This is a genomic window from Rhizobium hidalgonense (assembly GCF_002914525.1).
In the GTDB taxonomy this organism is placed as follows: domain Bacteria; phylum Pseudomonadota; class Alphaproteobacteria; order Rhizobiales; family Rhizobiaceae; genus Rhizobium; species Rhizobium hidalgonense.
In genome coordinates, this window is the sequence record NZ_LODW01000048.1 from 169,726 (window position 1) to 225,407 (window position 55,682).

Here is a 55,682-nt window from a genome sequence, read left to right on the forward strand (position 1 = left end):
TCATCACGGAAAATGAAAAGCCGAAACAAATGCCTGCGGCCTTCCCGGCAAGCCCCCGGCGTTGCTTTCCGCCGCGCGATCGCCTACCTCAGGACCCAGCCATCGTTCCGGCGGGCGACCTGTCGTTCGCCTTGAAACGACATTCGTTCCACCGATGACCACCCGTCGCTTCAGAACGACCCATTGCGCAAAGAGATAAAGCCTTGACCCCTTCTCACGCTCGCCCGGCACTCATCGTCTTCGATCTCGACGGTACCCTTCTCGACACCCATACCGATCTGGTCGAGAGCCTGAACCATACGATCGCAGCCCTTGGCCTCGAACCGGTCAGCTATGACGACCTTACCCATCTCGTCGGCCACGGCGCGCGCGTGATGATCGAGCGCGCCTGCCGTCTGCGCGGCCATCCGCTCGAAAGCGACGCCCTGCCGCCGCCAGTCGAGCGCTTCGTCGCCCATTATGCCGCCAACATGCCCGGCCGTACCGAACCATATCCCGGCCTCGTCGCAGCGATGGACCGGCTTCAATCTGCCGGTTACCGCCTCGCGGTCTGCACCAACAAGATGGAGAGCCTGGCGCTCGCCCTGCTCGACAAGCTCGATCTCACCGGCTATTTCGCCGCCGTCACCGGCGGCGACAGCTTCGCCGTACGCAAGCCCGACGCCCGCCACTTGACCGGCACCATCGACCGCGCCGGCGGCGACATCGCCCGCACGGTGATGATCGGCGACAGCATCAACGACATCGCCGTCGCCAGAAATGCCGGAGTGCCGTCGATTGCCGTGCCTTTTGGCTATTCGGATGTGCCGGTCTCAAACCTCGACCCGGATATGATTATCACCCATTACGATGAGCTGACGCCCGAACTGGTGGAGAGGCTGCTGCGGGAATTTGCGGCGAAGGTCGCGGTTTGAGGCGATTTGCCCACCTCTCCTTTGCTGGGGTGCCACACGGCACACACTCTCGTCATTCCTTATTTTTAAAAGCCACCCCAAAACAAAACGGGCGGCCCGAAGACCGCCCGCCCGCATAACCATCAAATCCGATATCAGATCTGCGCGCCACGCGCCTTTGTCGTCGCATCGAAGGCCTTCTCGACATAGGCGTCGCGGCCATAGACGTCATCGAAATATTCCACCACGCCGTCCTTGTTCGGCCAGGCGGTGAAATAGGAAACGTAGACCGGAATCCTCTGCGGCACCTTCACCGCATGATTCTGCCCGGTGGCGATCTGCTTGGCGACCTCGTCGACCGTCGTGCCGAGCACGGCGGCTGCCATCGCACGCGGATTGGCAAGACGTACGCAGCCGTGGCTCAGAGCCCGCATATCGCGCTTGAAGAAGCTCTTCGACGGCGTGTCGTGCATGTAGATCGCGTGGCTGTTGGGGAACAGGATCTTCAGCTCGCCGAGCGCATTGTCGCTGCTCGGCGGCTGGCGCACCGAGACGTTATCGGTCGAGCCGTACCAATCGACACTCGATGAAGCGACGGCATGGCCGTTCACCTCGACCTCATAGCCGAGCTGGTCGAGATAATTCGGATCCGAACGCAGCTTCGGCAGCATCTCGTTGATGATGATCGACTGCGGCACGCCCCAGAACGGGTTGAACTCCACCGTCTCGATCTCGTCGTCGAAGAAATAGGTCTGATTGTTCTTGCCGCCGACCACGACGCGCATCGACAGCTGTTCCTTGCCGTCATTGTGGTAATAGACCATGTAGGCCGGCTGGTTGATCATGACGTAACGGGAACCGAGATCTTCCGGCAGCCATCGCGCCTGTTCCATGGCGACGACGAGCTTGTCGATCTTCGAGGCATTGGTATCGCCGCCGGTCATCGCGCGCACGGTCGCCTGGCCGATGACGCCATCGGCCTTCAGTCCGCGCTCCTTCTGGAAATCCTCGACGAGCGAGACGATTTCTGGCGAATAGTCGATGCTGCCTGCGTAAGCGGCAAGCGTTGCGGCGTGATCGGTCTTCAGCGTTTCGGACCCATGCTTACCGATCGCCTTGACGATATTGGCGATCTCCGGCGAGCTGTCGCCGGGCTTCAGCAGCTTGTCGAGCGAGACGACGATTTGCTCCTCATTGCCGCCGTCGGCGGCGCGAAGCTTGGCAAGCTCCGACTTCAGCGCCTCGAACTGCGGACCATCGGGCGAACGGTTGGCGATGTAGGCGCCGACATCGGGGCTCATGCGGGCAAGCTTCAGCACCGGCGCCAGATTGACGGCCTTGCGCTGGAAGTCGTGATAGCCGGAAATTTTATTCGGATCGATGCGGCCACGCACGGTGTCCTGCACGAAAGCCAGCACTTTGGCGGAGAGCTCGAGCTCGAACTGCGTCAGCGCCCGGTCACGGAAGGCCGGATCGGGATTGGCCGGGTCGATCGCCGGCATCTGGACGGTGTAATCCGCCGGGTCGAGACCGACGGAAGCCGCATCACCAAGGGCCGTCATGGCCGACTTGGCGCGGTCGTTGATCTGGTTGCCCTCGACCCAGACGAGTGGATTGCGGCTGTCTCCGTAATAGGCTTCGAGCGCCTTGGCGACATCAGCATTGGCGCGCACCTTGGCCTGAGCCAGGAAACGGCGCTGCACGGCGGGTTCGGCGCTGGCATCGCCGCTCGCCGAAACATCGGCGACTGCGCCGGTGACAACCGGATCGGCAAACTTGCCGGTATCGACGAACTGCATCGTTTCGGCTTTATAAGTGTAGTAACGCGGGCCGCTCACCTTCGGCAGCGGCGCTTCCGGATCGAGCCCGCCGAGCGAGCCGCCGACGCCGTTGCGCGGCACCGGACGGCCGGGCGCCTGGTCCATGAAGATGGTGCTTTGGCTCCGCTGCCTGTCGCCGCGCAGCATGTCCATCAATGTATAAGCATGCGCGGGTGCGGCACTCATAACCGCCACGCCGCAGGAAATTGCCAATGCGGATGCCGCGCTTTTCAAAACGAACGTCATATATCTTCCAGTCCCGGTGTCATGCTGTTCTCAGCTCAAATCCCGCGATACTCAGCGTCCGGCTCATTGATCAGAAACCGGCCTGCGCCGCCAGCGCCGGCGGACTCAATTTTGTGTGACGGGAATCCTGCACGGCGCCGCGCAGTAGTTCACACAAAATTATGAAATTATTAGTTAATTTTTTACTCAATTTTTGTCGCCAGACCAGTACGGCGAAAACGCCCGGACACATAAAATTTTCAAAGTGGCCTAAAAAGCACGCCCCACAACCGGCGTAAACATGACTTCCGATTTCAATATTTCGCAGGGCGTCCGGTTTTCTTGTTGGGCTTTCCCACCTATAAGACCTCATCCTTTGAAGATGACCGAAAACAGCATGTAAAGGGAAGGCAAGGCCGATGACCGCAACCCGCACCGAAACCGATACTTTTGGCCCGATCGACGTCGCCGCCGACCGATATTGGGGCGCCCAAGCCGAACGTTCGCTCGGCAATTTCAAGATCGGTTGGGAAAAACAACCGCTTTCGATCGTGCGCGCACTCGGCATCGTCAAACAGGCGGCCGTCCGCGCCAACATCTCGCTCGGCCAGCTCGACCCCGCTCTCGGCCAAGCCATCATTGATGCCGCCCAGGAGGTGATCGACGGCAAGCTCGACGAGCATTTTCCGCTTGTCGTCTGGCAGACCGGTTCGGGTACGCAGTCCAACATGAATGCCAATGAAGTGATCTCCAATCGCGCTATAGAAATGCTCGGCGGCGTCATGGGTTCCAAGAAGCCGGTGCATCCGAACGATCACGTCAATATGAGCCAGTCGTCGAACGACACCTACCCGACGGCGATGCACATCGCCTGCGCCGAACGGATCGCTCATCACCTGCTGCCGGCCCTCAAACACCTGCATGCCGCCCTCGACATGAAGGTTATCGAATTCAGCCACATCATCAAGATCGGCCGCACCCACACCCAGGATGCGACGCCGCTGACGCTCGGCCAGGAATTTTCGGGTTATGCCGCCCAGGTCGGCTCGGCCATCAAGCGCATCGAAATGACCCTGCCCGGCCTCTGCGAACTCGCCCAGGGCGGCACTGCCGTCGGCACCGGCCTCAATGCGCCGGTCGGCTTTGCCGAAAAGGTCGCCGAAGAGATCGCCGCCATAACAGCCATGCCCTTCGTCACCGCGCCGAACAAGTTCGAGGCCCTCGCCTCGCATGACTCGATGGTGTTTTCCCATGGCGCCATCAACGCGGCGGCGGCCGCGCTCTTCAAGATCGCCAATGATATCCGCCTGCTCGGCTCCGGCCCGCGCGCCGGCCTCGGCGAGCTGGCGCTGCCGGAAAACGAGCCCGGCTCCTCGATCATGCCCGGCAAGGTCAACCCGACCCAGTGTGAGGCGCTGACGCAGGTCTGCATCCACATCTTCGGCAATCATGCAGCCCTCACCTTCGCCGACAGCCAGGGCCATTTCGAGCTCAACGTCTACAATCCGATGATGGCCTATAATTTCCTGCAGTCGGTGCAGCTGCTCGCCGACGCCGCCGTCTCCTTCACCGACAACTGCGTCGTCGGCATCGAGGCACGCGAAGACAACATCAAGGCCGGCCTCGAACGCTCGCTGATGCTGGTCACGGCGCTTGCCCCCAAGATCGGCTACGACGCCGCCGCCAAGATCGCCAAAACAGCCCACAAGAACGGTACGACGCTGAAGGAAGAGGCGCTCGCCAGCGGCCTGGTGACGTCGGAGGAGTATGACGCCATCGTGCGCCCGGAGACTATGATCGGGCCGAAGTAAAAGAGCCGCGATACGCAGCCCCTCATCCGCCTGCCGGCACCTTCTCCCCGTAAACGGGGCGAAGGGAGATAGCCGCAACCTCTCCGTCCCTCACCAACCTCTCGCAGGGCACGTCCCCTCGCCCCGTTTTTTACGGGGAGAGGGTTAGGGTGAGGGGCACACCACACGGCACATCAGACAAGCCTCAAACCAACAACGAAAAATTGTCCATCACGACAGAATTACCCATGAAGTCGAAACGGATTTCTTCGATGTCTTCGAGCTTGACCTCGAGACTGGGACCGGTGACCTCAAGCTCCTGCTGATAGACAATCTGGCCGTCGTTCAGGGCGGTGAGCGTCAGGTGAAAGGGCGCTGCCGACAATTCAGCGATCGAAACGCTCTGAAAGGTGAACTCCCCGCCATCGAGCAGTTTCAAGCTGACCGGCGCAGAACCTGGCGATAGAACGGTATCGCTAAAGCCATCCTCGGTAATGGCGTCGACACCCGGGATGGTATCATAGACGATGCCGTTCAAAAGCGTGACGTCGTGGCTGCCGTTCACGGAGAGCGCAAAGCCCCGGTAATTGGGGAGAGAGAAATTATCCGCCCTCGATAAGACGCCCATATCATCGAAATCCAGGACTTCGTGGTATTTTTCGCCTTCATTGACGCCGTCGATCGCAAGGGTCAGCACGCCGAGGTCCGTGCCTCCCGAGCCGTCGGACATCTTGTAGCTCAGCTTTTCAATGAGCTGATCGTACTTCCCCAAATTCTTCACCACGTCGAGCGTGTAATCCAGCTCATATGTGAAGTGGCCGTCAGGTTTCACTTTGAAGGTGCCGTACCTGCCCTGAATGATCGTTTCGTGGTCAGGCCCATGTTTGGCGTCGATACGGACGCCATTGACGAAGCGAGCATACATGTCCGCTCCCTCGGGATCGCTGGCGAGGCGCAGCAGATCCCCACGGATCCAATTGTCTTCGAAAAAAACGAGAAGGTCGTCGACAGCAGTTGGCTTGGCATTTGTCATTGGAAGCCCCGGCAGGTTAACGGTGCCGGGAATATGAACTGGGCTTGAACTGAAGGCAACCTGAAGTCGTCCATTCGCGACAAATGTCGATATCACCGTCCCGTCACTCGTCTAATGCGTGTGACGTGCGACAGCAAAATGGGGCACGGACATAGCTCCAACTCCAGACTCCGCCGCATCCAGATTGCATTTACTGCGCTCCGGATTTAGACGGGTTCCAATTTAGCGACGCACGCCCACCAGAAAGGTCACTTCGATGGCTGACGATCTCTTCCCGCTCGGCAAGGACAACACCCCCTATCGCAAGATCAGCGATGACCACGTCTCGGTCGACACATTCAAGGGCCAGGAAATCCTGACGGTCGAGCCGGAAGGCATCCGCCTGCTTGCCGAAGCTGCCTTTGTCGATATCAACCACCTGCTGCGCCCCGGCCACCTGAAGCAGCTCGCCTTGATCCTCGATGACCCCGAGGCAACGGACAATGACCGCTTCGTCGCCTACGACCTACTGAAGAACGCCAATATCGCCGCCGGCGGCGTGCTGCCCATGTGCCAGGATACCGGCACGGCGATCATCATGGGCAAGAAGGGCCGCCGGGTCTGGACCGAGGGCGGCGATACGGCAGCGCTTGCCCGCGGCGTCATGGATGCCTATGAGAAGAAGAACCTGCGTTACTCCCAGCTGGCGCCGGTCAAAATGTTCGAAGAGAAGAATACCAAGAACAACCTGCCGGCCCAGATCGACATCTATGAGGAAGGTACCGACGCCTACGAATTCCTCTTCGTCGCCAAGGGCGGCGGCTCGGCCAACAAGACCTTTCTCTATCAGGGCACGCCTTCGTTGCTGACCCACGACCGGATGATCGACTTCCTTAAGGAGAAGATCCTGACGTTGGGGACGGCGGCCTGTCCGCCCTACCATCTGGCGATCGTCATCGGCGGCACCTCGGCCGAGATGAACCTGAAAACCGTGAAGCTCGCCTCGACCCGCTATCTCGACGAGCTGCCGACCGAAGGGTCCGAGAGCGGCCACGCCTTCCGCGACATCGAGATGGAGAAGGAAATCCACAAGCTGACGCAGCAGATGGGCGTCGGCGCCCAGTTCGGCGGCAAGTATTTCTGTCACGATGTGCGTGTCATCCGCCTGCCCCGCCACGGCGCCTCGCTGCCGATCGGCCTCGGCGTCTCCTGTTCCGCCGACCGCCAGGCCAAGGGCAAGATCACCCGCGACGGCATCTTCATCGAGCAGTTGGAAAGCGATCCGTCGAAATACCTGCCCGAGATCGACGAGGCGAAACTGTCGGAGTCGACCGTCCATATCGATCTCAACCAGCCGATTGCCGAAGTGCTTGCCGAGCTGTCGAGGCATCCGGTCAAGACGCGCCTGTCGCTGACCGGCACCATCATCGTCGCCCGCGATCTTGCCCATGCCAAGATCCGCGAGCGGCTGGAAAAAGGCGAAGGCATGCCCGAATACCTCAAAAACCACCCGGTCTATTACGCCGGTCCCGCCAAGACGCCGGCCGGTTACGCCTCCGGCTCCTTCGGCCCGACGACCGCCGGCCGCATGGATAGTTACGTCGACCAGTTCCAGTCCTTCGGCGGTTCGATGGTGATGCTCGCCAAGGGCAACCGTTCGCGCGCCGTGCGCGAGGCCTGCAAGAAACATGGCGGCTTCTACCTCGGTTCGATCGGCGGACCCGCCGCCCGTCTCGCCCAGGACTGTATCCGCAAGGTCGAAGTGTTGGAATATCCCGAACTCGGCATGGAAGCGGTCTGGAAGATCGAGGTCGAAGACTTCCCCGCCTTCATTGTCATCGACGACAAGGGCAATGACTTCTTCCAGGAATTGAACCTGGGGTAATTGGCAGGCGCCATCCGAAACCCGGCCGATTTTCTACCGCAGCGCTGCGTTCGAAATATCCGCCGCCTTCACCACGTCACCGTCATCGACCCTCGCCAGGATTTCCGTCCGGAAAGCGCGGGCGAGGACGCCGCTATGCTCCAGCAGCAAGACGCTTACGGTCATGACGGCGATGGTGAGGATCGCGAAAGAAATATGGAGAGACGATTCCATGATTTCACGCCTGAATTTGCAGGCTGCGACCGGGACCGCGGTCGGGAAGTATCGTTGCAAAATACCCATTCTGAAATACCTGACGGCCAAAACCAAATGTCGACAAGATAAATACGTCCCAAACACAGAGAAGAACTGTAAGTTTTTCAGACATACGTTCCCGTTCAGCGGGCATGCATTGTCCCGCTAAAAATACGTTTTCCGGTGGAAAATCATAGGCCTGATTGAAGTATTGCCGCCTTGCGAAGTTGTCTTATGTAATCTTTGGTATATGTCGCTTTAATCTTTTCCCAAGGAATTTAAGCTAACAACTAAAATATTGCCTTCGAATATATGAGGAGTATCGCCGGATGAATACGGCTGTCGCGCCCAAGGTGCAGGTTCCCGATGTCGCGGGCCAGATCACCTATGCCATGCGCTCGATGGGCGTTGCGCCGATACCGCGCAATTACGAACTCTTCTACGAAGCCTATATCGGCTCGAATCCGGCGCTCACCCGCGAGCTCGCCGCACTCGGTGCCCAGGCGACGCAAGCCGAACTCGACGCGCTCGGGGCGCAATATTTCACCAGCAATCCGGCCCGTGTCGTCGACGACGCTCATAGCCGCATATCAGGCGAACTGGATGGCCTGCTGCGGGTCCTGAGACAGGAGCAGAGCTCGCTGGAAAGCTACACAAGACTGCTCGGCGAGACGCATAAGCGCATCACCTCGAAGAGCAATGCCAGCGTCGAGCTGATCGAAAACGCCATCGAACTTTTGAGCCAGGCGACCGGCGACACCATGGCGCATGGCGAACGCACCGTCGAGGACGTCGTCCAGCGCTCGCAGGAGATGGATCAGGTCCGCAAGGAACTCGACGAATACAAGCGCATCGCCAACACCGATTCGCTGACGCGCCTTTCCAACCGCCGCGCTTTCGACGAGCGCCTTGCCGCCGTCTTCAACAATCCGGGCATGCGGCCGGTAACGGCGCTGCTGCTCGCCGACATCGACAACTTCAAGAAGATCAACGACACCTACGGCCATCCGGTCGGCGACAAGATCCTCGCCACCGTCGCCTCCGTCATCCGCAGCAACGTCCGGCGCGACGTCTTCGTCGCCCGCGCCGGCGGCGAGGAATTCGCCCTCATCATTGACGGCAATACACCGGAGGAAATCACGGCGATCGCCGAGCGCATCCGCCGCACGCTGGAAACAACCCCGTTCAAGAATTCCCGCACGCGGGTGAACTACGGCCCGATCACCGTCTCGATCGGCATCTGCATGGCCTCCAGCGCCGAAGATGCCGGCGAACTCTACAGCAAGACCGACATCGCCCTTTACGGCGCCAAGAATGCCGGCCGCAACTGCACCATCCTCTATCAGGACGGCATGCAAAAGGATTTCACCAAAAGCTGGCTGATCTACAAGAGCTGAGGCAATTCCGCGCCACGGGCGGTTTTACCACATCGTCTTCGCCGCGCGTCCCGGCCATTCCCGGTCGTAGGTCTCCTGATCGAAATCGCCGACGGCGGCCTTCAGCATCTGTCCCGGCGTCGGCAGGCCTGCCGGATCGGCGAAGCGTTCCGCATTCCACAGCTCTGCCCGCATCACCGCCCGCGCGCATTGGAAATAGACCTCGTCGATCGAAATCACCACGACGGTGCGCGGATGTTTGCCGTCCATCTCGAAACTCGAAAGCAGCGCCTCGTCGTCCGAGACGACGCCGCGGCCGTTGATGCGCATCGTCGTGTTCGAGCCGGGGATCAGGAACATCAGCGCAAGCCTGGGATCGCGTACGATGTTGGAGAGTGAATCGACGCGGTTGTTGCCGCGCCAGTCCGGCAGATGCAGCGTTTCGTCGTCGACGACGCGCACCACCCCGCCGAGATCGCCGCGCGGCGAACAGTCGAGCCCCTCGGGCCCGACGGTCGCCAATGCGGCAAAAGGCGAGATCTCGATCATCTCACGATAGAGCGGGGTCAATTGTTTGGTCACCTTGGTGAGGGAGGCCGGCGACAGCCCGGCGCCATAGATCGTATTGAGCTCTTCGATGCTGCTGATGATTTTCATGAGGCGTCCCGCCGCGGCTTGATATCGGGACGGACGCTACAATGCCGCGCGCCTTGCCGGAAGCTCAAAAAGCGGAATGATTGCAGCATCTTTTTTGATGCTTTCGCCGGCTTCCACGTCCACGCCGCCTTCGAGAAATGCCGCGATCGCGCCGAGCACGGGGGCCGCCGCGACGATGCGCCGGTGGCCGAAGCCGTTCGCCCATAGCAGTCGCACGCGCGGACCCGCCGCACCATAACGCCTGGCATGGGCCGGCGACACCTCCTTATCGTCCTCGGCATGAATGACCAGCACCGGCCGGCCGATCGCGCCGGCGGTTTTGCCGGCGTCGAACTCCTCGAGTCTCCGACCGGTGACCCGATGAACTTTCTTCTCCAGCGCCGCCTGCGCGGCAGGGCGAAGGCCCATCATCCTGCCGAAATCGGCAAACAGCCAGGCCATTTCGCTCGGCGCGCCGATCAGCACCAGTCGCTCTGAGGTGACAGGCGGCACGCCGGGCAGCAGCCCCGCCGCCGAGACCATCAGCGCCGCCCCGCCGAAGGAATGGCCGATGACCGCATCGAATGCACCGAAGCGCTGCTCGGCCGCCGCAATCGCCCCGACCGCAAGCCCCATATGCAGAAAGCGTCCGCCCGCCCGCCCGTGGCCGGGAAAATCGAGCGCCACCACCTCGGCACCCGTTGCCGAAAGCATCGAAATCAGCTCGGCCATGTAGACGGCGCTCGAGCCCCAACCATGCGTGACGAGATAGCGCTTGCGCTGACCGATCGCTCCGCCGTTCAGCCGATAGGCATGGGCTTTGGCGCCGCCGGCAAGCCTGAGGGTGAAGCGCTCGGCGCCGGCAAGCCGGGCTGCGCCGGCGGCATGCGCCGCCTTCGCTTTCTCTCCCTTCGGCCGCGGCGATGGTGTGCGGCAGAACAGCCGGAATGCCGCCCTGCCCGCCAGATCAGCCGAAATCGCCTGCAGAACCGAAAAGCCGAGGCGGGTGACCTCAAGCGCAAAATTTGCCATAGTGAGAATCCAAAAGACTGTTCAACACTGAACAATAAAGTACAACGATGAACAAAAATCAATCCCTTCCCTGGGATCATCCGCGTTTTCGCAGCTGGATTGCGGTGGCGCGCGCCTGCCAACTGATGCAGCAGTCACTGTCCCGCTCGCTTGCCGATCTCGACATCAAGCCGCCGCACCTCGACATTCTCGTCAACCTCTATCGTTTCGAAGGCATCTCGCAGCAGGAGCTGGCGCGCAAGCTGCTGGTCGGCCGCTCCAATATGAGCATGCTGCTGCCGCAGATGGAAAAACGTCGGCTGATCGAGCGGCGCGGCGACGCACGCGACAAGCGCGTGCTGCGCCTCTATCTCACCGGCGAAGGCCGCAGGCTGACCGAGGCGGCGATGGCGATCCAGACCGATCTCATCGAACGCACGCTCTCCGACGAGCCGATCGAACAATGCATGGCGACCGCCACCTCGATGGAGCGCATCATCGCGACACTGCTCGAGGATCTGCGCGACGATGATTAATGCAGCGTCGGAGCTGCCGCCGTACCCGTCAGCGAGCGGTATTCCCAGGCGGCGACGATGATCAGCACCAGCGTCGCCAGAATGCCCAGCAGATAGATCTGGATGAAGGGCGCCGCGAAGGCGAACAGGATCAGCAAAACGAGGCCGGCGAGATGCGACAGCGGCAGCTGGCCGCTGGTCGCGCCCTTGAACCAGAGATTGCCGATCAGGAACAGGCCGGAGCCGCCGAGCACCGCCGCGGCAATGCCGAGATCGCCGGTCTCGTGCGGATGCGAGAACATGAATTCGACCGCCACCGCATGCACGATGATGCCGGCGAGAATCGGGATATGACCATAGGTGAAGGCCTGCCGCGCTAAGCTCCCCGGCGTTGCCTCATGTTCGATGCGGTGGGCGGCGCGCTGGTGGCCGAAGCGGAAATACAGCCACCACATGGCGACCGTGCCGACGAAACCGGTGACGAAGACGATGCCGGTCAGTCCCGAAACCGGCAGCTCCGAAAAGGTGCGGCCGGAAACAAGGATCGCCTCGCCGAGGCAGATGATGACGAAGAGCGCGCAGCGCTCGGCCATATGCGCGCCGGAAACATCCCAGTCGCTTGGCCTCGAGCGCCCGAGCCCGGGCACGGCAAACCCGGCAGCCGGCCCCGCATATTCGATGGCGAGCGCGATCACCCAGGCGATCAGTCGGGCCTCATGCTCGAGCAGCCCGCCGGCAATCCAGAAGACGCCGGCCACCACGAGCCATGTGGTGATGCGGATGAAATTCAGCGTATTGGCGCGGTCGACGCGCGTCATCGCATAGGTCGCAAACAGCGATCGCCCGACCTGCATCGCCACATAGGCGCCGGCAAACAGCAGCCCCTTGTCGCCGAAAGCCTCGGGAATCGAGGCTGACAGGAGCAGCCCGAGCATCATCAGCGCCACCAGCATGCCGCGCACCGGCATCTTGTCGGGATCGAGCCAGTTCGTCACCCAGGTGGTGAAGATCCAAATCCACCAGACGGCAAAGGTCATCAGCGCCGCTTCTACAGCACCAAGCGGCGTATAGTGGGCGGCGAGCGCGTGCGAAAGCTGCGAGATCGAAAAGACGAAGACCAGGTCGAAGAACAGCTCGAGGAAGGTCACCTTGCTGCCGCTGGCACTCCCCTTGGCGCGCAGCCAGTTTTTTCCCGTTTTCGTCATATCGCCCCCGATATTTATAAAATTTCAGCGTGAAGTCAGCGCGGCTTTTCCGCCGTGTCGCGGCTCATGCCCTTTCCCCTGAGCTCGTCCTCATAGGCAGAAAAAAGCTCAGCGCCTCGTTCGCCGAGTTCGCGCAGATAGGTCCAGGTGTAGATGCCGGTATCGTGCATGTCGTCGAAGCCGATCCTGACCGCGTAATTGCCGGTCGGCATCATCGAAATGATCGCGACATTGCGCTTGCCCGGCACCGTCACCTTCTGCCCCGGCCCATGCCCCTGCACTTCGGCCGAGGGCGACAGCACGCGCAGCATCTCAGCCGAAAGGTCATAACTCTGGCCGTCGTTGAAGGTCACCACCAGCCGCTGCCTGTCTTTCGAGACGCGGAGTTCGCTCGGCCAGATATCGCTCATCATTTTGTCCTCTTCTCATGCGAGGAGTAGGCGCTGATCTTTTTCAGCGCAAGCTGAAATTGGAATGCGCGCGCAGCCTGTTTCCCTTGACGCGACAATAGCATATGCCCACATTGAAGAGAGCACGGAGATACAGGTGAACACCAGAGTTGGAACGATAGGCGCTGCATCGCCACTGGCGGCGGATGCGCATCCGATGATCGACCCCTTCGGCCGGGCCGTCACCTATCTCCGCGTCTCCGTCACCGACCGCTGCGATTTCCGCTGCACCTATTGCATGGCCGAAAACATGACCTTCCTGCCGAAGAAGGACCTGTTGACGCTGGAAGAGCTCGACCGGCTCTGTTCCGCCTTTATCGCCAAGGGCGTGCGCAAGATCAGGCTGACCGGCGGTGAGCCCCTGGTGCGCAAGAACATCATGTATCTGGTTCGCCAGCTCGGCGAAAAGATCGGCTCCGGCCTCGAGGAGCTGACGCTGACCACCAATGGTTCGCAGCTCGCCCGCCATGCCGAGGAGCTTTATGATTGCGGCGTGCGCCGCATCAACGTTTCGCTCGATACGCTCGATCCCGACAAATTCCGCAAGATCACCCGCTGGGGCGATTTCGCCAAGGTCATGGAAGGCATCGACGCCGCGCAAAAGGCGGGGTTGAAAATCAAGCTCAATGCGGTGGCGCTCAAGGATTTCAATGACGCCGAGATGCCCGACCTCCTGCGCTTCGCCCATGGCCGCGGCATGGACTTGACCGTCATCGAAACCATGCCGATGGGCGAGATCGAAGAAGACCGTACCGACCAGTACCTGCCGCTCTCGAAGCTGCGCGCCGATCTGGAGAAGCAGTTCACTTTGACGGATATCGATTACCAGACCGGCGGCCCGGCCCGTTATGTCAGGGTCACCGAAACCGGCGGCCGCCTCGGCTTCATCACGCCGATGACCCATAATTTCTGCGAGAGCTGCAACCGCGTCCGCCTCACCTGCACCGGCACGCTCTATATGTGCCTCGGCCAGAACGACGCCGCCGACCTGCGTTCCGCCCTGCGCGCCACCGAAGACGACGCCCTCCTCCATACTGCCATCGACGAAGCCATCACCCGCAAACCAAAGGGCCACGACTTCATCATCGATCGCACGCATAACAGGCCGGCCGTGGCCCGGCATATGAGTGTCACCGGGGGGTGAGACGCGGTCCCGCGACGCGGGAGCGATCGATCCGGTGAATCGATCGCAGCGTCGAACGCCCTGAGCCCAAGCGAAGGGCCAGGCCGCAATCGAACTCTGCGTGCAAGTTGGCGAGAACACCTACCCCACCCTCCCTCATTCCTGTGCTCGTCACAGGAATGAGGGTGGTTGGGGTGACGCCCGGCGCTAAATTTCTGCGTAGAACATAGGGAACGCTACCACCACAGGACGGGTCTTTGCCATCACCCCGGCTTACGCGCACAAATCGCAAACCGCTCCTGCACCATCCGCTCCAGCCCGCGCAGAAACGGCATCTTGCGCGCCTGCGCCCAATGAATGTCGCCAAGCTTGCGATCGACCACGATATCCACGAAACCGGCCTGGCGCAGAAGATCGACGATCGCCTCGGCCGGCATCTCGTTGGCAAAGTGCACGCGGGAACGGATGCTCTGGTGCCGCGCCATCATGTCAGCTGACATATGGCTTGCCGCCGGCTTGCCCGTCACCTTCGTCCAAAACTTCTGCAGGCTCTTCACCCAGGTCTCCCGGCCCATATTGCCGTCGACGATCAGCACCTTGCCGCCCGGCTTCAGCACCGAAAACCATTCCTTGAAGGCGGAAGCCGGGTCCACCAGCGTCCAGACGAGATGCCGGTTGGTGATGGCGTCGTAGCTGTCCTTCGGCTCCATGGTGTTTTCAGCATCGCCGGAAACGAAGCGGATATCGGTACCGCGCTTCTTCGCCTTGGCACGCGCCTGCGCCAGCATCGCATCCGACCAGTCGAGCCCGGTGACCTTGAAGCCGACATCATGCATCAGATGCGAAATGACGGCGGTGCCGCAGGCGAGATCGAGCAGCGGACGTCCCTGCCCCTCGCCGAGATGTTTTCTGATCAGCCGCTGCCAGCCCTTCCGCTCCGCTTCGGAGAAGATTTCATGGCCGACGCTCTGGTCGAAGGTATCAGCCCGTTCCGACCAGAAATCGCGGATCTCGTCGCGGATGGAGTAGTTCGTGTTCATGGAATTCATCGCAGGCACCCCGGCATGGCATCAGTTTGGAAATGCTCTAAAACATATAACTTGATTCACAAAGTCATATTTCTTATGCCTGCGGACATTATTCAGACGTCAGGGGAATTTCCAGATGAATATCGTGAAAATGCTCGCAGTCTCCGCAGCTGCGCTTGCGAGCTTAATGCCGCTTTCGGCCCTCGCCCAATCCTTCACCATCAAGGATGTGGCAGGCCGCGAAGTGACCTTCGACAAGCCGGTCGAGCGTGTGATCCTTGGGGAAGGCCGCATGCTCTATGCCGTCGCGCCGATCGAGAAGGACGATCCCTTCGCCAAGATCGTCGGCTGGCGCAACGATCTCTGGACCACCGACAAGGATGGCTTCAACGCCTATGTCGCAAAGTTTCCGAAGGGTAAGGACCTGCCCTTCCTCGGCAACCTGACCGACGGCACGCTGCAGACCGAAACGGTCGTCAAGCTTCACCCGGACGTGCTGCTGCTGCCGATCGGCAACAAGACCGCCGCCGACGAAGTGAAGCTCGAGGACATGCTCTCCGGCATCGGCGTCAAGATCGTCTACATCGATTTCCGCGAGCATATTCTCGCCAACACCGAACCGAGCCTGAAGATCCTCGGCAAGCTCTTCGGCCATGAGGACCGCGCCGAAGCCGTCGCCAGCTTCTGGAAAGCGCAGATGGCGCGCGTCACCGACAGGCTGAAGACCGCCAACCCGCCGAAGCCGAACGTTTTCATGTATCGCGCCGCCGGCCTGGTCGAATGCTGCGGTACCTTCGGTCCCGACAATTTCGGCCTGATGGTCGATTTGGCCGGCGGCCACAATCTCGGCTCCGATTTCCTGCCCGGTTACACCGGCTCCATCAATGCCGAACAGGTCGTCGCCTCCAATCCCGAGGTCATCGTCGTCACCGGTTCCAACTGGAGCCAGACCAAGGATGCCAGGGATTTCGTCAATGTCGGCCCGAATGCCACAGCCACCCTCGGCGACAGCCGCAAGGCGCTGATCACGCTGATGGAAAACCCGGCCTTCACCGGCTCCAAGGCGGTCGCCGGCGGCAATGTCCATGCGATCTGGCACCAGTTCTACACCAGCCCCTACCAGTTCGTCGCCGTCCAGCAGCTCGCCAGATGGTTCCACCCGAACCTGTTTGCCGATCTCGACCCCGATGCCACCTTCAAGGAATTCCACGAAAAATTCCTGCCGGTCGCCTATCAGCCGGGTTACTGGGTCGACGCCAAGGCCGGACAGTAAATGGCAATGGCCGAGATCGCCGCACATTCGATCGACGTGGAAGCCGGGAGGGAGCGCTACCGCGCCCTCGCCCGGCGCAAGCTGCTGATCCTTTTCGCCATGACGGCAGCGCTCTGCCTGTCCTTCGCCGTCGATCTCGCCTGGGGGCCGGCCCGCTATAGTCTCGGCGAGGTCGTCTCCGCCCTCCTCGACCCGTCTTCGGTTTCGGATCAGATCCGCGCCGTCGTCTGGGATATCCGCATGCCGGTCGCCGTCATGGCGATCGTCGTCGGCGCCTCGCTCTCCGTCGCCGGCGCGCAGATGCAGACCATTCTCGCCAATCCGCTCGCCAGCCCCTTCACCTTAGGCATTTCGGCGGCGGCAAGCTTCGGTGCGGCCCTGGCGATCGTCACCAGCGTTCCGCTTCTGCCCGTCGCGGCCGGCCTGCTGGTGCCGGTCAACGCCTTCATCATGGCGCTGATCGCCACGCTCTTCATCCATTTCGTCTCGCAGGCCCGCGGCGTCTCGGTGCAGACGGTGGTGCTGCTCGGCATCGCCCTGGTTTTCACCTTCAATGCCGCCCTCGCCTTCCTGCAATATCTGGCCTCAGAACAGGCGCTGTCTTCAGTCGTCTTCTGGACCATGGGCAGCCTCACCAAGGCCACCTGGCCGAAGATCTGGGTGACGCTCGCCGTGCTGCTGGCTGCCCTTCCGCTCTTTGCCCGCAATGCCTGGGCGCTGACCGCCATCCGTCTCGGTGAAGACAAGGCGGCAAGCTTCGGCGTCAATGTCCGCCGCATCCGGCTGGAAACCATGCTCGTCGTCTCGCTGCTGGCCGCGGTGCCGGTGAGCTTCGTCGGCACGATCGGCTTCGTCGGCCTCGTCGGGCCGCACATTGCGCGCATGATTCTCGGCGAGGACCAGCGCTTCTTCCTGCCGGGCTCGATCCTCTCGGGCGCGCTGCTGCTGTCGCTGACCTCGATCGTTTCGAAGTCGATCATCCCCGGCGTCGTCTTCCCGATCGGTATCATTACCGCGCTGGTCGGCGTGCCCTTCTTCTTCTCGCTCATCCTCTCGAACAGGAGCCGGTCATGGTAGCGCTTCAGTTGCGGTCGGTCGGCGCCTATCACGGCCGCAAGCTCTTCGTCGAAGACGTGACGACGCCGGTGATGACATCCGGTGAACTCGTCGCGGTGATCGGCCCGAACGCCGCCGGCAAGTCGACGCTCTTCAAGCGCATCACCGGCCTGCTCAAGGGCCCCGGCCATGTCGTCGTCGAAGGTTCGAAGGCGAAAAACGCCATCAGTTACATGCCGCAGGATACCTCGGCCAATGCGGTGCTGACCGTCTACGAATCTATCCTGCTCGCCCGCAAGCAGGGCCAATCCTGGGCCGTCGGCGACAGCGACCTCAACTTCATCGACGAGATCATGGCAGCGCTTGATATCACCGCCATCGCCTTCCGCGATCTCGGCGCGCTCTCCGGCGGCCAGCGCCAGCTCGTCTCGATCGCCCAGGCGCTGGTGCGCGAGCCCGAAATCATGCTGATGGACGAACCCACAAGCGCCCTCGATCTCCACCGCCAGGTTGAAGTCCTTGATTTCATGCGCCGCCGAGCGCGCGCCAAAGGCATGCTCGTCCTGATCGCCATCCACGACCTCAACCAGGCGCTGCGCTTCGCCGACAAGGTTCTGGTCATCGCCAACGGCCGCATGCGCGCCTGCGGCGCGCCGAGAGATGTGGTCACGGCGGAGATGCTGCGGGAGATCTACAGGGTCGAAGCCCGGATCGAGAAATGCTCGCTGGACCATGATCATGTGATCGTGGATGGGACGGCGCATTGAGGCCGACCAAACCACCCCACCCCGTCAGTCGATCAACCGCTGCGCGGTAAACTTGTCGGTCACAAGCATGTCGATCACCCCGACGCGGAGCGCACCGGCGATCGCGTCGGTCTTTTTGGACCCGCCGGCAAGGGCAATCACCCGGTCGACCCGTTCGAGATCCTCGAGCGGAAGCCCGATGACCCGATCATCCAGCGGTGTCTTGACCGGCTTGCCGTTCTTATCGAAGAAGCGAAGCGAGATGTCGCCGACGGCGCCCGCTTCTGCGAGATCGGAGAGTTCGCGAGACGAAAAAATGTTGCCGGAGCGCGCGAGAAGCTCGGACGGTTCGACAGCGCCGATGCCGACGATCGCCAGCGTTATGCTGCCAAAGAGGTCCATCGTCTCGCGGACGAACGGGTCGGCCTGCATCAGAAGTTTTGCCTCTCTTGATGTCGTAACACCCTGCACCGGCAGCAGTTTCGGCTCGGCGCCGGTCAGCCGTGCAAGCCGCGTGGTCAACTGCGTCGCATGCGTCTGCACCGAAGGATCGCCCATGCCTCCGAGGGTCTGGACGACGTACTTCACCTGAGCGCTCTTCGAAGGATGGATATTCTCGACCATCTTGAAAATGGTCTGGCTCCAGCTGGAAACGCCGATGATCTCCCCTGGCGAAAGCGTCACCTCCAGGAGATGAGCCGCTGCCTCTCCGATACGGGCCATGATGGCGCCGTCCCGGTCTTCCGTACACTCGACGACGACCGCCTCGGGCAGATCGTATTTCTGGCGAAGCGCGCCCTCGAGTTCGCTATAGGTGCCGACGGGAGGGATCACGCTGGTTCTGACGATATCTTCAGCCTCGGCGCGCTTCAGCATGCGCGACACCGTCGCCTGCGACAGTCGAAGGTGCTCTGCGATCTCCGCCTGTCGCCGTCCCTCGATGTGGTACATCTGGGCGACCCTTGACATGAGACGGAGTTCGTTGAGGCGAGTCATCGCTAATCCCAGAGTGAATTTTTATTCACCTTTAGCCTTTGTTTCGCGGGACGTCGAGCGGGCGAGCGCATCATTCCAGCTATCGAAAAGTCCCGCGCGATCGACGGCTTGCGGCTCGATGATCGCAGTGTTTCGCGGCAGCTCCGCGACAATGCCGAGATCGCGCCACAAGCCGAGTGACAGCCCGGCCAGATAGGCAGCGCCCAGAGCCGAGGCCTCGGGTGCTTCGCACTGGATCACGGGGTGCTCGATGAGGTTGGCGACACATTGCATCAGGAAGCGGTTCTGGCTCGGTCCGCCATCCACATAGAGCGCGCCGAGCGCGCCGCCGCTCTGCGTCCGCATGGCCGCAATCACATCATGCACCTGGAAGGCGATAGAGTCGGTCACCGACCGGGCCATTTGCGCACGTGTCGTGTTGAAGTTGATCTGGGAGAACAGGGCACGGGCATCGGCATTCCAGTAAGGCGCCCCCAGTCCCACGAATGCCGGCACAAAGCCGGGCCCGCCGGGCTCGGCGCTCGCCGCAAGTTCGACAAGCGCCGCCACATCCGCAAGGCCGAGAATATCGGCCATCCACGGAAGACTGGCGGCACAAACGAGAATATTGCCTTCGAAAGCAAAAGTCGGCTTGCCCCCGATACGCCATGCGACGGTTGTTGTGACGCCGTTGCGTGGGGGAATGAAGTGCGAAAGCGTCGTCATGACCGAGGAGCCGGTCCCGAAGGTCACCTTGCCGTCGCCCGGCTTGAAGGCTCCGTGACCGAACAGGGCGGCGTGGCTGTCGCCGATCGCGGCCATGATGGGAGTACCGTCAGGCACCCCCGGCAACCCTTGCGTTCTGCCGAAATCGGCGGAGCTGTCGAGCACCTCGGGCAGCAGCGCGATATCGACGCCGAAGATTGCGCCGAGCTCCTCGCTCCATCTCTGCTCCCTGAGATCGAACAACTGGCTCCTGGCGGCGTTCGAAGCGTCGCAGGCATGCCGGCGCCCGCCCGTCAGGCAGTGGATCAGCCAGCTGTCGATCGTTCCCAGCCGCACCGATCGCGAGGCCGCAATACGGTCGAGCAGCCAGCGGAATTTCGAACCCGGAAACATCGGATCCAATGGCAGGCCGGTGAGCGCCTGCACCCGGTCAAGGTGCCCTTCGGCAACGAGACGTTCGCAATCCTGCGCCGTTCGGCGGCACTGCCAGCTGACCACCGGTCCAAGCGCCTCCCCCGTGTCGGCGTCCCAGGCGGTGACGGACTCGCGCTGGTTGGAAATGGCCACGGCCTCGATCGTCACATCGGGGCCGGCCTTCAGGCAGGCATCAACCGCTTCGCAGACCGATGCGTAGAGCCGGCGCGGGTCTTGTTCGACCCAGCCCGGCTTCGGATAGGAGATGCCGACAGGTGCCGAACCTCTGCCGACGATTTCTCCCTTCTCGGAAACCAGAACTGCCTTTGAATTGGTCGTGCCCTGGTCGATTGCCAGAATTGCCCGCATTCTATCCTCCCCGGATCAGGTGACGGCCGAAACGGCAAAAGCGTATCAGCCGCTCATGATCCCAGTTACTTGCGCTTGATCAGCGACTGCGCGGCGTCGGCGATTGCCGACGGCGCCATCCCGAATTCGTCGAGCAGGAACTCTGCCGAACCGGTGGGCGCGTAGACGCCGGGAACGCCGAGACGCTTCATCGGGACTGGAGCATTATCGACCACCACTTCGGCGACGGCTGAGCCGAGCCCGCCGAAGATCGAATGCTCTTCGGCCGTGACGATCGCGCCGGTTTCCCTGGCCGCGGTGATGATAGCCTCTTCATCGATCGGACGAACCGTTGCAAGATTGAGTACCCTGGCATTGATACCGCGTTCTTCAAGGATTTCGGCAGCCTTCAAGATTCGATGGGTCAAAGTGCCGTTGGCGATCAGGGTGACGTCGGACCCCTGGCGAAGGAGATTCGCCTTGCCAAGTTCGAACTTGTGGCCTTCCGGAAGCAGGTCGGGCACGCCGACCCGTGACAGGCGCAGGAAACAAGGCCCGTCATAACTCGCGGCCCAGGCAACGGCAGCAGCGGTTTCGATGCGGTCACAAGGCGCAATGACCGGGAGATTGGGCAGGACCCGCGTCCAGGCGAAATCTTCGATCGAGTGGTGTGTCGGACCGAGTTCGCCATAGGCCATGCCGGAGGAAATGCCCACCAGCTTGACGTTGGCGTTCGAGTAGGAAATGTCGGCCTTGATCTGCTCGAGCGACCGCCCCGTCAGAAACGGCGCGGCGGCGCAGACGAACGGAAGCCGTCCGCCATTGGCGAGGCCTGCTCCGACGCCAACCATGTTCTGCTCTGCGATGCCGACATTGACGAGGCGCTCTCCAAACTTCGCCTTGAAGCCGCCGAGCTTGGAGGAACCGACGGAGTCGTTGCAGACGGCAACGATCTTCTCGTTTTCAGTTGCCAGCCGCTCCAACGTGGCGGCGAATGCGTCGCGGCAATCATAGAGCTTGGGTGGGTTGATTGGCGCGTTCATTACAGTGCCTCCGACAATTCTGCCAATGCGATTTCGTATTGTTCTTTGCTCGGCACCTTGTGGTGCCAGTCGACCCGGTCCTGCATGAACGAGATTCCATGGCCCTTGTTGGTATGGGCGACGATGCAATGCGGCCTTGCCCCCCGGTGTTCGAGAGCAGGGACGATTTCGCTCATGGCGTTGCCGTTGATCTCGGTGACTTCCCAGTCGAAGGCTTCGAGCTTCGGACGAAGCGGCGCGAGATCGTTGGTTTCGGCCAGCGCTGCGCCCTGCTGGAACCTGTTGTGGTCGATGACCAGCGTCAGATTATCGAGCTTGAACTGCGCGGCCGCCATGATCGCTTCCCAGTTGGAGCCCTCCTGCATCTCACCGTCGCCGGTGACGACATAGGTGTGATATTGAGCGCCCGAGAGCTTCGCGGCTTTCGCCATTCCGATTGCGACCGGAAGACCATGGCCGAGCGGCCCGGTGTTTGTTTCGACGCCCGGAACCTTGTTGCAGTTCGGATGCCCGTTCAGTCTCGAATGCGGCTGCAGGAAGGTGGAGATCTCCTCCTCCGGGATGAAGCCGCGTTTTGCGAGCGTCACATACAGAGCACACGCCGTATGACCCTTTGAAAGAACGAACCTGTCGCGGTCGGGATGTTTCGGCTGATCCGGCCAGACATTCAGCACACGAAAATAGAGCGCCGTCAAAATGTCGATGACCGACATCTCTCCGCCAATATGGCCGGCACCCGCTTCAAAGACCGCCTGAAGATCGCGCAATCGGATCTCGCGGGCGATGCGCTCAAGTTCTGTCGTATCCATCGATTCCTCGCGTGCATAAATATTCACTACTCAATATTTTTGCACAAGAAGCCGATTAGTCAAGCCCATTATGCTAAGTACCACGAACATGTACCAAACGAAATCTTGTTGACAGCTTGAAAGCAACTTGTTAATGAATTTTCCAGCAGGCATGAATAAATATTCTAGCCCGAACGAATATCGGAATACAGGCCTACGCAGAGGGAGGAGCAATGGTGGCGCTCGATATCAATGAACACAGGCTTTCGTCCGGTGCGTGGTTGAGCAAGCTCAAGGGAGCGACCGGCCCCCTCGTCGGACTGCTCGTGCTGTGCGTCTTTCTGAGCGTCAGCACAGACACGTTTCTATCGGTTCGAAACGGCCTCAACATCCTCGATCAGATTACCGTTCTCGGCATCATGGCAGTCGGAATGACCTTCGTCATCCTGATCGGCGGCATCGATCTCTCCGTCGGCTCGGCGCTCGCGCTGGCGATGATGGTCATGGGCTGGACTGCCAACGTCGCCGGCCTGCCGCTGCCGGTCGGGATCGCCTTTGCGCTGATCGCTTCGGCGGTATCGGGCCTCATCGTCGGACTTCTGGTGACGCAGTTCAGGGTTCCGGCCTTTATCGCCACTCTGGCAATGATGTCGGCCGCCCGCGGCGTTGCAAACATGATCACGGACGGCCAGCAGATCGTCGGTTTCCCCGATTGGTTCATGATGCTGGCGATCGATCGCCATTTCGGCGTCATGACAGCCACGGTCTTTCTGATGCTGGCGGTAGTTCTTGCGGCCTGGCTTTTCCTGCACTTCCGGTCCGAAGGCCGCATGCTCTATGCGGTGGGCGGAAACTCCGAAGTCGCGCGCCTGGCCGGCATCAACGTCCCGCTGGTGACGATCAGCGTCTATATCATGAGTGCCGTCCTTGCAGGCCTTGCCGGCGTCGTGCTCGCCGCCCGGCTGGATTCAGTCCAGCCATCTAGCGGTCTGGGCTATGAACTGGACACCATCGCTGCGGTCGTCATCGGCGGCACGTCGCTCTCCGGCGGCGCTGGCGGCATCGGCGGTACGCTGATCGGCGTTCTGATCATCGGTGTGCTTCGCAACGGTCTCAATCTTCTCAACGTCTCGCCGTTCCTTCAGCAGGTGATCATCGGCATCGTCATCGTGCTTGCGGTCGGCGCGGAAACCATTCGTCGGCGTCGCGCCTGACGAGCGGGGTCCGCCGCACTGGCGGGCTCGGAATTCCGCCCCGGGAAATCGGAGCGGATGATTACCCCGAGGGGGAGGACATACCCGAGGGTTCCATCAAACAACGGAGGAAAATACAATGAAAATAGCGCGCACCATGCTCGCGTCTGCTGCACTGCTCGGTCTCATGCTCGGTCCCGTACACGCGGCGGAACTGAAGAAGCTGGGCCTCGCCGTTGCCAACCTTCAGGCAAACTTCTTCAACCAGATCAAGCAATCGGTCGAGGCCGAAGCCAAGAAGCGCGGCATCGAAGTCATCACGGTCGACGCCAAGGGCGACGGGCCGACGCAGGTCAACCAGATCCAGGACCTCCTCACCCAGAAAATCGACGCGCTGATCTACATTCCGGCCGGTGCGGCGGCTGCGACCGTTCCGGTCAAGCTCGCCAAGAGCGCCGGCATCCCGGTCGTAAACGTTGACCGCAACGCCGAAGGAGCACCGGGCGATACGTTCCTGGCAACGGATTCGGTCGCGTCAGCCAAGGCCGTCTGCGACTACATCCTAAAGGAAGCCGGCGGCAAGGGTAAGATGGTCATCATCCATGGCCAGAAGGGCACGACACCAGAAGTCGATCGCTCCAAGGGCTGCGCTGAATCCCTCAAGGCATATCCGGATGTCAAGGTCGTTGCCGAGCAGTTCTCCAACATCTGGAGTCAGGACGAAGGCTTCCAGATCATGCAGAATATGCTGCAGGCTAACCCGGACGTTTCGATCGTGTTCGCACAGGCCGATGGTCTCGCCCTTGGCGCCGCCCAGGCAATCAAGGTCGCCAACCCGTCACAGAAGATCGTGGTCGGCGGCTTCGATGGCGATACCGCAGCGCTCGAAGCCCTCAGCAAGGGTGTCTTCAACGTGACCGCCACGCAGCAGACCCAGAAGATGGGCCGCGATGCGGTTGAAAATGCCGCCAAGCTTGTCGCCGGAGAAAAGGTGCCGCCGGTCCAGCTCATGGATGCCACGCTGACAACCAAGGAAAACGTCGCAGGCTTCATCGCCAACCATCCCTGATAAAGTAGGTCTATAGGAGGTGTGCCGTGACTGATCCCGTTCTTTCCCTGAGGGGCATATCCAAGTGGTATGGGCCACTCCAGGTTCTGAAGGATGTGAGCTTGGACGTCTATCCGGGTGAAGTGGTTGCACTTCTCGGTGAAAACGGAGCGGGCAAGTCAACGCTCTCCGGCATCATCGCCGGGTCACGCACGCCGTCCGAAGGATCGATGACATGGCTGGGGCAGCCTTATGCCCCGGCCACCCCAAGGGAAGCGATCGACAAGGGCGTTGTCCTGATCCACCAGGAACTGCAGCTGCTGCCGCAGCTGTCGATCGCTGAAAACGTCTTCATCGGACGCTGGCCGATGAAGAACGGCGCCGTCGACCGTGCCCAGATGGTTCGCCGGGCCCAGGACCAGCTCGCCCGCTTGAACCTTCACATACCCGCAACACGGACGGTCGCCGGCCTTTCCACCGCAAATCAGCAACTCATCGAGATCGCCAAGGCGCTTGCTCTCAACGCAAAGCTCCTGATCCTTGATGAGCCGACAGCCGCCCTTGGCGGCGCGGAGACCCAAGCTCTCTTCGAACAGGTTCGCAAGCTTCGCTCGGAAGGCGTCGGCATCGTCTACATTTCCCACCGCATGGAAGAGATCAAGCAGATCACCGACCGCATCATCGTTCTTCGCGACGGCGAGCGCGTGCAGGAATTCTCAGACAGCGCGACCCCGGTGCGAACGATTGTCGAGAGCATGGTCGGACGCCCGCTTGACCGCTTGTTCCCCACCCTGCCCGTTCCGACAGATCGTCCGGTCCTTCAAGTGTCCGGCCTGAGCTCGCCGGACGACTCGTTCCGTGACGTTACCTTCGAGGTGCGGGCCGGCGAAATTCTCGGAATTGCCGGCTTGGTCGGCGCCGGCCGCACCGAGTTGGTGCGTGCAATTTCGGGTGCAGATCCGATCAGCGCCGGTTCGATCAAGCTGGAAGGCGAGGAACTCAGGCTGCGCGACCCGGCGGACGCCATCGCCAAGGGCATCGTGATGGTTCCGGAAGACCGCAAGGAGCAGGGTCTGATCGTCGGGCACCGGATCAGCGAGAACATTATCTACGCCAATCTCGACAAACTGGGTGGCGGTTGGATTACGCCGCGCGTCAAGCGCTCCTTTGCGGAAAAGGCGGTGGCCAAGTTCGGCGTCAAGGGCCGCGCCGAGCAATACGCCTCGGACCTGTCAGGCGGCAACCAGCAGAAGGTGGTGATCGCCAAGTGGCTGATGCGCGATCCCAAGGTCGTCGTGCTCGACGAACCGACCAGAGGCATCGACGTCGGCGCCCGCGCCGGCATCTACGACATCATCGTCAATCTCGCCAAACAGGGCGTGGCGGTCATCGTCGTAAGCTCGGACCTCGAGGAAGTTCTCGGCGTCTCCAATCGCATTCTCGTGCTTGCGCAAGGCAAGCAGGCGGGGATCCTCAATCGTGACCAGGCAAATGACGTTTCGGTCATGGAGCTGGCTACAATCTAAACAGACAGAGAAAGGAAGAGCGGTGTCCGACATCACTCTGAACGCCCCGAAGCTTTTCGATCTCAGCGGCCAGGTGGCCATCGTCACCGGCGCCGGCAGCGGCATCGGGCAGCGCATTGCCATCGGCCTTGCACAATGCGGCGCCGACGTGGCCCTGCTCGACCGCCGGTCCGACGACGGACTGGCCAGGACGGCTGAACATATCAGCGCCGCCGGCCGCCGCTCGATCCAGATCGCGGCTGACGTCACGAACAAATCCTCTCTTGCAGATGCCGTCGCACGGACCGAAGCAGATCTCGGCGCGCTGACGCTCGCCGTCAACGCTGCCGGCATCGCCAACGCCAACCCGGCGGAAGAGATGGAGGAAGATCAGTATCAGACGCTGATGGATATCAACCTCAAAGGCATATTCCTGTCCTGCCAGGCCGAGGCCCGCGCCATGTTGAAGAATGGACGCGGCTCCATCGTCAACATCGCTTCCATGTCGGGTGTGATCGTAAACCGGGGGCTGAGCCAGGCGCATTACAACGCCTCCAAGGCGGGCGTCATCCATATGTCGAAGTCTATGGCGATGGAATGGGTCGACCGCGGCATTCGCGTCAACACCATCTCCCCCGGCTATACTGCAACGCCGATGAACACCCGTCCGGAGATGGTCCACCAGACGAAGCTTTTCGAAGAGCAGACGCCGATGCAGCGCATGGCGACGGTCGACGAGATGGTCGGTCCGGCGGTGTTCTTGCTTTCGAATGCAGCAAGTTTCGTCACCGGCGTCGATCTTCTCGTCGACGGCGGCTTCTGCTGCTGGTGATGCGATGAGAAAGCGCGTTGCGGGCAATGGGAATAATGAACGGTCTCGCTTCCTCCCTGGCTGAGATCGAGGCGGTGAAGGGACCAACGGGCGACGGCGTGCAATATCGCCGTCCGCCCGCCCTTCGCGCCGATTGAACGGGTGCTCGCGCCCAGATTTGCTGTTTATGTCAGGATACCGGGAAGGAAAAAGCATGAAACGCTTTGAGCAAAAGACTGTCGTCATCACGGGGGGCAGCCGCGGCATCGGAGCGGCGATCGCCAGGCGCTTTGCGCGCGAAGGCGCCAATCTCGTCGTTTCGGCCAATGAAGACCTCGTCCATAACGTCGCCGAGCAGATCCGAGCCGAAGGCGGCAAGGCGATCTCCTTCATCGGCGACGTCACCGACAAGGCAAGCGTCACCGCCCTATATGATACCGCCGAGCAGGAATTCGGCGCCGTCGACGTCTCGATCCAGAACGCCGGCGTCATCACCATCGCCCGCGTCGAGGACCTGACCGAAAACGAGTGGGACAAGGTCATGGCCGTCAACACCAAGGGCGTCTTCCTCTGCGCCCAGGAGGCCATTGCAAGAATGCGCAAGCACAAGCGCGGCGGCCGCATCATCAACACCGCCTCCGGCCAAGCCCGCGATGGCTTCATCTACACCCCGCATTACGCCGCCTCGAAAATGGGTGTCGTCGGCATCACCCAGAGCCTGGCCAAGGAAGTCGCCACCGAGAAGATCACCGTCAACGCCTTCTGCCCCGGCATCATCGAAACCGACATGTGGGCCTATAACGACCAGGCCTGGGGCAAACTGCTCGGCAACTACGCCCCCGGTGAACTGATGAAGGAATGGGTCGAAGGCATCCCGATGAAACGCGCCGGCTCCGGCGAGGACGTCGCCGGCCTGGTGACTTTCCTCGCCAGCGACGACGCCGCCTACATCACCGGCCAGACGATCAACGTCGATGGCGGGTTGATTATGTCTTAGGCGGGAACTGGGCGGCGGAGCGCAGGCGCTCCACCACCAATCCTACGTCCGACTGATCGAAACCCCACCATCCGCCAGCATCGCCGTGCCGGTCACGAAGCTCGCCATGTCCGACGCCAGAAACAACGCCGCATTGGCGATCTCTTCCGGCTGGGCCATGCGCTTCAGCGCATGCAGTCCCTCGACGAAGGCGAGCAGATCCGGCGTCGCACCAGGCGCGTTGGTGATGCTGGCCGGCGTATCGGTGCCGCCGGGAAGCAAGGCGTTGACGCGGATGTTCTGCCGCCCGAGTTCGGCGGCGAGCACCTGCACGAAGCCGATCAGCCCCGCTTTGCTCGCGGCATAGGCGGCCATGCCGGGCATGCCGGCGGTGTGGCCGACGAAGGTGGAGGTGAAAATCAGCGAACCGCCGCCCTCTCCCATCGCCGCCGACTGATGTTTGGCGCCGAGGAAGGCGGCGGTGAGATTGGTCTCGATCGTCTCACGCCAGCCTTCCACCGAGAGGCCGGCAACCGGTCCCATTTCGCCGACGCTGCCGGCATTGTTGAAGGCGATGTCGAGCCTGCCGAAGCGCGAAACCGCCGTGTCGGTGAGCCTTGCCTGCAGCGCCTCGTCCCTGACATCGCCCGATATGGCGACAGTCTGCCCGCCCTCCGCCTCGATTTCGGCGACGACGGCGTCGAGCGCCTCTTGTCGCCTTGCGGTGACCACGAGCTTCGCGCCTTGCCGCGCAAAGAGCTTCGCCGCCGCCCGGCCGATGCCGGAGCTTGCGCCGGTGATGATCGCGACCTTGTCGTTCAGAAGTGTCATGTCCGTTTCTCCTCAGTTGTCGAGGCAACTGAGATCTCAAACATCAGCCGATGCAGCCACCCGTTTCCCGTGCGGACGAAAGAAAAACCACGGATGCCCATGCGATCAGGTCGGCGCCGAACAAGGGCAGAAGCCTCGATCGACATATCGAAATATCGGAATTCGCATTGCAAAACGCTGCTTTGCTGTGGTTTTCAAAACGCGCCTGCCGCTGCGTCAACACCATTGTGCGCCGCATCATCGATTTATCCCGGGTGTGACATTCATCCGATTCCCTTCATGTATCTTCCCGACTAAGAAGGGGCGCACAGGTAAAGGGAATCTCTTCATGCCGCGGTCACGCAATACTGAGGGCGCCATCTATATGAGCATGGCGATGGCCGGCTTTTCCGCAAGCGATGCCCTCTCCAAGTCGGTGGTCGCCTATATGAACGCCGGCGAGATCATGTTCCTGCGCGGCCTTTTCACCAGCCTGCTCGTCTATCTGATCGCCAAGAAAATGGGCGCGTTGCGCTCCTGGCGCATCGTGCTGAAGCCGATCATCATCCTGCGCATCGTCTGCGAGATGTTCTCCGCTGTCACCTATATCACTGCGCTCGGCATGATGCCGATCGCCAATGCCTCGGCGATCCTGCAATCGCTGCCGCTGGTCGTCACCTTCGGTGCGGCGCTGTTCTTCCGCGAGCCCGTCGGCTGGCGGCGCTGGTCGGCGATAACAGTCGGCCTCGTCGGCGTCATGATCATCATCCGCCCCGGACCGGAAGGATTCACCGCCGCCGCCCTGCTCTGCGTCGGCGCCGTGCTGACGACCGCCGGCCGCGATCTCGCCACCCGCTCGATCGACCCGGAGATTCCCTCGCTGATGATCACCGTCATCACCGCCATCTCAATCTCCGTCTTCGGCGCCTTGCTCATCCCCGTGCTCGGCGGCTGGCAGCCGGTCAGCGCGACTTCGCTCGGGCATTTGCTGCTCGCCTCGGTGCTGGTGCTCGTCGGCTACCAGTCGGTCATCCTCGCCATGCGCACCGGCGAAATCTCCTTCGTCGCGCCGTTCCGCTATACCAGCCTGATCTTCTCCTCGCTGCTCGGCTTTTTCTTCTTCGCTGAAGTGCCTGACAGCTGGACGCTCATCGGCGCCGCAATCGTCATCGCTTCCGGCCTCTATACGTTCTATCGTGAAGCCAAGCGCCGCGTACCCCCGATCGCGCAGGAATCCGCGCCGCGCTCGCCGGTTTGAGGCAGGGATGATGACTGAATTCTCGTTGGACAGATCCAATATATCAGGCGTCGTGCTGGCCGGCGGTCGCTCACAGCGCATGGGCCGCGACAAGGCGGGCGTTATGCTCGGGGCCGAAAGCCTGCTCCGCCATGTGCTGACCCGCCTTTCGCAGCAGGTCGCCCACGTTGCCATCAATGCCGATGCCGCCGCCGAGAATGTACCCGTTGTTCCCGACCATTTACCCGGCAAGGCCGGGCCGCTCGCCGGCATTCATGCTGCGATGGTCTATGCCGCCGGTCTTCCCGCGATCACCCATGTCGTCACCGTCTCGATCGACTGCCCGTTCTTCCCCGCTGATCTGGTCGCCCGGCTGGCCGCAGCGCTCGAACATCCGTTGCAGATTGCCATCGCCGCCTCCGAAGGCCGCAGCCATCCCGTCTTCGGTCTCTGGCCTGTGACGCTCGCCGCCGACCTCGAAGCCTGGATCGCCACCGACGAAAAGCGCCGGGTGCGCGACTTCCTGTTACGGCATGACGTTACGGAAGTAAGCTTTCCCTTGCATCCGACCCGCGCCAGCCTGCTCGATCCCTTCTTCAACATCAACACGCCTGACGATCTTATCGAGGCGGAACGCTGGCTGGAGGCCCTTCGCGCATGACCGCACCCAAAGTCTTCGGTATCGCCGGCTGGAAGAACTCGGGCAAGACGGGGCTCGCCGTCCGCCTGGTGACTGAGTTCACCCGCCGCGGCTACAGCATCTCGACGATCAAGCACGCCCATCATGATTTCGACATCGACAAGGTGGGCGCCGACAGCTACCGCCACCGCCAGGCCGGCGCCCATGAGGTCACCATCGTCTCCGGCACCCGCTACGCCATCATGCACGAGCTGCGGGGCGCGCCTGAACCGGAGTTCGAGGAGATTCTTGCTCGTCTCGCCCCCTGCGATCTCGTCCTGATCGAAGGCTACAAGCGCGAACCGATCCCGAAGATCGAGGCTCGCCGCGTCGAAGCGGCCAATCGCCAACCGCTGGCGCCGAGCGATCCCCACATTCGCGCCATTGCCGCCGATCATGCCGTCGCTGATACGGCCCTGCCTGTCTTCGATCTAGACGACACAGGCGCCATCGCCGATTTCATCGCAGCGATCGTCGGCCTTGGCCAGGCGAGATCCTGAAGCGCCGGCGCCGCTGCCGGATCTGGGAACCGGGGCCGCTTCGGCTGCCACTGCCTTGCTGATTTCCTTGGCAAGCTGCGCCTGGTTATAAGGTTTCGCCAGCCTCGGAAGATCGATGTCGGTGCCGGCGGGTAGATCGGCATAACCCGTGGCCAGCACGATCGGAAGCGCTGGCAGAATGTCCCGCGCCGCCTCAGCGAGCTGTGCGCCGGTCATACCGGGCATCGAATAATCGGTGATGACAAGATCGAAAGGCTGGCCGTTCCTGATCAGCTCAAGCGCCTCCAAGCCGGAATTTGCCTCGACGACCTCGTGGCCGAGATCTTCGAGCATGTCGACCGAGCTCATGGCGATCAAGGCATCGTCGTCGACCAGAAGGATCTTCAGCCTGGGTGCTGTATCTGAATCAGGCAGCGCTGCTTCGTTCGCTTGCTCGGGGCGCTGTTCGGTCGCCGGCAGCCACAATTCGGCGGTTGTTCCCACCCCAAGTTCGCTTGTCAGAAGAAGTGCGCCATTGAGCTGAACGGCGAGGCCGTGGATCATCGACAGGCCGAGGCCCGTGCCCTTTCCCAGTTCCTTGGTCGAGAAAAACGGATCGACGGCCTTCTTCAGCGTCTCCGCGTCCATGCCGGTGCCGCAGTCGGCCACCGCCAAGACGAGATAGTTTCCCTCGTTGAGATCGCCGCCTTTGCCGGCAACCCTTTCCTGGCGCAAAGATATGCGCAGCGTCCCGCCCGCCGGCATCGCATCGCGAGCATTGACAGCAAGGTTGAGCAGCGCCAGCTCGAGCTGGTTCGCATCGACAAGCGCCGGCGGCAGCGTCGCCGGCAGGATGGTCTCGATGCTGACCGAGGATCCGACCGAACGCCGCAGCAGGTCGTTCATGCCGGTCACCAGATCGCCAAGATCGACAGGCTTGACCTGCAGATCCTGCTGTCTGGCAAAAGCCAGCAGCCGCTGCGTCAGCGCCGCCCCGCGCCGCGCACCCTGAACGGCCCCGTCGACCAGGCGCGTCGCCTTGGCGTCGCCGGCGACATACTTGCCGAGCAGTTCCAGATTTCCGAGAACCACCATCAGCAGATTGTTGAAATCATGCGCGACGCCGCCGGTGAGCTGGCCGATCGCTTCCATTTTCTGGGATTGGCGAAGCTGCTCCTCGGCTCTTTCGCGCTGGGCGACTTCTTCGAGCAAGGTCTGGTGAGCGGCATTGACCTCCCTTGTCCGTTCCCTGACCCGTTCTTCGAGGTTCTCATTGAGCCGCCTCAGATTTTCCTCGATGGTCTTGCGGGCGGTGGTATCGGAGCAGACGCCGACGAGCTTCCTTGCGGAACCATATCTATCAGCGTAAAGCTGTGCGTGGACTTCGGTCCAATGCAGCGATCCGTCCGGCCAGATCGTCCTGTGCTCGAGCGAATAGTCGCGTCCGGTGTCGATCGTCTGACGCAGGCGTTCCAGCACAAAGTCCCGGTCGTCGGGATGGATGCTCGCGATCAGATCGTCACGCGTGACATCATCATCCGGTCCTCGGCCGAAGACCGCCTTGCAGGTCGCTGAGGCGGTCAAGGCCATCGAGGACAATTCAAGCTCCCACGCCCCGAGACGACCGGCGGCCAGTGCCGTCTGCAACCGCCGCTCTCCCTCGCTGAGCGCCTCAAGCCGGGTTCGCGCCTCATATTGGCGCAGACGTCCCTTCAGTGCGGTCCGCGCAATGCTGACGAAGGACGTGGCATGGAACGGCCTTTCGAGGAAGGTCACATTGCCGAGAACCTCGGAAAGCCTGGCGGCGGCGGGGTTTTGTTCCGGTCCTCCACCGCGTTGGGTAAGGACGATGAACGGTAGGTCGGACCAGCTTGGCTGGGCGGCAACCCAGGCGGCCACCGGCGTCAGGTCGCTGCCGCGGACTGCCTCCTCCGTCAGGACCCCAACCGCAACGTCGTCATCGAGCGATGATGCGAAGAGATTCAAATCCGCAACTGCGATCGATGATAATCCGGCCTCATCGGTCAACGATGCTGCAACCTGGGCGTCGCGTCCGGCCGGTGCATAGATCAGGGCCTTCGGATTGCGGGAATTAGGAATCGGCGCCGTCCTCGCTGTCGGTTGGCAAAAGTGCGGCGGACGTCGCGACGAATTCTGGGACGCCGCGAAGCACTCCCTGAAAACCGACAACGGGTTCTCCGATCGTCAGGCCGTCGGCATCGATCCGATACTCCCGGATGGTGTCCTCGTGGTGGCCGGTTCTCTTCTTGATCACGGAGACAGCCCGCCGCACACGTCCTACCGCCTCGAAATAACGCAGCAGGATGACGGTGTCGGCAAGATAGGTCACGTCGACGGGGGCCTTCATGTCGTCGACCAGTCCGTGCTGGGCGACCGTGAGGAAGGTGTTCGCGCCTTGCCTGTTCAGATATTGCAGCAGCTCGTGCATATGCAATATCAGCGAGTTCTCATCCGGCATGGCAGCCTGGTAACCGTTGATGCTGTCGATGATGACCGTCTTTGCTCCCGACCTGTCGACACAAGCACACACGCGATGAGCAAATTCGCCGGGTGACAGCTCCGCGGCATCGAGCTGCTCGATATGCAACAGACCTTCATCCCTCAAGGCCTCGAGGTCCATGCCGAGCGGTTTCAGCCGCGTAAACAGCAAGCCAAGCTCCTCGTCGAAAACGAAGGCAGCTGCCTTTTCGCCACGCGCGATGGCCGCCATCAGGAATTGAAACGAGAAAGTGCTCTTGCCGGTACCGGCGGGACCGAGGATGAGCGTACTGGACCCTCGCTCGAGCCCGCCGCCCAGCAGCAGGTCCAGCCCGGGAATATTGCTGGGAAGCTGATCTCGAACATAACTCGTCCTGTGTTCGGCGGCGACGAGACGCGGAAACACGACGACACCACCGGTCTGAATGGTGAAATCATGATAGCCGCCGCGGAAAGCCTGGCCGCGATATTTGGTAACTCTCAAGCGTCGCCGTTCCGCGCCGTAAGTCGGCGCCAGCTCGTCGAGATGGATGACCCCGTGCACAACGCTATGCACCGTTTTGTCGAGCGTGTCGGAGGTCAGATCGTCGAGGAGAAGGACGGTCGCTCCTTGTCGGGCAAAATAATGTTTGAGCGCCAGGATCTGCCGGCGGTAACGCAACGAGCTTTGCGCGAGCAGCCTGATCTCGGACAGGCTGTCGAGAACCACCCGCTTCGGCTTGATCCGCTCGAAAGTCGCGAAGATTTCCCTTGTCGTCTCTCCGAGTTCGAGGTCTGACGAATAAAGCAGGCTCTGTTGCTGGTCGGCGTCGAGCAGGCTTTCCGGCGGCACCACCTCGAAGACTTCGATGTTGTCGTCGAGGACCATCCCGTGCGACGCGGCGCCGGCCCGAAGTTCGTCATCGGTTTCGGACAGCGTGATGTAAAGCCCGCGCTCGCCGAGCCGTGCGCCCTCGATCAGGAATTGCAGCGCAATCGTTGTCTTGCCCGCTCCTGGATTTCCCTCCAGGAGGAACACGTGCCCGGGCGAGAGCCCCCCTGCCAGAATTGTATCCAGGCCGGACACGCCGGTCCGGGCTTTCGTGGCAGGTGCCGCAGTATTCATTCATTGTTTCCTTCAGTTTCAAGTGTGAATTAGTGGGGAGTGATCGAATGTCAAATCACCGGCACAGCAAGTTTTCGCTCCCGGCAACGCGCATGTCGGAGTATTGAAACAAATGCTGGGGTAATACTCGCTCGCCGGCGGAACCTGAATCCGCCCTCTATCCTCGATAGCGAAGCGCGTCGACGACGAGAGCGAAAGCCGCCGAAGCGTGCCGGCGGCTCGGATAATACAGATGGTAGCCGGGAAACGGCGGACACCAATCCTCCAGCACCCGCACCAGCCGCCCATCGGCAAGATGCGTCTGCACGGCATCTTCAGGCAGATATGCCAGCCCCACTCCGGCGAGCGCGGCATTCTGCCTCAGCGCGATATTGTTGAAGGTCACCTGTCCCTCGACGCGAACCTATCAACTCGTGCCCGTCCCGCTCGAATTCCCATGCATAGACGCTGCCATAGGTCGGCAGGCGCAGGTTGATACAGTTGTGCTCGGTAAGATCCTGCGGCGTCTGCGGTTTCGGGCGTCCTTCGAAATAGGCGGGTGCACCAACCACAGCCATGCGCATGTCGGGACCGATGCGCACCGCAATCATGTCCTTCGCCACCTGCTCCCCCAGCCGCACGCCCGCATCGTAGCGCTCTGCGACGATGTCGGTCAGTCCGTAATCGACGATGATCTCGACCTGGATATCGGGATAATCCGGCAGGAGCTTTTCCAAGGCAGGCCAGAGGATCGCATCTGCCGCATGTTCGCCGGCATTGATGCGGATAGTGCCGGCCGGCTTTTCCCGAAACGCGCTCAAGGCGGCAAGCTCGGTCTCGATCTCGTCGAGCCGCGGACCGATGGTGAGAAGCAGGCGTTGACCGGCCTCCGTCGGCGAGACGCTGCGCGTCGTGCGTGTCAGCAATCTGAGCCCAAGCCGCTCCTCGAGCCCCCGGATAGTATGGCTGAGCGCCGATTGCGACACACCGAGCCGCCCCGCCGCCTTGGTAAAGCTTTGAGCGCGCGCAACGGCAAGGAAGGCGATCAGGTCATTGATGGCAGGACGCGGCATTCATGAAACCTTCTCATAGGTCCTTGCCACGATTACCATCTAATCCCCACCAAAGGCACGCGCTAAATAACCTGTCATCGATGGACGAAGACATCCGCCGTGAGCGGACCAACCGTTCCCCACCATCCGACACAAGGAAGGACGATCATGGAAATCAAACGAAACGGCTCGCAGCCCTCGGCGAAGGGACCGGCCGACTGGTTCACCGGTACGGTGCGCATCGATCCTCTCTTTCAGGTGACCGATCCGGCCCGCGCGGCCGGCGCCAGCGTCACTTTCGAGCCCGGCGCCCGGACCGCCTGGCATACCCATCCGCTCGGCCAGACGCTGATCGTCACGTCGGGCTGCGGCCGCGTGCAGCGCGAAGGTAGGCCCGTCGAGGAAATCCGCGCCGGCGACGTCGTCTGGTTCTCCCCCGGTGAACGCCATTGGCACGGCGCATCGCCGACGACGGCAATGACCCATATCGCCATCCAGGAACAGCTCGACGGCAAGCTCGTCGACTGGATGGAGCATGTCACCGATAGTGAATATCAAGCCTAGAGAGGAAACGGCGATGCAGACGCGTGAACTCGGAAAGAGTGGTCTCCAGGTCTCAGCCATCGGTCTCGGCTGCATGGGGGTGAGTTATGGTTATGGCCCGGCGACAGATATTCAGGAAGCGGTCGCGCTGATCCGGCAGGCGTTCGAACGCGGCGTGACCTTCTTCGATACGGCCGAGGCTTATGGACCCTATAGAAACGAAGAGCTTTTGGGAGAGGCTCTTGCTCCCTTCCGCAGCGAGGTGGTGATCGCCACCAAATTCGGCTTCAACTTCGATGCCAATGGCGGTCAGAGCGGCATGAACAGCCGGCCGGAACAGATCCGCGCGGTTGCCGATCAGGCGCTGAAGCGCTTGAAGACCGACGTCATCGATCTGTTCTACCAGCATCGCGTCGATCCGGATGTTCCGATCGAAGAGGTCGCAGGCACGGTCAAGGCGCTGATCTCAGAAGGCAAGGTGAGACATTTCGGCCTCTCGGAAGCGAGCGTCCGGACGATCCGCCGCGCCCATGCCGTCCAGCCGGTGACGGCGCTGCAGAGCGAATATTCCTTATGGTGGCGCGAGCCCGAGCAGGACATTCTGCCGACGCTCGAAGAGCTCGGCATCGGCTTCGTGCCGTTCAGCCCGCTCGGTAAGGGCTTTCTCACCGGTGCGATCAGCGAGACAACGACTTTCGACAGCAAGGATTTCCGCAACATCGTGCCGCGCTTTTCGAAAGAGGCGCGCAAGGCCAACCAGGCGCTCGTCGATCTCCTCGCCGTCATCGCCGCAGACAAGAAGGCCACCTCAGCGCAGGTGGCGCTCGCATGGCTGCTGGCGCAGAAACCTTGGATCGTACCGATCCCCGGCACCACCAAGCTGCATCGCCTCGAGGAGAATATCCGCGCCGCCGAGGTCGAACTGACGGCCGAGGATCTCCACAAGATCGAAAACGCGCTCGCCACCATCAAGGTGGAGGGCGATCGTTATCCCGCGCATTTGCAAGCAAGGGTTAATCGCTGAAAAGCGGAAGTGGGCGCTACCGTTTTCGCCATGCTCGGGCTTGTGCCCCAAGCATCTGCAGCCGGCTACGTCGCAGGCTTTGGTCGCAGACGGGGTCGTACAGCAGATGATCTGTCGGCAAGTCATTGGTCGGTCGTATCTTCCCGAACCTGGAGAATGCGGTCGATAAGACCCCATTCCACGGCCTCTTCCGCCGTCATGAAACGGTCGCGGTCCATCGCCTGCTCGAATTCTTCGTAGGTGCGCCCGCAATGTTCGGCGTAGAGCCGCGTCATGCGATGCTTTGTCCGTCTCATTTCTTCGGCATGGATGAACATGTCCGATGCCTGACCCTGGAAACCGCCCAATGGCTGGTGAATATGAATGCTGGAATTGGGAAGCGCTGTCCGCTCCCCTGGCTGGCCTGACATCAACAGGAACGAACCCATCGAACGGGCAGTCCCCATGCATAGCGTATGCACCGGCGCACGGATGTAGCGCATGGTATCGTACATCGCGAGACCGCTGGTCACGACGCCGCCTGGCGAATTGATGTAAAGATGGATCGGCCTCTTGGGATTTTCGGCTTCAAGAAACAGCAATTGCGCGCAGACGAGCGCCGAGACGGTGTCGTTTACCTCCCCATTGAGGAAGATGATCCTCTCTCGGAGCAGACGGGAGTAGATATCGAATGATCGCTCCCCTCGATTGGATTGTTCGACGACCATAGGGACGAGTTGCATCGCTTCGCGCATTGGCGAACTCCAATATCCGGAAATTGATAGGAAAGGCCTGCCGCCTCAGGCGGCGAGCATCAGGGTCTGGCTGTTGCTGTTGGCGACCGTCTTCGCAAGCCGCTCCAAGGTCGCGCCCGCCAGCTCGTGGATGATCCGCAGGCTGGTTCCGCCCGATCTATTCGGGGCAATCGTGAAGGTGACAAAGCTTTCGAGGAATGGCGGGGTGTCGTCGCGCAATCTGTAGCGGACTTCCTTGCCCGGCGTCTCGGAAACGGATTGCGGATCGGCAAGCGCTTCTTTCGGCAGCCACCTCTCCCGAAATTCGGCAATGCTGATCGCGCGCCAGACTTTTTCCGGCGCCGCGTCCAGCTCGTATTGCTGTTCGAATCCGGTTTTCTGCACCTTGGCCTTCATGTCGCTCATTGATCCATATCCTTCAGCAAGAGCTTGAGAGCGTCGATACGGGTGGGCCAATAGGCACGATATTTAGCCAGCCATTGGACGATGAGGGCGAGCCCGTCCGGATCGACTTCGTAATTCACGAAACGCCCCTCCCGCTGTTCGCGCACCAGTCTTGCCTTCCGCAACACGGCGAGGTGTTGGGACATCGCCGGTTGGCTGATATCCATTCCCTGCCGAAGCGCACTGGCATTCATGCTGCCGTTCGCCAACCTCTCGAAAATCGTGCGGCGGGTTGGATCGGCCAAAGCTCGGAAAATATCATGTTCCATCACAACATCACATAAGCACGCACTTATGTGATTTGCAAGCCCGCTTCAGGCTTTTTGTCAATTAGCAGGCATCACCGCCTCGGCGCCGGCGCATTCTCCTGGAAAGCCGGTATCGCCTCGAGCCTGCCGACAATCTCCGCGATATCAGGCCACTGGGCGAGATCGAAGCCCATGCGCCGGGCGCTGATTGCCTGCGGGAAGAGGAAGATATCGGCAATGCCAGGCCGGTCCCCGACGGCGAAGGCGCCTTGCCGGCGGCCGGCGATCATCGTCTCCACGGCGGCCATCCCCTCGCCGACCCAATGGCGGCTCCAGGCGGTTATGGCATCGGTATCGGCCTGGAACGCGGCGCGCAGATGCAGGCCGATCCGCGGCGGTAAGAGCGCATGGATCTCGGCTGCGATCGCCAGCGCGATCGACCGCGCCAGCGCCCTACCCTCCGCCGTGTCGGGCAGCAGCGGCGGCTCAGGTTTGATCTCATCGAGATATTCGACGATTGCCAGCGACTGGGTGATGAGGACGCCGTCATCCGTCAGCAAGGCCGGCACCAGCCCCTGCGGATTGACGCTTCGGTATCCCGCCTGCCGGCTCTCTGCCTCTTCACCGAGAATGGTGACCGGCAGCGCCTCGGCCGTCAGCCCCTTCAGGGCGAGCGCGATCCGGACTCTCGACGTCGCTGAGGAAATTTCGTTCTGGTAGAGCTTCACTGTCTTTCTCCCTGTTGGCCTGAAGAGGAAACCGCAGATGCCGCCGTCACGAGGCCGGCAAGCGGCGAAGGCTCCCGCGAGCTTACGTCGTAGATGCAGGGCGCGGCGAAGACCGTCGCTCCCAAAATGCAGATGATCATCAATCGCATCAAATCCTCCGTTGACGAGGCCCGGTCGGCCTCGTCTTGCTGGCTTTCGGATCCGGTAGCATGCTCTCGCCGCCAATGGCCACGAGGGCAATCCCATCGGTCAGGCAACAGTCAATTCAACATGGATATTGCCGCGCGTGGCCTTCGAATAGGGGCAGGTCCGGTGTGCTTCATCCACCAGTGCCTTTGCCACATCCGCTTCGATATCAGGCAGGCTGACCTTGAGGCGGGCCTGCAGGAAATAGTCGCCGTCAGTCGTTCCGAGATCGACTTCGGCATTCACCGCGGTCTCGGCCGGAAGCCTGACCTTCAGCTTGCCAGCGGCAATCCCGATTGCGCCGAGAAAACAGGCAGACCAGCCGGCAGCGAAAAGCTGTTCGGGATTGGTGCCGGGCCGCGCGCTGCCGGGAGGCGAAAGCTTGATATCCAGCTCTCCGTCGTCACTCTGCGAAGCGCCGTCGCGCCCGCCGGTCGTGCGTGTCTTGCCCGTATAGAGAACCTTGTCGATCATGGTCATGGAACACTCCTTGTGTTGCGTCGATAAAGGCGAGTCTGTCGCCTCAGGCGACTGCGTTGACGGAGTGTGGTTTGACCGACCGATATATCCGGCATGTTTCTGAAATCGGCCGAAGTGTCACAAAACGTAGCATCCGGTATCCCGAACGTTTTCCCATACAAAACCGCCGGAAAAATTCCGACGATCCCATCATCACCGAAGGGTGACTTCTGCGGCCAGCCCGCCGCCGGCGCGGTTGTAGAGCCGGAGCGTTCCGCCGATCTTGGCGGTCAACTGCTGGGCGATCGCAAGACCGAGGCCCGTGCCGCCGGTCTCCCGGTTGCGGGATTGCTCCAGCCGGAAGAACGGCTGCATGGCGGCTTCCAGCATGTCGTCTGGAATTCCGGGCCCGCGGTCCATCACGGTGATGACGACACGATTTTCCGCGTTGTGCTCGACGCTGATTTCGGCGGCCCCGGCAAATTTCAAAGCATTGTCGATGAAATTCGACAGGATGCGGCGAAGCGCATGCGGCTTGGTCAAGGCGGCGCCCTGAACCAGCCCGACGACCGTCACCGCCTTTCCGGTGTCCTGATAGTCGTAGGCTATGCTGTCGATGAACGAGGCGAGATCGATGCGGGCATTGTTCTCGCCGCTGCCATGCGCGCTGCGGGCATAGGCGATGCCGTCCTGGACGAGGCGCTGGATCTCGCCGAGATCGTGCACCAGCTTGTCCCTCTCGGGCGAATCTTCCGCCATGTCGGCGCGCAGCCGCATGCGGGTGATCGGCGTCTGCAGGTCGTGCGAGATCGCCGCCAGGATCTGCACGCGCTCTTCGAGGTAATGGGCGATCCTCTCCCGCATCGCGTTGAAGGCGCGGGCCGCATGCGCGACCTCGCTCGGACCCGCCTCGCTCAAGGCTGCACCATCCTTGTTGGGGTCGAGGGCATCGGCAGCGGCGGCAAGCGCGCCGAGCGGCCGGATCACTTGGCGAACCGCAAACCAGGTGCAGAGGAAGAGCAGCAGCATCTGGATGACGAAGACATAGGGCAGCCATGCGGCGATCGGCATGACGCCTCTCGGCGTGACATCGATCGTCAGCGGGCTTCCGTCGCTCAGCGTCAAATGCGCCTGCAATCGGTTCACCTCACCCGGAATCCGTTCAATACGGATCGGAAAGCGGTGGCCGGCCGCCGCCTCTATCTTTCCTGCGATCTCCCTTGCCTTTCTGGAGCCGTCAGGCACACCGGCCAAGCCAGGTCCGAGTTCGAAGCGGTAGTTGCCGCGGCTCAGCCAATCCAGCAGGTCGCCGCGCTCACTGGACGGCAGCCGGTCGAGAACGGCAATCGACGTTGCGACGTCATTCTCCAGCGTGCCGAGCATCACGGCCTTGGCCGACATAGTGCGCTCCATATAGAGCACGCTGAAGGACAGCCCATAGGCAAAGGCGAGACCGATCAGCAGGATGAGGAAGATCCGCGACCGCAACGTCCTCGGCCACGCCAGGCTCGAAAACAGGGGGATCGTCGCCCTCATGGGCGCAGCTCCGTGATTTCGACCGGAACGGAAAAGACATAGCCTTCGCTGCGCACCGTCTTGATGTAGGTCGGTTCGCGTGCATCGTCTCCCAGTCGCTGGCGCAGGCGGCTGACCAGGAGATCGATCGAACGATCGAACAGATCGGCGTCGCGGCCCTGCGTCAGGCTCAGCAGCTGATCGCGATTGAGCACCCGCTGCGGGTGATCGATGAAGACCCGAAGCAGGCGGTATTCGGCGCCGCTAAGCGCAATCGCGGTCCCCTCCTTGTTGAGAAGATGGCGGGCGACCGTGTCGAGCCGCCAGTCGCCGAAAGTCAGCAGCTGCCCGGCCCCGCTGATCTGCAGGTTGGGCGGCAGCATGCGCGTGCGCCGCAGCACCGCCTTGATCCGGGCGAGCAGCTCGCGCGCGGCAAAGGGCTTGGCGAGATAGTCGTCGGCGCCCATCTCCAATCCGAGTATCCGGTCCATCTCGTCAGTGCGGGCTGTCAGCATCAGGATCGGGATCGCCTTATGCCGGCCGGAGCGCAGCTCGCGGCACAACACCAGCCCGTCGTCGCCGGGCATCATCACGTCGAGCACGATCAGGTCGACGGCATTGGCGTCGAGAAAGCTGCGCATCTGGCGCCCGTCCGCGGCAACGCTGGTCCTCAGGCCATTTTTCTGCAGATAGCCCGACACCAGCTCGCGGATTTCGCGATCGTCATCGACGACCAGGATGTGATCGACATGATCCATATGTCCGTGTTCCTTACCGATAAAAGCGGCCCCGACCTACGCATATTCGGCCGGCCGGAGCAACGAAGCTCTGCGGCCGGCCTCGTCGATCAGAAGCGGTCGACGTCGATGACCGCCTGCGCGAAGGCCTGCGGTGCCTCCTGCGGCAGGTTGTGGCCGATGCCGCCGCCGATCGTGCGATGCTCGTATCTGCCCGAAAACTTTCCGGCATAGGCGGAGGGCTCGGGATGCGGCGCACCGTTTGCATCGCCTTCCATGGTGATCGTGGGCACCGAAATCATCGGCAATGCGGCAAGCGTCGCCTCATAGGCATCGTATTTGGCCTCGCCTTCGACCAGCCCCAGGCGCCAGCGGTAATTGTGAATGACGATTTCGACATGGTCGGGATTGTCGAAGGCGGCGGCCGATCTGTCGAACGTCGCATTGTCGAAATTCCACTTCGGCGACGCCGTCTGCCAGATCAGCTTTGCGAAATCATGAGTGTTGCTCTGATAACCCAGCCGCCCACGCTCGGTTGCAAAATAGAATTGATACCACCAGGCAAGTTCGGCCTTCGGCGGCAGCGGCTTCAGGTTGGCCTCCTGGCTGCCGATCAGGTAGCCGCTCACCGAGACCATCGCCTTGCAGCGCTCCGGCCACAATGCCGCCATAATGTTGGCAGTCCGCCCGCCCCAGTCGTAGCCGGCAACCACCGCCTTCTCGATATCGAGCGCATCGAGCAGCGCGATCATATCGGCAGCGATCGCCGACGGCTGACCATTGCGCGCTGTTGCTTGGTCCAGAAACCGGGTCGTGCCGTAACCGCGCAGATAAGGCACGATCACCCTATAGCCCGCCGAGGCAAGCAGCGGCGCGACGTCGACGAAACTATAGATGTCATAGGGCCAACCATGCAGCAGCAACACCACAGGGCCATCCGCCTTGCCCGCCTCGGCGTAACCGATATCAAGCACCCCGGCATTCACCTGCTTCAGCGCCTCGAACGACGTGTTGGTTCCGGCCCTCACATCAGGCAGCGCCGACTGGGCAGCCGCCGTGCCGGCCACGCCGAATTCGACCGCCGCAAGGGCGATAGCGGTCATGCCGAAGAAACGGCGGCGGTGATGGTTGATTTGCTCTGACATCGGTCTCTCCTATCGAATGAATCACCCGCTCTAAAGACGTTCCGCTTGTATCAGCGATATGTCACGAGCCATCGGTTTTGAATGCGGATGTAGCTTCCGGCCGCCGGGATACAGTCTGATACAATCGCGCCGGCCGCCGCCGTTCTGCCGCAGCCCGTCAGGCCGGCAGTTTGTATCGCTTTGTATCGCCGGCGCCCAGCCGCAATAGTTCGGTACATTTCCCCATAAAACCGGACACATCGGCGATACGTCCGCCCGGCCATATCCCCGCCGTTGCTGGTTCAGGCCCATCGCCGTCCAGAGCCCGATCAATCGGTTTCAAAGGAAACGATGATGACATTGCTGATCATTGCCTATCTCGGAGGCGCGCTGACCATCCTCAGCCCCTGCATCCTCCCCATCCTCCCCTTCGTCTTTGCCCGTGCCGGACAGCCCTTCGTCCGAAGCACGATGCCAATGCTCACCGGCATGGCCGCCACCTTCGCCCTCGTCGCCACCCTTGCGGCGGTCGGCGGCAGCTGGGCGATCCGCGCCAATGAATATGGCCGCCTCGCCGCGATCGTCATGCTCGGTCTTTTTGGCGTCAGCCTGCTTTCGCCGCGTTTTGCCACCACCCTTGCCCGGCCGGTCGTCGAGCTCGGAAACAATCTGCTGAACGCCTCGGGTGGTGGACGCGGCACCGCGACGGTGAAAAGCGGACTTCTTCTCGGCGTCGCCACCGGATTGCTCTGGGCGCCCTGCGCCGGACCGATCCTCGGCCTCGTTCTGACCGGCGCCGCCCTGCAGGGCGCCAACCTGCAGACCACCTTCCTGCTCGCAGCCTATGCCGCCGGCGCCGCCAGCTCGCTTGCCGTCGCCCTGCTTGTCGGCGGCAGGATATTCGCCGCCATGAAGCGTTCCCTCGGCCTTGGCGACCGGATTCGCCAGGTCCTCGGTGCGGCCGTGCTGGCCGGCGTCGCCGTCATCGCGTTCGGTCTCGACACCACCCTGCTGTCCCGGCTTTCCTACGCCAGCACCGCATCGCTGGAACAGGCCGTGCTCGACAGGCTGCATGCAAAGCCGCTGGGCGGCCCGTCCCCCGAAGTGGCGAGCAACGAGGTGATGACCGCTGCTGCCGATGAAAAGCAGCCCTTCCGCAGCGATCTGCCCGTCGAAGGCTACGCACCTCCGCTCGACGGCGCAGTGGAATGGCTGAACTCAAAGCCTCTGACCAGTGAGCAGCTGCGCGGCAAAGTGGTACTGGTCGATTTCTGGACGTACTCCTGCATCAACTGCATTCGCACCATCCCCTATGTCAGAGCCTGGGCGGAAAAATACGCGGATCAGGGCCTTGTGGTAATCGGCGTCCACGCCCCGGAATTCGCCTTCGAGAAAAAAATCGACAACGTCAGGAAGGCGGTCGGTGACTTCCAGATCGGCTATCCCGTCGCGATCGACAATGATTACAAAATCTGGCGCGCCTTCGAAAACAGCTATTGGCCGGCCGCCTATCTGATCGATGCCGAGGGCCAAATCCGCTACCACCATTTCGGCGAAGGCAACTATGGCAGGACCGAGAAGGCCATTCAGGACCTGCTGCGCGAGGCCGGCAGCCAGACGACGGCAAGCGCGCCGGTCGTGCCCGACGCGAAGGGTATTGAAGCAGGTCCCGACCTCTCCAACATCCGCTCCGGCGAGACCTATCTCGGCTACGAACAGGCGGCGAATTTCGCCTCACCCGAAGGACTGCAAGCCGATACGCCGCACACCTATTCGATCACCGAACCGGGCCTCAACGGATGGGGTCTAGTCGGAACCTGGACTGTCGGCAAGGATCAGGCGATGCTCGATCAGGCCGGCGGTAGCATCACCTACCGATTCAGCGCCCGCGACCTACATCTCGTTCTTGGGCCCGGCGCCGACGGCAAATCAATCCGCTTCCAGGTGAAGATCGACGGCAAGGCGCCAGGCCCGGACCACGGCTCCGACATCGATGCCGACGGCAACGGTACCGTGACCGCGACCAGGCTTTACCAGCTCGTGCGCCAGTCCGGCACCGTCACCGCCCGCAACTTCGAAATCCGCTTTTTAGATTCCGGCGTCCAAGCCTACGCCTTCACATTCGGCTGAGCCTGAACCCGGCACTATCCCGATCCTCAACATCGACCCAAAGGAATCACACCTATGAACAGACGTCTTCTTTTCACCGCAGCCCTCGCATTTGCCACCACTACAATCGCGTTTGCAGCCGAGGCTGCCGCGGTCAAGAACATCGTGATCGTCCACGGCGCGCTGGCAGACGGCTCGGGATGGCGCAAGGCGACGGAGATTCTCGAAAAGCGCGGCTTCAACGTCACCATCGTCCAGGAGCCCCTCACCTCGCTCGATGAGGATGTCGCGGCGACGAAGCGGGTTCTCGACCTTCAGGACGGACCGATCCTGCTCGTCGGACACAGCTATGGCGGCATGGTCATCACCGAAGCCGGCAATGATCCGAATGTCGCAGGCCTCGTCTATGTCGCGGCATTTCAGCCCGACAAGGACGAAAGCGTGCTCAGCCTCGCCAGCTCGAAGCCCACCGGCAGCATGGATATCAAGGAAACGAAGGACGGCAAATATCTCTATCTCGATCCGGCCGCCTTCGCCGCGGATTTCGCAGCCGACCTGCCGAAAGCTGAAGCCGATTTCATGGCAAGGTCGCAGGTCTTCGTCTCAAAACAGGCCTTCGCAGCCAAGATCAATCAACCGGCCTGGCGCACCAAGCGCAGCTGGTCGATCGTCGCCACTGACGACCGCTCCATCAACCCCGAACTCGAGCGCGACATGGCAAAACGAGCCGGCAGCGAAGTAACCGAGATCAAGGCCAGCCACGCCGTCTTCGTGTCCCAGCCGGAGAAGGTCGCCGACGCCATCGAAAAGGCAGCCAAACAAGCCGGCAAATAGCGGCAGCCGGATGGCGAAGCGAATTGCCCCTCTCCACAGATGGAGAGGGGCAAAACGTCTTTACTGGTTGGCCGCGACCGGGCGGACCAGCGCGGTGACGCGGCGGATTGTGACGCGGCGATTTTCCTGTTCGGGGCCTACCGTATTGACCTTCAGGTAGCGCTCGCCATAGCCCTGCGTCGCCAGGTTTTCCGGCGGGATGCCGTAGACGTCGGAGAGCACGTTGGCGACCGATTCGGCCCGCTGGTCCGAGAGGACCAGGTTGCTCTGATCGGAGCCGACGGCATCCGTATGGCCCTCAATCAGGAAGGTCTCGCTCGGATCCTTCTTCAGCACCTGGCTGATCGCGTCGGCGACCTTGCGCAGGGTGCGTGCCTGGGTCATTGGGATATCGGCGCTGCCCGTCGCGAAGGTCACCGTGTCGAGATCGATGCGGCGCACCTTGTCGCGGATACGAGCGGAATACTTCACCTCATCCAGCGAATAGACGCGCTCGACCGGCTCGACGGGCGGCTCGCTCAGGAACTCGTAATAGTCCCGGTCCGGGTCACTGCGAGTGTCGATGATGTAATCGCTGAGCGGCACGCGCAGCCGCATCGGCGGCAGGTCGGCGCCCGGATCCTCGAAATAGTCGCGGTCCGGATCCTCATACAGGTCCTGCGAGTAATAAAGCACATGCTCGCGCCCGCGGGCATCGACGCGCGACCGCTGGATGATATCACCATAGCGATTGCGGATGGTGACGATGCGGTAGCCTTCAGGTCGCGTGATCGTCTCGCGGTAGCGATCGCCTGACAGCTCTTCGTAGCTCGGCCGCTCGCCGTCGCGCAGGAAGCGCCTATCGTCGTCGCCGCGCACGATCACCTGATTGTTGTACTGGATGATCACGCGGCCGTCGTCTTGGCTGTCGCTGTACCGAGCGCCGTCAGGGCGGGCAAATCGCGGCCGCTCGTCGAGCTTGGTGCCCTTCTCGCTGGTCACCGCTTCGAGCTTGACAGGCGCAGGCGCCTTGGTACCGGTAGCGGCCTGCGCTTCGGCATCCGAGGTCGGCACCTTGAAGTCCTGGCTGTCGGCGCGCTGCTTGTCGCGGTCGCGACGGCCTTCCCGGCCTTTGCTGCGGTCGGCATCCTTGTCGCTGTCGAGCACGGCCGCACCGTTCTCGACCGGCAGCACGACGGTCTCATTGCTCTTGGCTGGATCTGCGGCGATCTTCTTGCGGCGCTCCAGCTCCTCGGGTGATACTTTCTCAGGCGCCGGAATGGCCTGCTCCGCCTGTTGGCCGCCGCTGGCATCGGGCAGCGGCTGGGCGGTGTCAGTCGCGGGTGCTGCCGGCTGTTCACCGGCAGGCTTTGCCGCGGTACCGTCCTTCGGCTTTTCGGCGGGTGCGACAGCAGGCGCCGCCGCCTTGCCTTCAGTCGCCTTATCTTCAGTCGCCTTGCCTTCGGTCACTTTGCCTTCGGTCGGCTTATCTGCGGGCGCTGCGGCCTCACCCTTTACCGGCTTCTTCTCTGCCGGCGCCTCGGCGGCGGGTTTTGCCTCCGGTTTGACTTCGGGTTTGGCTTGTTCCTCGGCAGGCGTCACGGCCTCGGGCGCAGCGGTCTCGGCCTTGCCCTTGCCTTTATCCTTGCCCTGGGCCTTGTCCTGCCCTTTGGCCCGCTTGCCGCCTTCCGGCTTGGCTTCCGGCTGCGCCTGGTCCGTCTCCGGCTGCGCTTCCTTTGCTGCGGGCTGCTGTTCAGGTTGCGGCTGCGCCTCCGGCTCGGCCTGCTTCTTCGGCTTCCTCGGCTTCTCCTGCGTTACAGGCTGCTCCTGCTGCGGCGCGGCCTCCGGCATTGCCTCGGGCTGGGCTTCCTGCTTGGCCTTGCGCTCCGGCTTGCTTTCGGCCTTCGGCGCGGGCTCTTCCTTCGGCGCTTCAGCCTTTGGCGGTTCTGGCTCTGCCTTGGGTTCAGGCGCCGGTGCCTCCTTGCGCTCGGCCTTCGGCTTTTCGGCGGGCGCCTCCTTCGGCTGCTCGGCAGCGGGCGCCTGTTCGGCCGGAGCGTCTTCCTTCTGCTTCTTCTTTTTCTTCAGCAGCTCCTCCTCGGAAGGCGCATCCTGAGGCGCGTCCTGCGCCACCTCGAAGCTGCCCTGTTCAACCTGACGAACGGCTGCGGCCTCTGTCGCCACCCCGCGCGCGCTCGCCATCGCCGATGCCGGCTGCAGAGCCAGCGAAAGGGAAAGCAGCGGAAAAGCCGCACTCGCGAACAATCTTGATTTCATGCCCATCGGGTATCCTCGATCCTGTTTGAGCTTCCTGAAGGCCGACAGGCCCTGCTTCCGCCCCTAGCGTCGCATTGAGGCGAAACGGCGAAATGGCAATCGCCGAGCCGCCGATTTGTTCCGGTTCTAGGAAGCCGCGGATTAACCTCGCGTGAATGTTGCAGTCTGCCGGCGTTCATCTCGCCTGCTATTTGCACCGCCCAATTGCGATGGGATTTGTGTTGCAATTCCATGAAAAAAAGTCTGATTATCGCCGCAAGGCGGTCTTGGACCGTTGAACTGCGGCCGTCAGCCCACGAGAAAAAGAGCGACGGCTACCAACAGAGAGGATCCTCATGCATATCTCCACCCGTATTTTCGCGGCAGCCTCGATCGCGGCGATGTCCCTTTTCGCCGGTTCGGCCATGGCCGATGGCGAAAAGTATGTGATCGGCACCGATTCGACCTATCCGCCCTTCGAGTTCGTCGATGCCAGCGGCACGATCCAGGGCTTCGACATCGACATCACCAAGGCGCTCTGTGCCGAGATGAAGGCCGAATGCTCCTTCGTCAGCACCGACTGGGACGGCATCATTCCGGCGCTCAACGCCAAGAAGTTCGACATGATCGTTTCCTCCATGTCGATCACGCCGGAGCGCCTCAAGCTCGTCGACTTCTCCAACAAGTACTACAACACCCCTCCGGCCATCGCCGTGCCGAAGGATTCCAAAATCACCGACGTCGCCGGCCTCAAGGGCAAGGTGATCGGCGCACAGACCTCGACGACCCATGCCAACTACGCCGAGAAGCACCTCGCCGACACCGAGTTGAAGCTTTACCCGACGGCTGACGAATACAAGCTCGACGTTTCCAGCGGCCGTGTCGATGCCGTCATCGACGACGTCGTCGTGCTTTCCGAGTGGGTCAAGTCCGACGCCGGCGCCTGCTGCAAGATCCTGACGACCCTGCCGGTCGACAAGGAAATCAACGGTAACGGCGCCGGTATCGCCATCCGTAAAGGCGATCCGCTGAAGGAAAAGCTGAACACCGCCATCGCTGCGATCCGCGCCAGCGGTGAGTACAAGAAGATCCAGGACAAGTACTTCGATTTCGACGTTTACGGCGAATAAGAAAATCGGTATCTGCCGATGAAAGCGAATGGCGGAAGGCTTGCTCTTCCGCCATTTTTGTTTGACAAAGGTGGCAAGATTAAAACGGCAAAAGCCGTGAGGGGAATTCACGCATGGGCGGATTATTTTCCGCGCTCGGCTCCTTCTGGAGCTCACTTGTGCACATTTTCGATCCGCTATGCGGACCCGTCGGTATCTTCACCTGGTTTGGTCAGTCGACGCTTCTTGCGTGTGGCGATACCGGCTGGGGTGACGAGATCGCGCTCGGCCTGCAGATTACCGTTTCGGTGGCGATCGTCACCTTGCCGATCGGCCTCATCATCGGTTTTCTCGTGGCGCTCGGCCAGCAGTCGGAGGAAAAGCCGCTGCGGCTGGCGGCGGGCATATACACCACGATCTTCCGCGGCCTGCCGGAGCTGCTGACGCTCTTCATCATCTATTACGGCATGCAGATGCTGATCCAGTCTCTGCTGACCTTCGTCGGCTATGACGGACCGCCGGTCGAGATCAACGCCTTCCTCGCCGGCGTCATCGCACTGTCGGTGGTCTTCTCCGCCTACTGTTCGGAAGTGCTGCTCTCAGCCTTTCGCGCCATTCCCAATGGCCAATATGAGGCGGGATACGCGCTCGGCCTGCACCGCGGCCGGACGCTGCGCTTGATCGTCCTGCCGCAGCTCGTGCGCATCGCATTGCCGGGCCTGACGAACCTCTGGATGGTGCTGCTGAAGGACACCTCCTACGTTTCGATCATCAGCCTTTCCGACATTCTGCGCCAGACGAGCGTCGCTGTGCGCGTGACCAAGGAACCCTTCTTCTTTTATGGCCTGGCCTGTTGCCTCTATCTGGTGCTCGCCGTCCTCTCCTCCTTCCTGCTCGTCTATGTCGACCGCTGGGCAAAGCGTTCGGAGGTCCGGCGATGAGCTACGCTGAAACATTGATCCCGCCCCAGCCAGCCCCCCGTGCACTGGCAAAGCCAATGACGACGGCACGCCTTGCCGGCTACATCTTCGTGGCCATTTGGGCGCTGTTTGCGGCACTGCTGATCTACACCGTCATCAATGGCTGGGATCTGGAGAAGTTCACCCGCTACGGGCCGCGTTACCTGCATGGCCTCGGGGTGACGCTTGGCCTCGTTTCCATCTCGGTCATCTGCGGCGCCGTCCTGTCGCTGCCGCTCGCCATGGCGCGCCTGTCGAACAACAGGGTGCTGAACTGGCTCGCCTATGGCTATATATATTTCTTCCGCGGCACGCCGCTGCTTGCCCAGCTGTTCCTGGTCTATTACGGCCTGGGCGTGTTTCGGCCGCAGCTGGAGGCCGTCGGCATCTGGTGGTTCTTCCGCGACGCCTGGTATTGCGGCATCTTCGCCATGACCATCAATACCGCGGCCTATCAGGCGGAAATCCTGCGCGGCGCGATCGAAAGCGTTCCGCACGGCCAGCGCGAGGCGGCCGCGGCACTCGGCATCCACAAATTCATCGCCTTCCGCAAAATCATCCTGCCGCAGGCTCTCATCGTCGCACTTCGCCCTTATGGCAACGAGATCATCCTTTTGATCAAGGGTTCGGCGGTCGTCGCCATCATCACCGTGCTCGACCTGATGGGCGAAACCCGCTACGCCTTCTCCCGCACCTTCGACTACCAGACCTATCTCTGGGCGGCGATCTTCTACCTCGCCATTGTTGAGGCGTTGCGCCATGTCTGGGCGTGGATCGAGCGCCGCCTGACCCGGCATCTCAAGCGCTGATGCATGACGCCCAAAACTGTGTCGCGGTTTTGGAATAATGAACCAGAAACCGGGGCTGGCAGCACTCTCGGAATCGTGCTGCCAAGCCCTTGATATTAAAAATCAATTGTCCTTTCATGCAGTATCTGTAAAGTTTTCGTTAACCACTCGCATGTTTCCCTATGACGTAGCGCTAATAAGCGCGCGAGTGGGAACGAGAAGAAGCGGAATACGATGCACAAGGACATGGAAAAACAACTGCAGGGCTATGGCCTGACCACCGCCCAGATCCTCTACCACCTGCCGGACCATCCGGCGATCCTGCAAAGCTACGTCTGGCAGGAATATGACCTCGCCCCCGATTTCCCCGAAATGCGCGGCTTCCTGAAATTCTGGGAAGAAAAGCTCGATGGCCCGCTGCATTCGGTGCGCTACATCCACCGCAAGCTGATCTCGGCGACCGAGTGGCGGGCGCTGAAAGGCGAGTTCATCCTGCACTGAGCGGCGCGCGCCACCTCAGACATGCGCCTCGCCTCGACCGAACTCGCCCTCGTCGCGGTCGGGGCGCAGGGCAAAGGCGAGCATGCCGAGATAGAAGGCGAGGACGATAGCAAGGACGAGAAGGCCGGGAATCGGCCCGAGCACGGCATTGTCAATGACATAGGTCCATGATTGCGCCTGCAGCGCCGGCATGCCCTCCGTCTGCAGTTTCGGAGTTGTGATCTTCAGGCACCAGGCCAGCAGCAGGATCAGATACATCCAGCCGTAATTGCGCTTGAGACGGCGGTGCATCGCCTCGTGATAGCTCAGCAGGAAACGCGGCTTGCGCAGGCTGCCCGCGATAACCGTTGCCCATTCGCTGCCGGCATTGGCGTCGGGCGCCATGATCTGGGCGAAATAGCAGCGCTCGACCTGTCGAATGCGGGCGCGGTAGATGTCGAAGAAGCGGTAGCGGCGCGCCTCTATCATCAGAAGCAGCGTCACCAGCATGATCCCGAAAAGCAGCACACCGTGATGCGAGGTCGGAGTCGACAGTGACACCGACAGCAGCGCCGCCACCACGGTGATCGCCCAGTTCGACGTCCGGTCTATCCGGTCGCGCCAGCTCGTCATCCGCCCGAGTTCGCCGCGGTAATAATGGCTGAGCGAGTTGGTGATCTCACCAGGCGTACGCGGCAGCAATGTGCGCCCGGCCTCGCCTTCCCTCGACAACGCCCTGTCTTGCTCCGATTTCATGGCTTTCCTCCGTCGGCTTGTTTTCGGCCATTCTGCGCCGACTGCCACGCCATTGCAAAAGATCGAAAGCGGCCTTAGAGCCATGGCTGAAACAAAGAACGGTGAAGTGCGATGGCAAAGAAGATCGACGAAGAAGCCCTTGGCGAGGCCTATAACCGCGCTCTCGCTCTGGAAAAGGCCGGAGATGTCGACGCGGCCGTGGCAGCCTATGAGGAAGTCCTGGCAATCGACCCCGACGATCACGGCGGTGCGGCCGTGCGCATCGCCGCGATGGGCCGCGGCGAAACCCCGGTCAGGGCGCCCGACGCCTATGTCGAGACCCTGTTCGACCAGCATGCCGAGGTTTTCGAGGACGTGCTCGTCGAGCAGCTCGGCTATCACGTGCCGATGCTGGTGCGCCAGCGCCTGCAGGCGCTGAAGCTCGGGCCGTTCAAGCGGCTGCTCGATCTCGGCTGCGGCACGGGCCTCACCGGCGGCGCGCTGCGCGACCTCTGCGACGATATGACCGGCCTCGACCTTTCGGAAAAGATGGTCGAGATCGCCCATGAAAAGGATCTTTACGAGACGCTCTTCGTCGCCGAGGTCGAGGATTTTCTAGACGACAATGATGAGGAAGCCTTCGACATCATTACTGCCACCGACGTGCTGCCATATCTCGGCGCGCTGGAACCGCTGTTTTTCGGCGCCGCCGAGAACCTGACCCTCGGCGGCCTGTTCATTTTCTCCTCGGAAACGCTGCCGGAGGAGACCCTCGCCGGCCGCGCCTATATGGTCGGTCCGCACCAGCGCTTCGCCCATGCCGACGCCTATGTGAGGGAACGGCTGGCGGCGACCGGTTTCGAACTGGTCGAGATCTCAGATATCAACGTGCGCATGGAAGACGGCCAGCCGACCCCCGGCCATCTGGTGATCGCCAGATACATCGGCTGATACAATAGTTACACGATTGGCGAACTATCTGTTGCGCATTGCTTTCCGACCTGATACTTAGTCGGTCGGTAAAGTTTTCCACCAAATAGGAAAGGCCGCCGCATGTCGCTCGTGTTCTATGGGCATCCGCTCGCCTCCTTCTGCCACAAAGTGCTGATCGCGCTTTACGAAAATGGCACGCCCTTCGAAAACCGCCTCGTCGATCTCTCCGACGAAGCCTCGCGCGCCGATCTTTTCCGTTTCTGGCCGGTCGGCAAGATGCCGCTGCTGCGGGACGAAGCACGCGACAGCACGGTTCCCGAGACGTCGATCATCATCGAATATCTCGACCATTATTATCCCGGCCCCGTTTCCCTGCTGCCGCTGGAAATCGACCGAGCGCTGCAGGTCCGTCTCTGGGATCGCTTCTTCGACCATTATGTCCAGGCGCCGATGCAGACCATCGTCAGCAATCGCCGGCGCCCCGAGGGTAAGGAGGACGAGACAGAGGTGGCCGCCTGCAAGACGACGCTTGCCACCGCCTATGCGATGATCGAAAAACAGCTCTCCGAGAGCTCATGGATCTCGGGCGAGGCCTTCACCATGGCCGATTGCGCCGCAGCCCCCGCCCTCTTCTACGCCGAGACTCTGGTCCCCTTTTTGGAGGAGCAGCCAAAACTTCGCGCCTATTACGACCGGCTTCTCGCTCGCCCATCCTTTGCAAGGGCGCTGGAAGAGGCCCGCCCCTATTTCAAATTCTATCCCTACCATGACAGGCTGCCCAGCCGCTTCCGGAATACCGCGGGATGATCGACGGCCAGGCGGGTCTCGACCGCATGTTTCACGCGCTTTCCGACCGCAGCCGTCGCGGCATGATCGACCGCCTCGGCCGCGGCCCGGCTTCCGTCACCGAGCTGGCCGCGCCGCTTGCGGTCGCCCTGCCGACGGTGATGAAACATCTGCAGGTGTTGGAGGAAAGCGGCCTCGTACTCTCCGAGAAATCCGGCCGGGTGCGAACCTACCGCCTGCAGCAGGACGCGCTTGCCGCCGTCGAACGCTGGGTGGAACAGCGAAAGAGCCGCTGGACCACCACCTTCGACAGGCTGGATCAATATCTCGCCGAAGAACCGGAGACCTTTTCCGAATGACGACACGATCCGAGGAACACGCCACCCTCGTCATCGAGCGCCGCCTGAAGGCGCCGGTCGCCCGTGTCTTCCGTGCCTGGTCGACACCGGAGGCCAAGCGCCAATGGTTCGCCTGCCACGGCGAATGGACGCCGCTGGAATACAGGCTCGATTTCCGCCCCGGCGGTACAGAGCGGAACCACGTCGCCGATACCGACGGGCTTCTGCACGCCTATGACGCCCACTACATCGATATCGTGCCCGATGCCCGCATCATCTATGCCTATGAGATGAAACTTGGCGAAACCCGTATCTCCACCTCGCTTGCCACCGTCGTCTTCGAAGCCGAACCCGCCGGCACCAGAATGGTCTTCACCGAGCAGGTGGTCTTTCTCGATGGCTACGCCGACAACGGCGCCCGCCTCCAGGGCACCGAGATCGGCCTCGACAATCTCGAACTCTTCCTCGAGCGCGAGGCGAGCCCGATCCATTAGCCAGACCTGGCCTCAGCCGCTTGTTTTCTTCCGGGAGGCGGCTGCCTTTGCTGAGGTGTTCAGCGCTGCGGCGGCGCGAAAGAGCGCCTTCAACGCCTCCTCGTCGATCTCATCGCCCTCATGGAAATCGATGGCGCGCCTCGTGTTACCGTCAAGGCTGGAATTGAAGAGACCGGAAGGGTCCTGCAATGAGGCGCCC

The 55,682-nt window shown here is 61.7% G+C and carries 56 protein-coding genes and 1 pseudogene (1 of these 57 running past the window's edge); 30 read left to right on the forward strand and 27 right to left on the reverse strand.

Annotated elements, in window-relative coordinates:
• Positions 1 to 203 precede the first annotated feature (203 nt).
• On the forward strand, positions 204 to 914 hold the full coding sequence (locus ATY29_RS10725; protein ID WP_097532705.1) for an HAD family hydrolase: 711 nt from the start codon (positions 204 to 206) through the stop codon (positions 912 to 914).
• 134 nt (positions 915 to 1,048) lie between these two features.
• On the opposite strand, the gene ATY29_RS10730 is transcribed toward ATY29_RS10725, so the two are convergent.
• Entirely contained in the window at positions 1,049 to 2,959 is a 1,911-nt protein-coding gene (locus ATY29_RS10730; protein WP_097532706.1) for a L,D-transpeptidase family protein, read from the reverse strand.
• 398 nt (positions 2,960 to 3,357) lie between these two features.
• Between ATY29_RS10730 and fumC the strand changes: the two genes are divergently transcribed.
• Positions 3,358 to 4,749 carry a class II fumarate hydratase gene (gene fumC, locus ATY29_RS10735; RefSeq protein ID WP_097532707.1) on the forward strand — a complete coding sequence of 464 codons (1,392 nt, stop codon included), beginning with the start codon at positions 3,358 to 3,360 and terminating at the stop codon, positions 4,747 to 4,749.
• A 184-nt stretch (positions 4,750 to 4,933) separates the two neighbouring features.
• Here the strand turns inward: fumC and ATY29_RS10740 are convergent, their stop codons facing one another.
• Positions 4,934 to 5,761 (reverse strand): Ig-like domain-containing protein, encoded by an 828-nt coding sequence (locus ATY29_RS10740; RefSeq protein WP_003569086.1) that lies wholly within the window; start codon positions 5,759 to 5,761, stop codon positions 4,934 to 4,936.
• Between the two features lie 256 nt (positions 5,762 to 6,017).
• Here ATY29_RS10740 and ATY29_RS10745 point away from each other — a divergent pair, with 256 nt between their 5' ends.
• Positions 6,018 to 7,625, forward strand: a complete 1,608-nt coding sequence (locus tag ATY29_RS10745) for a fumarate hydratase (RefSeq protein ID WP_003569087.1) — start codon at positions 6,018 to 6,020, stop codon at positions 7,623 to 7,625.
• Between the two features lie 33 nt (positions 7,626 to 7,658).
• Here the strand turns inward: ATY29_RS10745 and ATY29_RS10750 are convergent, their stop codons facing one another.
• Positions 7,659 to 7,838 (reverse strand): hypothetical protein, encoded by a 180-nt coding sequence (locus ATY29_RS10750; protein ID WP_025416328.1) that lies wholly within the window; start codon positions 7,836 to 7,838, stop codon positions 7,659 to 7,661.
• A gap of 350 nt (positions 7,839 to 8,188) precedes the next feature.
• On the opposite strand from ATY29_RS10750, the gene ATY29_RS10755 reads away from it, so the two are divergent.
• Entirely contained in the window at positions 8,189 to 9,256 is a 1,068-nt protein-coding gene (locus ATY29_RS10755; RefSeq protein ID WP_003569089.1) for a GGDEF domain-containing protein, read from the forward strand.
• A gap of 24 nt (positions 9,257 to 9,280) precedes the next feature.
• Here the strand turns inward: ATY29_RS10755 and ATY29_RS10760 are convergent, their stop codons facing one another.
• Positions 9,281 to 9,892 (reverse strand): pyridoxamine 5'-phosphate oxidase family protein, encoded by a 612-nt coding sequence (locus ATY29_RS10760; RefSeq protein WP_025416330.1) that lies wholly within the window; start codon positions 9,890 to 9,892, stop codon positions 9,281 to 9,283.
• A 36-nt stretch (positions 9,893 to 9,928) separates the two neighbouring features.
• Positions 9,929 to 10,903 (reverse strand): alpha/beta hydrolase, encoded by a 975-nt coding sequence (locus ATY29_RS10765; protein WP_097532708.1) that lies wholly within the window; start codon positions 10,901 to 10,903, stop codon positions 9,929 to 9,931.
• A gap of 47 nt (positions 10,904 to 10,950) precedes the next feature.
• Here ATY29_RS10765 and ATY29_RS10770 point away from each other — a divergent pair, with 47 nt between their 5' ends.
• A complete protein-coding gene (locus ATY29_RS10770) occupies positions 10,951 to 11,418 on the forward strand; it encodes a MarR family winged helix-turn-helix transcriptional regulator (RefSeq protein WP_003569092.1) in 468 nt (155 codons plus the stop codon).
• Here the strand turns inward: ATY29_RS10770 and ATY29_RS10775 are convergent.
• Together ATY29_RS10775 and ATY29_RS10780 are read right to left on the reverse strand one after the other, a co-directional pair.
• Positions 11,415 to 12,602, reverse strand: a complete 1,188-nt coding sequence (locus ATY29_RS10775; RefSeq protein WP_097532709.1) for a low temperature requirement protein A — start codon at positions 12,600 to 12,602, stop codon at positions 11,415 to 11,417. The two genes, ATY29_RS10770 and ATY29_RS10775, sit on opposite strands and share 4 nt — an antisense overlap.
• A gap of 35 nt (positions 12,603 to 12,637) precedes the next feature.
• A complete protein-coding gene (locus ATY29_RS10780) occupies positions 12,638 to 13,012 on the reverse strand; it encodes a gamma-butyrobetaine hydroxylase family protein (protein ID WP_037092429.1) in 375 nt (124 codons plus the stop codon).
• Between the two features lie 136 nt (positions 13,013 to 13,148).
• On the opposite strand from ATY29_RS10780, the gene moaA reads away from it, so the two are divergent.
• Complete coding sequence (moaA, locus tag ATY29_RS10785) at positions 13,149 to 14,195, forward strand: GTP 3',8-cyclase MoaA (RefSeq protein WP_097532822.1); 1,047 nt, start codon at positions 13,149 to 13,151, stop codon at positions 14,193 to 14,195.
• 242 nt (positions 14,196 to 14,437) lie between these two features.
• Here moaA and ATY29_RS10790 read toward each other — a convergent pair whose 3' ends face one another.
• Positions 14,438 to 15,223, reverse strand: a complete 786-nt coding sequence (locus tag ATY29_RS10790; protein WP_097532710.1) for a class I SAM-dependent methyltransferase — start codon at positions 15,221 to 15,223, stop codon at positions 14,438 to 14,440.
• A 115-nt stretch (positions 15,224 to 15,338) separates the two neighbouring features.
• Here ATY29_RS10790 and ATY29_RS10795 point away from each other — a divergent pair, with 115 nt between their 5' ends.
• Genes ATY29_RS10795 through ATY29_RS10805 form a run of 3 tightly spaced genes read left to right on the forward strand, consistent with a single transcriptional unit; the run spans position 15,339 to position 18,298 of the window.
• Positions 15,339 to 16,475: an ABC transporter substrate-binding protein gene (locus tag ATY29_RS10795; RefSeq protein ID WP_097532711.1), complete on the forward strand. Its 1,137-nt coding sequence runs from the start codon at positions 15,339 to 15,341 to the stop codon at positions 16,473 to 16,475.
• Between the two features lie 6 nt (positions 16,476 to 16,481).
• On the forward strand, positions 16,482 to 17,552 hold the full coding sequence (locus ATY29_RS10800; RefSeq protein WP_025416337.1) for a FecCD family ABC transporter permease: 1,071 nt from the start codon (positions 16,482 to 16,484) through the stop codon (positions 17,550 to 17,552).
• A complete protein-coding gene (locus ATY29_RS10805) occupies positions 17,546 to 18,298 on the forward strand; it encodes an ABC transporter ATP-binding protein (RefSeq protein WP_097532712.1) in 753 nt (250 codons plus the stop codon). The genes ATY29_RS10800 and ATY29_RS10805 overlap by 7 nt, the downstream gene beginning before the upstream one ends.
• Positions 18,299 to 18,322: 24 nt before the next feature.
• Here ATY29_RS10805 and ATY29_RS10810 read toward each other — a convergent pair whose 3' ends face one another.
• From ATY29_RS10810 to ATY29_RS10825, 4 genes are all read right to left on the reverse strand, one after another.
• Complete coding sequence (locus tag ATY29_RS10810) at positions 18,323 to 19,273, reverse strand: sugar-binding transcriptional regulator (protein WP_097532713.1); 951 nt, start codon at positions 19,271 to 19,273, stop codon at positions 18,323 to 18,325.
• 21 nt (positions 19,274 to 19,294) lie between these two features.
• Complete coding sequence (locus tag ATY29_RS10815) at positions 19,295 to 20,761, reverse strand: FGGY family carbohydrate kinase (protein ID WP_097532714.1); 1,467 nt, start codon at positions 20,759 to 20,761, stop codon at positions 19,295 to 19,297.
• A gap of 65 nt (positions 20,762 to 20,826) precedes the next feature.
• Positions 20,827 to 21,783, reverse strand: a complete 957-nt coding sequence (locus tag ATY29_RS10820; RefSeq protein WP_097532715.1) for a transketolase family protein — start codon at positions 21,781 to 21,783, stop codon at positions 20,827 to 20,829.
• Positions 21,783 to 22,592: a transketolase gene (locus ATY29_RS10825; protein ID WP_025416342.1), complete on the reverse strand. Its 810-nt coding sequence runs from the start codon at positions 22,590 to 22,592 to the stop codon at positions 21,783 to 21,785. Before ATY29_RS10825 ends, ATY29_RS10820 begins: the two co-directional genes overlap by 1 nt.
• A gap of 212 nt (positions 22,593 to 22,804) precedes the next feature.
• Here ATY29_RS10825 and ATY29_RS10830 point away from each other — a divergent pair, with 212 nt between their 5' ends.
• The 5 genes from ATY29_RS10830 (at position 22,805) to ATY29_RS10850 (ending at position 28,125) form a co-directional block, all read left to right on the forward strand.
• A complete protein-coding gene (locus ATY29_RS10830) occupies positions 22,805 to 23,785 on the forward strand; it encodes an ABC transporter permease (RefSeq protein ID WP_003569106.1) in 981 nt (326 codons plus the stop codon).
• Positions 23,786 to 23,903: 118 nt separating this feature from the next.
• The gene (locus tag ATY29_RS10835; protein WP_003569108.1) at positions 23,904 to 24,833 is read left to right on the forward strand and encodes a sugar ABC transporter substrate-binding protein; all 930 of its coding nucleotides are present in this window, start codon (positions 23,904 to 23,906) and stop codon (positions 24,831 to 24,833) included.
• Between the two features lie 26 nt (positions 24,834 to 24,859).
• On the forward strand, positions 24,860 to 26,338 hold the full coding sequence (locus tag ATY29_RS10840; protein WP_003569109.1) for a sugar ABC transporter ATP-binding protein: 1,479 nt from the start codon (positions 24,860 to 24,862) through the stop codon (positions 26,336 to 26,338).
• A gap of 22 nt (positions 26,339 to 26,360) precedes the next feature.
• Positions 26,361 to 27,149 carry an SDR family oxidoreductase gene (locus tag ATY29_RS10845; RefSeq protein ID WP_003569111.1) on the forward strand — a complete coding sequence of 263 codons (789 nt, stop codon included), beginning with the start codon at positions 26,361 to 26,363 and terminating at the stop codon, positions 27,147 to 27,149.
• Positions 27,150 to 27,342: 193 nt separating this feature from the next.
• A complete protein-coding gene (locus ATY29_RS10850; protein WP_003569113.1) occupies positions 27,343 to 28,125 on the forward strand; it encodes a glucose 1-dehydrogenase in 783 nt (260 codons plus the stop codon).
• A 42-nt stretch (positions 28,126 to 28,167) separates the two neighbouring features.
• Here the strand turns inward: ATY29_RS10850 and ATY29_RS10855 are convergent, their stop codons facing one another.
• Complete coding sequence (locus tag ATY29_RS10855) at positions 28,168 to 28,935, reverse strand: SDR family oxidoreductase (protein WP_003569115.1); 768 nt, start codon at positions 28,933 to 28,935, stop codon at positions 28,168 to 28,170.
• A 50-nt stretch (positions 28,936 to 28,985) separates the two neighbouring features.
• Here ATY29_RS10855 and ATY29_RS10860 point away from each other — a divergent pair, with 50 nt between their 5' ends.
• From ATY29_RS10860 to mobB, 4 genes are all read left to right on the forward strand, one after another.
• Positions 28,986 to 29,195, forward strand: a complete 210-nt coding sequence (locus ATY29_RS10860; protein WP_025416348.1) for a hypothetical protein — start codon at positions 28,986 to 28,988, stop codon at positions 29,193 to 29,195.
• Between the two features lie 68 nt (positions 29,196 to 29,263).
• Entirely contained in the window at positions 29,264 to 30,172 is a 909-nt protein-coding gene (locus ATY29_RS10865) for a DMT family transporter (RefSeq protein ID WP_003569116.1), read from the forward strand.
• Positions 30,173 to 30,182: 10 nt separating this feature from the next.
• Positions 30,183 to 30,812: a molybdenum cofactor guanylyltransferase MobA gene (mobA, locus tag ATY29_RS10870; protein WP_097532823.1), complete on the forward strand. Its 630-nt coding sequence runs from the start codon at positions 30,183 to 30,185 to the stop codon at positions 30,810 to 30,812.
• Complete coding sequence (mobB, locus tag ATY29_RS10875) at positions 30,809 to 31,330, forward strand: molybdopterin-guanine dinucleotide biosynthesis protein B (RefSeq protein WP_003569119.1); 522 nt, start codon at positions 30,809 to 30,811, stop codon at positions 31,328 to 31,330. The genes mobA and mobB overlap by 4 nt, the downstream gene beginning before the upstream one ends.
• Here the strand turns inward: mobB and ATY29_RS10880 are convergent.
• From ATY29_RS10880 to ATY29_RS10890, 3 genes and pseudogenes are all read right to left on the reverse strand, one after another.
• Positions 31,262 to 33,409 carry a hybrid sensor histidine kinase/response regulator gene (locus ATY29_RS10880; RefSeq protein ID WP_280176721.1) on the reverse strand — a complete coding sequence of 716 codons (2,148 nt, stop codon included), beginning with the start codon at positions 33,407 to 33,409 and terminating at the stop codon, positions 31,262 to 31,264. The two genes, mobB and ATY29_RS10880, sit on opposite strands and share 69 nt — an antisense overlap.
• Positions 33,402 to 34,913, reverse strand: coding sequence for an ATPase domain-containing protein (locus ATY29_RS10885; RefSeq protein ID WP_003569122.1), 1,512 nt, complete (start codon positions 34,911 to 34,913; stop codon positions 33,402 to 33,404). Before ATY29_RS10885 ends, ATY29_RS10880 begins: the two co-directional genes overlap by 8 nt.
• A gap of 157 nt (positions 34,914 to 35,070) precedes the next feature.
• Positions 35,071 to 35,965, reverse strand: a pseudogene (locus tag ATY29_RS10890) (LysR family transcriptional regulator).
• Between the two features lie 147 nt (positions 35,966 to 36,112).
• Between ATY29_RS10890 and ATY29_RS10895 the strand changes: the two are divergent.
• Both ATY29_RS10895 and ATY29_RS10900 read left to right on the forward strand, forming a co-directional pair.
• Complete coding sequence (locus ATY29_RS10895) at positions 36,113 to 36,508, forward strand: (R)-mandelonitrile lyase (RefSeq protein WP_003569124.1); 396 nt, start codon at positions 36,113 to 36,115, stop codon at positions 36,506 to 36,508.
• Between the two features lie 13 nt (positions 36,509 to 36,521).
• A complete protein-coding gene (locus ATY29_RS10900; protein WP_003569125.1) occupies positions 36,522 to 37,511 on the forward strand; it encodes an aldo/keto reductase in 990 nt (329 codons plus the stop codon).
• A 122-nt stretch (positions 37,512 to 37,633) separates the two neighbouring features.
• Here ATY29_RS10900 and ATY29_RS10905 read toward each other — a convergent pair whose 3' ends face one another.
• The 8 genes from ATY29_RS10905 to ATY29_RS10940 form a co-directional block, all read right to left on the reverse strand.
• On the reverse strand, positions 37,634 to 38,245 hold the full coding sequence (locus tag ATY29_RS10905) for an ATP-dependent Clp protease proteolytic subunit (protein WP_003569127.1): 612 nt from the start codon (positions 38,243 to 38,245) through the stop codon (positions 37,634 to 37,636).
• Between the two features lie 45 nt (positions 38,246 to 38,290).
• Positions 38,291 to 38,650 carry an SRPBCC family protein gene (locus ATY29_RS10910; protein WP_003569128.1) on the reverse strand — a complete coding sequence of 120 codons (360 nt, stop codon included), beginning with the start codon at positions 38,648 to 38,650 and terminating at the stop codon, positions 38,291 to 38,293.
• Positions 38,647 to 38,958: an ArsR/SmtB family transcription factor gene (locus ATY29_RS10915; RefSeq protein ID WP_172643036.1), complete on the reverse strand. Its 312-nt coding sequence runs from the start codon at positions 38,956 to 38,958 to the stop codon at positions 38,647 to 38,649. Before ATY29_RS10915 ends, ATY29_RS10910 begins: the two co-directional genes overlap by 4 nt.
• Before the next feature lie 71 nt (positions 38,959 to 39,029).
• Positions 39,030 to 39,665, reverse strand: coding sequence for a maleylacetoacetate isomerase (gene maiA / locus ATY29_RS10920; protein ID WP_003569131.1), 636 nt, complete (start codon positions 39,663 to 39,665; stop codon positions 39,030 to 39,032).
• Positions 39,666 to 39,914: 249 nt separating this feature from the next.
• Entirely contained in the window at positions 39,915 to 40,331 is a 417-nt protein-coding gene (locus tag ATY29_RS10925) for an organic hydroperoxide resistance protein (protein ID WP_025416359.1), read from the reverse strand.
• A 192-nt stretch (positions 40,332 to 40,523) separates the two neighbouring features.
• Entirely contained in the window at positions 40,524 to 41,846 is a 1,323-nt protein-coding gene (locus ATY29_RS10930) for a sensor histidine kinase (protein WP_003569139.1), read from the reverse strand.
• Complete coding sequence (locus ATY29_RS10935) at positions 41,843 to 42,583, reverse strand: response regulator (RefSeq protein WP_003569140.1); 741 nt, start codon at positions 42,581 to 42,583, stop codon at positions 41,843 to 41,845. The genes ATY29_RS10930 and ATY29_RS10935 overlap by 4 nt, the downstream gene beginning before the upstream one ends.
• An 89-nt stretch (positions 42,584 to 42,672) precedes the next feature.
• A complete protein-coding gene (locus ATY29_RS10940; protein WP_097532716.1) occupies positions 42,673 to 43,707 on the reverse strand; it encodes an alpha/beta fold hydrolase in 1,035 nt (344 codons plus the stop codon).
• Between the two features lie 333 nt (positions 43,708 to 44,040).
• On the opposite strand from ATY29_RS10940, the gene ATY29_RS10945 reads away from it, so the two are divergent.
• Both ATY29_RS10945 and ATY29_RS10950 read left to right on the forward strand, forming a co-directional pair.
• Positions 44,041 to 45,816 carry a cytochrome c biogenesis protein DipZ gene (locus ATY29_RS10945; protein WP_097532717.1) on the forward strand — a complete coding sequence of 592 codons (1,776 nt, stop codon included), beginning with the start codon at positions 44,041 to 44,043 and terminating at the stop codon, positions 45,814 to 45,816.
• A 54-nt stretch (positions 45,817 to 45,870) separates the two neighbouring features.
• A complete protein-coding gene (locus tag ATY29_RS10950; protein ID WP_097532718.1) occupies positions 45,871 to 46,629 on the forward strand; it encodes an alpha/beta fold hydrolase in 759 nt (252 codons plus the stop codon).
• A gap of 60 nt (positions 46,630 to 46,689) precedes the next feature.
• On the opposite strand, the gene ATY29_RS10955 is transcribed toward ATY29_RS10950, so the two are convergent.
• Positions 46,690 to 48,888: an OmpA family protein gene (locus ATY29_RS10955; RefSeq protein WP_097532719.1), complete on the reverse strand. Its 2,199-nt coding sequence runs from the start codon at positions 48,886 to 48,888 to the stop codon at positions 46,690 to 46,692.
• Between the two features lie 329 nt (positions 48,889 to 49,217).
• Between ATY29_RS10955 and ATY29_RS10960 the strand changes: the two genes are divergently transcribed.
• The 4 genes from ATY29_RS10960 to ATY29_RS10975 all read left to right on the forward strand — a co-directional run bounded on the left by ATY29_RS10960 (position 49,218) and on the right by ATY29_RS10975 (position 52,218).
• Positions 49,218 to 49,991: a transporter substrate-binding domain-containing protein gene (locus ATY29_RS10960; protein ID WP_003569151.1), complete on the forward strand. Its 774-nt coding sequence runs from the start codon at positions 49,218 to 49,220 to the stop codon at positions 49,989 to 49,991.
• Positions 49,992 to 50,104: 113 nt separating this feature from the next.
• Positions 50,105 to 50,911: an ABC transporter permease gene (locus ATY29_RS10965; protein WP_003569153.1), complete on the forward strand. Its 807-nt coding sequence runs from the start codon at positions 50,105 to 50,107 to the stop codon at positions 50,909 to 50,911.
• Entirely contained in the window at positions 50,908 to 51,738 is an 831-nt protein-coding gene (locus ATY29_RS10970) for an ABC transporter permease (RefSeq protein WP_003569155.1), read from the forward strand. Before ATY29_RS10965 ends, ATY29_RS10970 begins: the two co-directional genes overlap by 4 nt.
• A gap of 213 nt (positions 51,739 to 51,951) precedes the next feature.
• Positions 51,952 to 52,218 carry an usg protein gene (locus ATY29_RS10975; RefSeq protein WP_003569157.1) on the forward strand — a complete coding sequence of 89 codons (267 nt, stop codon included), beginning with the start codon at positions 51,952 to 51,954 and terminating at the stop codon, positions 52,216 to 52,218.
• 15 nt (positions 52,219 to 52,233) lie between these two features.
• Here the strand turns inward: ATY29_RS10975 and ATY29_RS10980 are convergent, their stop codons facing one another.
• On the reverse strand, positions 52,234 to 52,953 hold the full coding sequence (locus tag ATY29_RS10980; protein ID WP_097532720.1) for a DUF2270 domain-containing protein: 720 nt from the start codon (positions 52,951 to 52,953) through the stop codon (positions 52,234 to 52,236).
• A 111-nt stretch (positions 52,954 to 53,064) separates the two neighbouring features.
• On the opposite strand from ATY29_RS10980, the gene ATY29_RS10985 reads away from it, so the two are divergent.
• The 4 genes from ATY29_RS10985 (at position 53,065) to ATY29_RS11000 (ending at position 55,483) form a co-directional block, all read left to right on the forward strand.
• A complete protein-coding gene (locus ATY29_RS10985; RefSeq protein ID WP_097532721.1) occupies positions 53,065 to 53,883 on the forward strand; it encodes a class I SAM-dependent DNA methyltransferase in 819 nt (272 codons plus the stop codon).
• Between the two features lie 102 nt (positions 53,884 to 53,985).
• The gene (locus ATY29_RS10990) at positions 53,986 to 54,672 is read left to right on the forward strand and encodes a glutathione S-transferase family protein (RefSeq protein ID WP_003569163.1); all 687 of its coding nucleotides are present in this window, start codon (positions 53,986 to 53,988) and stop codon (positions 54,670 to 54,672) included.
• On the forward strand, positions 54,669 to 55,010 hold the full coding sequence (locus ATY29_RS10995; protein ID WP_003569165.1) for an ArsR/SmtB family transcription factor: 342 nt from the start codon (positions 54,669 to 54,671) through the stop codon (positions 55,008 to 55,010). The genes ATY29_RS10990 and ATY29_RS10995 overlap by 4 nt, the downstream gene beginning before the upstream one ends.
• Entirely contained in the window at positions 55,007 to 55,483 is a 477-nt protein-coding gene (locus ATY29_RS11000; protein WP_097532722.1) for an SRPBCC family protein, read from the forward strand. The genes ATY29_RS10995 and ATY29_RS11000 overlap by 4 nt, the downstream gene beginning before the upstream one ends.
• A 12-nt stretch (positions 55,484 to 55,495) precedes the next feature.
• Here the strand turns inward: ATY29_RS11000 and ATY29_RS11005 are convergent, their stop codons facing one another.
• Positions 55,496 to 55,682, reverse strand: the 3' portion of a protein-coding gene (locus ATY29_RS11005) for a DUF1801 domain-containing protein (protein WP_097532723.1). The gene runs 266 nt beyond the window's last position; only the last 187 of its 453 coding nucleotides appear in the window; the start codon falls outside the window, past its right edge; the stop codon is at positions 55,496 to 55,498.

Coding starts and splice junctions, on each gene's coding strand:
- ATY29_RS10730 (WP_097532706.1), bottom strand. CDS start 2,959: ATGACGTTCGTTTTGAAAAGCGCGGCATCCGCATTGGCAATTTCCTGC.
- fumC (WP_097532707.1), top strand. CDS start 3,358: ATGACCGCAACCCGCACCGAAACCGATACTTTTGGCCCGATCGACGTC.
- ATY29_RS10740 (WP_003569086.1), bottom strand. CDS start 5,761: ATGACAAATGCCAAGCCAACTGCTGTCGACGACCTTCTCGTTTTTTTC.
- ATY29_RS10745 (WP_003569087.1), top strand. CDS start 6,018: ATGGCTGACGATCTCTTCCCGCTCGGCAAGGACAACACCCCCTATCGC.
- ATY29_RS10750 (WP_025416328.1), bottom strand. CDS start 7,838: ATGGAATCGTCTCTCCATATTTCTTTCGCGATCCTCACCATCGCCGTC.
- ATY29_RS10755 (WP_003569089.1), top strand. CDS start 8,189: ATGAATACGGCTGTCGCGCCCAAGGTGCAGGTTCCCGATGTCGCGGGC.
- ATY29_RS10760 (WP_025416330.1), bottom strand. CDS start 9,892: ATGAAAATCATCAGCAGCATCGAAGAGCTCAATACGATCTATGGCGCC.
- ATY29_RS10765 (WP_097532708.1), bottom strand. CDS start 10,903: ATGGCAAATTTTGCGCTTGAGGTCACCCGCCTCGGCTTTTCGGTTCTG.
- ATY29_RS10770 (WP_003569092.1), top strand. CDS start 10,951: ATGAACAAAAATCAATCCCTTCCCTGGGATCATCCGCGTTTTCGCAGC.
- ATY29_RS10775 (WP_097532709.1), bottom strand. CDS start 12,602: ATGACGAAAACGGGAAAAAACTGGCTGCGCGCCAAGGGGAGTGCCAGC.
- ATY29_RS10780 (WP_037092429.1), bottom strand. CDS start 13,012: ATGAGCGATATCTGGCCGAGCGAACTCCGCGTCTCGAAAGACAGGCAG.
- ATY29_RS10790 (WP_097532710.1), bottom strand. CDS start 15,223: ATGAATTCCATGAACACGAACTACTCCATCCGCGACGAGATCCGCGAT.
- ATY29_RS10795 (WP_097532711.1), top strand. CDS start 15,339: ATGAATATCGTGAAAATGCTCGCAGTCTCCGCAGCTGCGCTTGCGAGC.
- ATY29_RS10800 (WP_025416337.1), top strand. CDS start 16,482: ATGGCCGAGATCGCCGCACATTCGATCGACGTGGAAGCCGGGAGGGAG.
- ATY29_RS10805 (WP_097532712.1), top strand. CDS start 17,546: ATGGTAGCGCTTCAGTTGCGGTCGGTCGGCGCCTATCACGGCCGCAAG.
- ATY29_RS10810 (WP_097532713.1), bottom strand. CDS start 19,273: ATGACTCGCCTCAACGAACTCCGTCTCATGTCAAGGGTCGCCCAGATG.
- ATY29_RS10815 (WP_097532714.1), bottom strand. CDS start 20,761: ATGCGGGCAATTCTGGCAATCGACCAGGGCACGACCAATTCAAAGGCA.
- ATY29_RS10820 (WP_097532715.1), bottom strand. CDS start 21,783: ATGAACGCGCCAATCAACCCACCCAAGCTCTATGATTGCCGCGACGCA.
- ATY29_RS10825 (WP_025416342.1), bottom strand. CDS start 22,592: ATGGATACGACAGAACTTGAGCGCATCGCCCGCGAGATCCGATTGCGC.
- ATY29_RS10830 (WP_003569106.1), top strand. CDS start 22,805: ATGGTGGCGCTCGATATCAATGAACACAGGCTTTCGTCCGGTGCGTGG.
- ATY29_RS10835 (WP_003569108.1), top strand. CDS start 23,904: ATGAAAATAGCGCGCACCATGCTCGCGTCTGCTGCACTGCTCGGTCTC.
- ATY29_RS10850 (WP_003569113.1), top strand. CDS start 27,343: ATGAAACGCTTTGAGCAAAAGACTGTCGTCATCACGGGGGGCAGCCGC.
- ATY29_RS10855 (WP_003569115.1), bottom strand. CDS start 28,935: ATGACACTTCTGAACGACAAGGTCGCGATCATCACCGGCGCAAGCTCC.
- ATY29_RS10860 (WP_025416348.1), top strand. CDS start 28,986: ATGCAGCCACCCGTTTCCCGTGCGGACGAAAGAAAAACCACGGATGCC.
- ATY29_RS10865 (WP_003569116.1), top strand. CDS start 29,264: ATGCCGCGGTCACGCAATACTGAGGGCGCCATCTATATGAGCATGGCG.
- mobA (WP_097532823.1), top strand. CDS start 30,183: ATGACTGAATTCTCGTTGGACAGATCCAATATATCAGGCGTCGTGCTG.
- mobB (WP_003569119.1), top strand. CDS start 30,809: ATGACCGCACCCAAAGTCTTCGGTATCGCCGGCTGGAAGAACTCGGGC.
- ATY29_RS10885 (WP_003569122.1), bottom strand. CDS start 34,913: ATGAATACTGCGGCACCTGCCACGAAAGCCCGGACCGGCGTGTCCGGC.
- ATY29_RS10895 (WP_003569124.1), top strand. CDS start 36,113: ATGGAAATCAAACGAAACGGCTCGCAGCCCTCGGCGAAGGGACCGGCC.
- ATY29_RS10900 (WP_003569125.1), top strand. CDS start 36,522: ATGCAGACGCGTGAACTCGGAAAGAGTGGTCTCCAGGTCTCAGCCATC.
- ATY29_RS10905 (WP_003569127.1), bottom strand. CDS start 38,245: ATGCGCGAAGCGATGCAACTCGTCCCTATGGTCGTCGAACAATCCAAT.
- ATY29_RS10910 (WP_003569128.1), bottom strand. CDS start 38,650: ATGAGCGACATGAAGGCCAAGGTGCAGAAAACCGGATTCGAACAGCAA.
- ATY29_RS10915 (WP_172643036.1), bottom strand. CDS start 38,958: ATGGAACATGATATTTTCCGAGCTTTGGCCGATCCAACCCGCCGCACG.
- ATY29_RS10925 (WP_025416359.1), bottom strand. CDS start 40,331: ATGACCATGATCGACAAGGTTCTCTATACGGGCAAGACACGCACGACC.
- ATY29_RS10930 (WP_003569139.1), bottom strand. CDS start 41,846: ATGAGGGCGACGATCCCCCTGTTTTCGAGCCTGGCGTGGCCGAGGACG.
- ATY29_RS10935 (WP_003569140.1), bottom strand. CDS start 42,583: ATGGATCATGTCGATCACATCCTGGTCGTCGATGACGATCGCGAAATC.
- ATY29_RS10940 (WP_097532716.1), bottom strand. CDS start 43,707: ATGTCAGAGCAAATCAACCATCACCGCCGCCGTTTCTTCGGCATGACC.
- ATY29_RS10945 (WP_097532717.1), top strand. CDS start 44,041: ATGACATTGCTGATCATTGCCTATCTCGGAGGCGCGCTGACCATCCTC.
- ATY29_RS10950 (WP_097532718.1), top strand. CDS start 45,871: ATGAACAGACGTCTTCTTTTCACCGCAGCCCTCGCATTTGCCACCACT.
- ATY29_RS10955 (WP_097532719.1), bottom strand. CDS start 48,888: ATGGGCATGAAATCAAGATTGTTCGCGAGTGCGGCTTTTCCGCTGCTT.
- ATY29_RS10960 (WP_003569151.1), top strand. CDS start 49,218: ATGCATATCTCCACCCGTATTTTCGCGGCAGCCTCGATCGCGGCGATG.
- ATY29_RS10965 (WP_003569153.1), top strand. CDS start 50,105: ATGGGCGGATTATTTTCCGCGCTCGGCTCCTTCTGGAGCTCACTTGTG.
- ATY29_RS10970 (WP_003569155.1), top strand. CDS start 50,908: ATGAGCTACGCTGAAACATTGATCCCGCCCCAGCCAGCCCCCCGTGCA.
- ATY29_RS10975 (WP_003569157.1), top strand. CDS start 51,952: ATGCACAAGGACATGGAAAAACAACTGCAGGGCTATGGCCTGACCACC.
- ATY29_RS10980 (WP_097532720.1), bottom strand. CDS start 52,953: ATGAAATCGGAGCAAGACAGGGCGTTGTCGAGGGAAGGCGAGGCCGGG.
- ATY29_RS10985 (WP_097532721.1), top strand. CDS start 53,065: ATGGCAAAGAAGATCGACGAAGAAGCCCTTGGCGAGGCCTATAACCGC.
- ATY29_RS10990 (WP_003569163.1), top strand. CDS start 53,986: ATGTCGCTCGTGTTCTATGGGCATCCGCTCGCCTCCTTCTGCCACAAA.
- ATY29_RS10995 (WP_003569165.1), top strand. CDS start 54,669: ATGATCGACGGCCAGGCGGGTCTCGACCGCATGTTTCACGCGCTTTCC.
- ATY29_RS11000 (WP_097532722.1), top strand. CDS start 55,007: ATGACGACACGATCCGAGGAACACGCCACCCTCGTCATCGAGCGCCGC.